At 61.9% G+C, this 57315-nt stretch carries 51 protein-coding genes and 2 riboswitches (2 of these 53 running past the window's edge); of the genes, 31 read left to right on the top strand and 20 right to left on the bottom strand.

Annotation, left to right across the window (positions count from 1 at the left end; translation table 11 throughout):
* The 7 genes from cobJ to E0L29_RS07930 all read left to right on the top strand — a co-directional run.
* Positions 1-378 carry the end of a precorrin-3B C(17)-methyltransferase gene (gene cobJ / locus E0L29_RS07960; RefSeq protein WP_131357375.1) on the top strand. 1032 nt of this gene lie to the left of the window's left edge, so the window shows 378 of its 1410 coding nt (coding positions 1033-1410); its start codon lies off the left edge, out of view; its stop codon occupies positions 376-378.
* Positions 371-1582, top strand: coding sequence for a precorrin-6y C5,15-methyltransferase (decarboxylating) subunit CbiE (cbiE, locus tag E0L29_RS07955; protein ID WP_131357372.1), 1212 nt, complete (start codon positions 371-373; stop codon positions 1580-1582). Before cobJ ends, cbiE begins: the two co-directional genes overlap by 8 nt.
* A gap of 13 nt (positions 1583-1595) precedes the next feature.
* Entirely contained in the window at positions 1596-3470 is a 1875-nt protein-coding gene (gene cobM / locus E0L29_RS07950) for a precorrin-4 C(11)-methyltransferase (RefSeq protein ID WP_131357369.1), read from the top strand.
* A 1-nt stretch (position 3471) separates the two neighbouring features.
* Positions 3472-5337: a cobalt-precorrin-5B (C(1))-methyltransferase CbiD gene (cbiD, locus tag E0L29_RS07945; RefSeq protein WP_242664325.1), complete on the top strand. Its 1866-nt coding sequence runs from the start codon at positions 3472-3474 to the stop codon at positions 5335-5337.
* Positions 5338-5403: 66 nt separating this feature from the next.
* Complete coding sequence (locus tag E0L29_RS07940; RefSeq protein ID WP_131357366.1) at positions 5404-6417, top strand: iron ABC transporter permease; 1014 nt, start codon at positions 5404-5406, stop codon at positions 6415-6417.
* Positions 6414-7211: an ABC transporter ATP-binding protein gene (locus tag E0L29_RS07935; RefSeq protein WP_131357363.1), complete on the top strand. Its 798-nt coding sequence runs from the start codon at positions 6414-6416 to the stop codon at positions 7209-7211. Before E0L29_RS07940 ends, E0L29_RS07935 begins: the two co-directional genes overlap by 4 nt.
* Positions 7212-7242: 31 nt before the next feature.
* Positions 7243-8298, top strand: coding sequence for an ABC transporter substrate-binding protein (locus E0L29_RS07930; protein ID WP_242664324.1), 1056 nt, complete (start codon positions 7243-7245; stop codon positions 8296-8298).
* An 84-nt stretch (positions 8299-8382) separates the two neighbouring features.
* Here the strand turns inward: E0L29_RS07930 and E0L29_RS07925 are convergent, their stop codons facing one another.
* Positions 8383-10365, bottom strand: coding sequence for a TonB-dependent receptor (locus E0L29_RS07925; protein WP_242664323.1), 1983 nt, complete (start codon positions 10363-10365; stop codon positions 8383-8385).
* 341 nt (positions 10366-10706) lie between these two features.
* Positions 10707-10933: riboswitch (cobalamin riboswitch) on the bottom strand.
* Positions 10934-11055: 122 nt separating this feature from the next.
* Positions 11056-11295: riboswitch (cobalamin riboswitch) on the top strand.
* A gap of 170 nt (positions 11296-11465) precedes the next feature.
* Between E0L29_RS07925 and E0L29_RS07920 the strand changes: the two genes are divergently transcribed.
* From E0L29_RS07920 to E0L29_RS07850, 15 genes are all read left to right on the top strand, one after another.
* On the top strand, positions 11466-13388 hold the full coding sequence (locus tag E0L29_RS07920; protein WP_131357358.1) for a TonB-dependent receptor: 1923 nt from the start codon (positions 11466-11468) through the stop codon (positions 13386-13388).
* 37 nt (positions 13389-13425) lie between these two features.
* Positions 13426-14220 (top strand): ABC transporter substrate-binding protein, encoded by a 795-nt coding sequence (locus tag E0L29_RS07915; protein WP_131357355.1) that lies wholly within the window; start codon positions 13426-13428, stop codon positions 14218-14220.
* A complete protein-coding gene (locus E0L29_RS07910) occupies positions 14208-15734 on the top strand; it encodes a cobyric acid synthase (protein WP_242664322.1) in 1527 nt (508 codons plus the stop codon). The genes E0L29_RS07915 and E0L29_RS07910 overlap by 13 nt, the downstream gene beginning before the upstream one ends.
* Entirely contained in the window at positions 15731-16774 is a 1044-nt protein-coding gene (gene cobD / locus E0L29_RS07905) for a threonine-phosphate decarboxylase CobD (protein ID WP_131357352.1), read from the top strand. Before E0L29_RS07910 ends, cobD begins: the two co-directional genes overlap by 4 nt.
* Entirely contained in the window at positions 16771-17727 is a 957-nt protein-coding gene (gene cbiB, locus E0L29_RS07900) for an adenosylcobinamide-phosphate synthase CbiB (RefSeq protein WP_131357349.1), read from the top strand. Before cobD ends, cbiB begins: the two co-directional genes overlap by 4 nt.
* Positions 17728-17749: 22 nt before the next feature.
* The gene (locus E0L29_RS07895) at positions 17750-18292 is read left to right on the top strand and encodes a cob(I)yrinic acid a,c-diamide adenosyltransferase (RefSeq protein WP_131357347.1); all 543 of its coding nucleotides are present in this window, start codon (positions 17750-17752) and stop codon (positions 18290-18292) included.
* Positions 18246-19337, top strand: a complete 1092-nt coding sequence (locus E0L29_RS07890) for an iron ABC transporter permease (protein ID WP_131357344.1) — start codon at positions 18246-18248, stop codon at positions 19335-19337. Before E0L29_RS07895 ends, E0L29_RS07890 begins: the two co-directional genes overlap by 47 nt.
* A 2-nt stretch (positions 19338-19339) precedes the next feature.
* A complete protein-coding gene (locus tag E0L29_RS07885; RefSeq protein ID WP_131357341.1) occupies positions 19340-20602 on the top strand; it encodes an ABC transporter ATP-binding protein in 1263 nt (420 codons plus the stop codon).
* A 3-nt stretch (positions 20603-20605) separates the two neighbouring features.
* Complete coding sequence (gene cbiR / locus E0L29_RS07880; RefSeq protein WP_131357338.1) at positions 20606-21412, top strand: cobamide remodeling phosphodiesterase CbiR; 807 nt, start codon at positions 20606-20608, stop codon at positions 21410-21412.
* Positions 21412-21933 carry a bifunctional adenosylcobinamide kinase/adenosylcobinamide-phosphate guanylyltransferase gene (gene cobU, locus E0L29_RS07875; RefSeq protein ID WP_131357335.1) on the top strand — a complete coding sequence of 174 codons (522 nt, stop codon included), beginning with the start codon at positions 21412-21414 and terminating at the stop codon, positions 21931-21933. The genes cbiR and cobU overlap by 1 nt, the downstream gene beginning before the upstream one ends.
* 37 nt (positions 21934-21970) lie before the next feature.
* Positions 21971-23035: a nicotinate-nucleotide--dimethylbenzimidazole phosphoribosyltransferase gene (cobT, locus tag E0L29_RS07870; RefSeq protein ID WP_131357332.1), complete on the top strand. Its 1065-nt coding sequence runs from the start codon at positions 21971-21973 to the stop codon at positions 23033-23035.
* Positions 23036-23039: 4 nt separating this feature from the next.
* Positions 23040-23789: an adenosylcobinamide-GDP ribazoletransferase gene (locus E0L29_RS07865; protein WP_131357329.1), complete on the top strand. Its 750-nt coding sequence runs from the start codon at positions 23040-23042 to the stop codon at positions 23787-23789.
* A gap of 121 nt (positions 23790-23910) precedes the next feature.
* Positions 23911-24318, top strand: a complete 408-nt coding sequence (locus E0L29_RS07860) for an OsmC family protein (RefSeq protein WP_131357326.1) — start codon at positions 23911-23913, stop codon at positions 24316-24318.
* Positions 24319-24499: 181 nt separating this feature from the next.
* Positions 24500-24961 (top strand): DUF134 domain-containing protein, encoded by a 462-nt coding sequence (locus tag E0L29_RS07855; RefSeq protein ID WP_131357323.1) that lies wholly within the window; start codon positions 24500-24502, stop codon positions 24959-24961.
* Positions 24962-25066: 105 nt separating this feature from the next.
* On the top strand, positions 25067-26248 hold the full coding sequence (locus tag E0L29_RS07850) for an FAD-dependent oxidoreductase (protein ID WP_131357321.1): 1182 nt from the start codon (positions 25067-25069) through the stop codon (positions 26246-26248).
* Here E0L29_RS07850 and E0L29_RS07845 read toward each other — a convergent pair.
* Positions 26245-26736, bottom strand: coding sequence for an SET domain-containing protein (locus E0L29_RS07845; protein ID WP_131357317.1), 492 nt, complete (start codon positions 26734-26736; stop codon positions 26245-26247). The two genes, E0L29_RS07850 and E0L29_RS07845, sit on opposite strands and share 4 nt — an antisense overlap.
* A 198-nt stretch (positions 26737-26934) precedes the next feature.
* On the opposite strand from E0L29_RS07845, the gene E0L29_RS07840 reads away from it, so the two are divergent.
* Genes E0L29_RS07840 through E0L29_RS07825 form a run of 4 tightly spaced genes read left to right on the top strand, consistent with a single transcriptional unit; the run spans position 26935 to position 32609 of the window.
* Positions 26935-27678, top strand: coding sequence for an ABC transporter ATP-binding protein (locus E0L29_RS07840; protein WP_131357314.1), 744 nt, complete (start codon positions 26935-26937; stop codon positions 27676-27678).
* Positions 27679-27686: 8 nt separating this feature from the next.
* Complete coding sequence (locus E0L29_RS07835) at positions 27687-30053, top strand: ABC transporter permease (protein ID WP_131357311.1); 2367 nt, start codon at positions 27687-27689, stop codon at positions 30051-30053.
* Positions 30050-31246, top strand: a complete 1197-nt coding sequence (locus E0L29_RS07830) for an HlyD family efflux transporter periplasmic adaptor subunit (RefSeq protein ID WP_131357308.1) — start codon at positions 30050-30052, stop codon at positions 31244-31246. Before E0L29_RS07835 ends, E0L29_RS07830 begins: the two co-directional genes overlap by 4 nt.
* 31 nt (positions 31247-31277) lie before the next feature.
* Complete coding sequence (locus tag E0L29_RS07825) at positions 31278-32609, top strand: aminoacetone oxidase family FAD-binding enzyme (protein ID WP_131357306.1); 1332 nt, start codon at positions 31278-31280, stop codon at positions 32607-32609.
* Here E0L29_RS07825 and E0L29_RS07820 read toward each other — a convergent pair.
* The 5 genes from E0L29_RS07820 to E0L29_RS07800 form a co-directional block, all read right to left on the bottom strand.
* Positions 32591-33538 carry a hypothetical protein gene (locus E0L29_RS07820; protein WP_131357303.1) on the bottom strand — a complete coding sequence of 316 codons (948 nt, stop codon included), beginning with the start codon at positions 33536-33538 and terminating at the stop codon, positions 32591-32593. The genes E0L29_RS07825 and E0L29_RS07820 overlap by 19 nt on opposite strands.
* A gap of 204 nt (positions 33539-33742) precedes the next feature.
* Positions 33743-35800, bottom strand: a complete 2058-nt coding sequence (locus E0L29_RS07815; RefSeq protein WP_131357300.1) for a YdbH domain-containing protein — start codon at positions 35798-35800, stop codon at positions 33743-33745.
* 9 nt (positions 35801-35809) lie between these two features.
* Positions 35810-36157 (bottom strand): YdbL family protein, encoded by a 348-nt coding sequence (locus E0L29_RS07810; RefSeq protein WP_131357297.1) that lies wholly within the window; start codon positions 36155-36157, stop codon positions 35810-35812.
* 18 nt (positions 36158-36175) lie between these two features.
* Entirely contained in the window at positions 36176-36373 is a 198-nt protein-coding gene (locus E0L29_RS07805) for a YnbE family lipoprotein (protein WP_131357294.1), read from the bottom strand.
* Complete coding sequence (locus E0L29_RS07800; RefSeq protein WP_131357291.1) at positions 36370-36891, bottom strand: DUF2141 domain-containing protein; 522 nt, start codon at positions 36889-36891, stop codon at positions 36370-36372. Before E0L29_RS07800 ends, E0L29_RS07805 begins: the two co-directional genes overlap by 4 nt.
* Positions 36892-37046: 155 nt before the next feature.
* Between E0L29_RS07800 and E0L29_RS07795 the strand changes: the two genes are divergently transcribed.
* The 3 genes from E0L29_RS07795 (at position 37047) to murB (ending at position 40001) form a co-directional block, all read left to right on the top strand.
* The gene (locus E0L29_RS07795; protein WP_131357288.1) at positions 37047-37649 is read left to right on the top strand and encodes a nitroreductase family protein; all 603 of its coding nucleotides are present in this window, start codon (positions 37047-37049) and stop codon (positions 37647-37649) included.
* A gap of 84 nt (positions 37650-37733) precedes the next feature.
* The gene (locus E0L29_RS07790; RefSeq protein WP_131357286.1) at positions 37734-38261 is read left to right on the top strand and encodes a hypothetical protein; all 528 of its coding nucleotides are present in this window, start codon (positions 37734-37736) and stop codon (positions 38259-38261) included.
* A gap of 105 nt (positions 38262-38366) precedes the next feature.
* Positions 38367-40001, top strand: coding sequence for a UDP-N-acetylmuramate dehydrogenase (gene murB / locus E0L29_RS07785; RefSeq protein WP_131357284.1), 1635 nt, complete (start codon positions 38367-38369; stop codon positions 39999-40001).
* Between the two features lie 6 nt (positions 40002-40007).
* On the opposite strand, the gene E0L29_RS07780 is transcribed toward murB, so the two are convergent.
* From E0L29_RS07780 to E0L29_RS07755, 6 genes are read right to left on the bottom strand one after another with little or no spacing between them, the layout of a single operon-like run.
* A complete protein-coding gene (locus E0L29_RS07780; RefSeq protein WP_131357282.1) occupies positions 40008-40859 on the bottom strand; it encodes an FAD/NAD(P)-binding protein in 852 nt (283 codons plus the stop codon).
* Positions 40856-41884 (bottom strand): 4Fe-4S dicluster domain-containing protein, encoded by a 1029-nt coding sequence (locus tag E0L29_RS07775; RefSeq protein ID WP_131357279.1) that lies wholly within the window; start codon positions 41882-41884, stop codon positions 40856-40858. Before E0L29_RS07775 ends, E0L29_RS07780 begins: the two co-directional genes overlap by 4 nt.
* 16 nt (positions 41885-41900) lie before the next feature.
* Entirely contained in the window at positions 41901-42731 is an 831-nt protein-coding gene (locus E0L29_RS07770; protein ID WP_131357276.1) for a 4Fe-4S dicluster domain-containing protein, read from the bottom strand.
* Between the two features lie 15 nt (positions 42732-42746).
* The gene (locus E0L29_RS07765; RefSeq protein WP_131357272.1) at positions 42747-43196 is read right to left on the bottom strand and encodes a hydrogenase iron-sulfur subunit; all 450 of its coding nucleotides are present in this window, start codon (positions 43194-43196) and stop codon (positions 42747-42749) included.
* A gap of 39 nt (positions 43197-43235) precedes the next feature.
* Complete coding sequence (locus tag E0L29_RS07760; protein ID WP_131357269.1) at positions 43236-45206, bottom strand: CoB--CoM heterodisulfide reductase iron-sulfur subunit A family protein; 1971 nt, start codon at positions 45204-45206, stop codon at positions 43236-43238.
* 47 nt (positions 45207-45253) lie between these two features.
* Positions 45254-46762 (bottom strand): heterodisulfide reductase-related iron-sulfur binding cluster, encoded by a 1509-nt coding sequence (locus tag E0L29_RS07755; protein ID WP_131357267.1) that lies wholly within the window; start codon positions 46760-46762, stop codon positions 45254-45256.
* Positions 46763-46959: 197 nt separating this feature from the next.
* Here E0L29_RS07755 and mscL point away from each other — a divergent pair, with 197 nt between their 5' ends.
* Both mscL and E0L29_RS07745 read left to right on the top strand, forming a co-directional pair.
* Entirely contained in the window at positions 46960-47409 is a 450-nt protein-coding gene (mscL, locus tag E0L29_RS07750; RefSeq protein WP_131357264.1) for a large-conductance mechanosensitive channel protein MscL, read from the top strand.
* Between the two features lie 130 nt (positions 47410-47539).
* Positions 47540-48766 carry an LL-diaminopimelate aminotransferase gene (locus E0L29_RS07745; protein ID WP_131357261.1) on the top strand — a complete coding sequence of 409 codons (1227 nt, stop codon included), beginning with the start codon at positions 47540-47542 and terminating at the stop codon, positions 48764-48766.
* A 7-nt stretch (positions 48767-48773) separates the two neighbouring features.
* On the opposite strand, the gene E0L29_RS07740 is transcribed toward E0L29_RS07745, so the two are convergent.
* The 7 genes from E0L29_RS07740 to purL form a co-directional block, all read right to left on the bottom strand.
* Positions 48774-51335, bottom strand: a complete 2562-nt coding sequence (locus E0L29_RS07740; RefSeq protein WP_131357258.1) for a carboxypeptidase-like regulatory domain-containing protein — start codon at positions 51333-51335, stop codon at positions 48774-48776.
* Between the two features lie 75 nt (positions 51336-51410).
* A complete protein-coding gene (locus tag E0L29_RS07735) occupies positions 51411-52238 on the bottom strand; it encodes a fimbria/pilus periplasmic chaperone (protein ID WP_131357255.1) in 828 nt (275 codons plus the stop codon).
* A gap of 228 nt (positions 52239-52466) precedes the next feature.
* Complete coding sequence (locus E0L29_RS07730) at positions 52467-52715, bottom strand: hypothetical protein (RefSeq protein ID WP_131357252.1); 249 nt, start codon at positions 52713-52715, stop codon at positions 52467-52469.
* A 114-nt stretch (positions 52716-52829) separates the two neighbouring features.
* Positions 52830-53423 carry a hypothetical protein gene (locus E0L29_RS07725; RefSeq protein WP_131357249.1) on the bottom strand — a complete coding sequence of 198 codons (594 nt, stop codon included), beginning with the start codon at positions 53421-53423 and terminating at the stop codon, positions 52830-52832.
* A gap of 148 nt (positions 53424-53571) precedes the next feature.
* Positions 53572-54168, bottom strand: a complete 597-nt coding sequence (locus tag E0L29_RS07720; protein ID WP_131357246.1) for a hypothetical protein — start codon at positions 54166-54168, stop codon at positions 53572-53574.
* Positions 54169-54475: 307 nt separating this feature from the next.
* Positions 54476-56056, bottom strand: coding sequence for an NAD(P)H-hydrate dehydratase (locus E0L29_RS07715; protein ID WP_131357243.1), 1581 nt, complete (start codon positions 56054-56056; stop codon positions 54476-54478).
* 3 nt (positions 56057-56059) lie between these two features.
* Positions 56060-57315 carry the 3' portion of a phosphoribosylformylglycinamidine synthase subunit PurL gene (gene purL / locus E0L29_RS07710; protein ID WP_131357239.1) on the bottom strand. The gene runs 1024 nt beyond the window's last position, so only the last 1256 of its 2280 coding nucleotides appear in the window; the start codon falls outside the window, past its right edge; its stop codon occupies positions 56060-56062.

Raw genomic sequence — 57315 nt, 5'->3', positions numbered from 1 at the left:
GTCTACTGCTACCTTAACGACCCGAGGACCGCAGCGCTTGCGCAGGCAGAAGGAATCACGCGGAGCCAGGCCGGCATGCGGCTTGCGGCCAGCGAACACCCCCATGCGCTTTACGTCGTCGGCAACGCGCCTACGGCCCTGATCGAGCTGGCCTCGATGCTCCGCCGCACTTCGTTTGCGCCGATGGGAGTCGTCGGCGCACCGGTAGGGTTCGTCAATGTCGTCGAGTCCAAGCTTCGGCTCAGAGCCGCATGCGGCAACACGCCCATTGCCGTCATCGAAGGCAGAAAGGGAGGCAGCGGGATCGCCGCGACGATCGTCAATGCCGCCTTCAGTCTCGATGAGGCGGCGGCCATGAACCCGGGGCGCGATGTCTAGGAGGCGCTTTACGTTCATCGGCCTGACCGACAGCCCTGTGCCGCCGCTCGAGGAAGAGGCGAGGGCTTCGATTGCCTCCCACTCCGTCTTTGCCGGAGGGGAGCGCCATCGCCAGATCGTCGACGGGCTTCTTCCCCGGCCTCATCGGTGGATCAACATCGCTCCGCCGCTCGGCGCTGTGCGCACCTCTCTGGAGGAGGTCTGCGAACCCGTCCTGGTTTTCGCATCCGGGGATCCGTTCTTCTACGGGTTCGGCGCAACCCTGCAGAAATGGTTTCCCGATTCGCGCCTGCGCAGTTTTCCCGCCCCGCATTCCCTGCAGCTCCTGGCAAGACGCTGTATGATCCCCTATCAGAGGATGCGCCACGTCTCACTGACCGGCCGTGCCTGGCAAGAGCTCGATGAAGCCCTTATCCGTGGCGACGAGCTGGTCGGCGTGCTGACCGATCAGCGGAAAACCCCCGCAGCCATCGCGCGCCGGCTCCTCGATTACGGTTATGGCAACTATGCCATGCGCATTGGCGTCGCGCTGGGAGGTGAGCGCGAATCCGTTGTAGAGTGCACGCTCCGGGAGGCCTCAGAACGGGATTTCGCAATGCCCAACTGCCTTATCCTTCTCTCAGAACGTCCCTCGTCCCGATGGTTCGGCATTCCTGACGAACTTTTCGATGGCCTGCCCGGACGGCCGAACATGATCACGAAGATGCCTTTCAGGATGGCGGCAATCGCCGCCCTCGAGCTCGGCCGTGCCCGGAGTTTCTGGGATGTGGGCTTCTGCACCGGTTCGGTCGCGATCGAAGCGCGGCTGCAGTTTCCGCGCCTTGCAGTAACGGCATTCGAGAAACGTCCGGAATGCGATACCATCCTCGAAGCCAACAGCCGCCGTTTCGGCGCTGCGGGCATCGCAACGGTGATGGGGGATTTCCTCCGGCAGGATCATGCCGCATGCTGCGCCGGGGACGGCCAGCTCGACGCGGCATTCATTGGCGGGCACGGCGATCGCCTCGAACCTGTCTTCACCGCCATAGCGGCACATCTTTCCCCGGGAGGGCGGATCGTCATGAATGCCGTCCGCTCTTCGAGCAGGGACGCTTTCGCGGCCACTGCCGCAAAGCTCGGCTTCTGCCTTGGGGATCCCCTCGAATTGAGTCTCGGCAGCCATAACCCGATTGCCGTCATGAAAGCCGTCAAACCACCCCTATAACCTGAAGAGTTGCATGTTCTCCTCCATTGCCATCATCGCCTCTTCCGACGGCGGAATCCGTCTTGGAAGACTTCTTTGCGGACTGCTTTCCGGCGCCACTGCCGCAGACTGTCGCCTCTATTCGACACGTCGTGCAGACGGCGTCGAGACGGTGGAATCGATTCCCGGTTTCGTTCGCGATTCCTTCTCCCGCTTCGACGCCTTTCTCTTCATCGGCTCGCTCGGTATCTGCGTCCGATCCATCGCCCCGGTGCTTGAAAGCAAATCCAAAGATCCGGCGGTGCTCAATTGCGATGAGGCCGGCCGGTTCGTCCTGCCGGTTGTTTCCGGGCATGTGGGAGGGGGCGGAGAGCTGGCCTCGCGGGTTGCGCGGCTTCTCGGCGCCGAGGTGGTGGCGACCACTTCCAGCGACGTGCAGGGGCTCTGGCCGCTCGATGTCCTCGGTAGAGGTGAAGGCTGGACGATCGAATTCGCGCCGGCAGCGAGCGGGCAGACCATGACCTCCGCAATTGCCGCCTTCGTCAACCATGAGCCTACGGTTCTTCTCCTCGAATCCCGGGACGCCCTCACCGATCGCCTTGAACGCAGTGCCCCTCCGTTCGTTCAGGTCGTCTACCGCTACGAGGATGCGGATTTCAGCCGCTGCAGCCTGTTACTTGCCGTTACGCCGTTTCTGTACGACCCTCCCGTTCAGGTGGTGTTCTACCGCCCGAAAGTGCTTTGTCTCGGGCTCGGTTCCGAACGGGGGATAGATCCTCTCCGTTTTCTGGACTCGTTCGAGAAACGTTTTGCAGAAACGGGCCTTTCCGTCAACTCCATCAAGGCCGTCGGCTCGGTCGATTTCAAGATGGACGAAGCCGCATTCCTTGCTTTTGCGCAACAGCGGGGGCTCCCTCTCCAGGGCTTTCCCCCCGAAAAGCTCGAGGCGGTCGCCTCCGTTCCGAATCCATCCGAGGTGGTCTTTGCCAAAACAGGGATCCACAGTGTTGCTGAAGCCACATCGGCGCTGCTTTCCGGCCGGGATGCATGGGTGGTCGAAAAACAGAAGGTCGCCATGCAGGATGTTCCTGAGGGGACGGCACGCCACTACACCTTTGCCGTGAGCATGCTGCATGCGGCGATGCGACGGGGGCGCATCGCCATCGTCGGGGCCGGACCGGGTGATCCCGATCTGGTGACGGTCAGGGGGAAGGAGTATCTGCAGCAGGCGGACCTGATCCTCTATGCCGGGAGCCTGGTTCCCGAAAAACTGACCTGGTGCGCAAAATCCGGAGCCCTGGTGAGAAGCTCGGCTTCGATGTCCCTTGAGGAGCAGTTTGAACTGATGGCCGAATGCTACAGGAAGGGCGGGTTCATCGTCCGTCTCCACACCGGCGATCCTTCGATCTACGGTGCCATCCAGGAGCAGATGGCGTACTTCGACCGGGAGGGGATGGAGTACGAAATTGTGCCGGGCGTCTCCTCGTTCCAGGCAGCGGCCGCCGTGCTGAAGTCGCAATTCACCGTTCCCGAAAAGGTGCAGACCATCATTCTGACGCGCGGCAACGGCCGCACGCCGGTACCAGAAAAGGAAAAACTCTCCGAGCTCGCACGATCAAGGGCGACCATGTGCATCTATCTCAGCGCGGAATGGGGCGACGAGGTCCAGGCAGATCTACTCGAGCATTATCCACCGGATACTCCGGTTGCCGTCTGCTACCGGATCGGATGGGAGGATCAGCAGGTCTGGCGGGCAGAGCTCTCTTCACTGGCAGAGCTGATCCGCAGAAGCGGCAAATCCCGTCAGGTGCTGATTGTTGTGGGCGAGGCGATCGGAGCCCGAATGAATCGATCGAAACTCTACGACCCCGACTTCGCCCATGGGTTCAGACCGGCATGTTCGAAGTGATATGGCCGGAATGACGCTGGTGTTCGGGGGAACGACCGAGGGACGGAGGACGGCATTCCTGCTCGACAGGCTCGGGATGCCGTTCCTGTACTCCACGAAGGAGCGCGTAGAGCCTTTCCAGACCGTTCACGGCGAGTTCCGCCATGGTCCGCTCGATCGCTCCGCGCTGGAGGCCCTTCTTGATGAACGCCCCTTCGGGCTCGTCATCGATGCCGCCCACCCCTTTGCCGCTGCACTCCATCAGACGGTATACGACGCATGCAGCGCAAGGGGAGTGCGACTGATACGCTATGACAGGAGCCGGGATCCTTCCGCCGACCAACTTCTTGAATTCCCGGGCATCCACAGGGCTGCTGATTTTGGGGAGGCGCTGGCGACGCTCGAGCGCCTGCGGCCTTCGGTCCTGCTGGCGCTGACCGGTGTTCAGTCTATCGGTCCGCTGCGGCGCTGGTGGTCGGGACGGAAAACGCTCTTCCGCATTCTTCCCCGAACCTCGTCGATCGAAGCGGCGCGCAGCGAAGGCATCCCTGAGAAGTGGCTCATCAAGGAGATGCCCGAGGCCGGTCCGGATGCGTTCGTCGAGCTTATCGACCGGTTCGGTGTCGACTGTCTCCTGACAAAGGAGAGCGGCGCAAGCGGGTACCTCGGCGACAAGCTCGAGGCCGCATCCCGGCGGGATATCCCGGCAATTGTGATCACCCGCCCTCCGGTGCCGCCATGGCGGACGAGGCTCTTTTCCGACAGCGAGCTCGAAAAAGTTTTGCAGGGCGAGCTGCAATCCCATCCGATGCCCGCAGCCCTCAGGAAAGGCTATACAACCGGAGCGACGGCGGCTGCGGCAACGCGGGCCGCCATGCAGGCGCTGCTCAAAGGGCGGTTTCCTGAAGAGGTGCTCCTAACGCTGCCTTCAGGGAAGAAGGCGCGCTTCGTAATAGAAGAACCCATCTTCTCCGGAGGATCGGCTCGGTGCTCCGTGCGCAAAGACGGCGGAGACGATCCGGATGTCACCCACGGGCTTCTGATTTCGAGCGAAGTCAGCCTGATCGGAGGCGAGCCGGAATCGGTGGAGTTTCTCCAGGGGGAGGGGGTCGGGCGGGTAACGCTGCCCGGCCTGGAGATCCCGCCGGGAGAGCCGGCCATCAATCCGGTGCCCCGAAGGATGATACGGGACGAGGTGGTGGCAGCGCTTCGCATGAGCGATGTGGAGTCGGCCGTGTCCGTGAAGATCTCCGTCGCCGGAGGGTCCGAAGCTGCAAAAAAAACGATGAACCCGCGCCTCGGCATTCTCGACGGGATTTCGATCATAGGCACCACCGGAGAGGTCGTCCCGTATTCGATGGATGCATGGATCGCCAGCATCCGCCAGGCGATCCATGTCACCGGTGCCAACGGCTGCCGTGAGATTGCCCTGACATCGGGATTGCGGAGCGAGCGTATGCTGCGTGACCGCTATTCCGGCCTGGATGCCCGAGGCTGCGTCCATTACGGGAATTTCATCGCACGGGCGCTCAAGGCCGTCGGAGAGCAGGGGGGCTTTGAGCGGGTATATGTTGCCGTGATGCTTGCCAAGGCGACAAAGCTGGCCGCAGGGGAGCCCGACCTCTCAAGCAGAACCGTCCCGTTGCGGCCCGAACGACTTGGCGATCTGGCCCGCAGGGCCGGCTACGGCGAAGAGGTCTGTCTGCGGCTCAATGATCTGAAGCTTGTCCGTTCCATGACCGAGATCCTGCCGTTCAGGGCTGGAGAGCCGTTTTATGAGCGGCTGGCGGAAGCCTGTGTCGAGAGCTGCCGGCGCTGGCTTCCCGAGATCCCCCTTACGTTCGTTCTTCTCGATATCGAAGGACATATGCTGGTCATGAATCGCTGAGTTGAGATGCGAGATGCTGTAAAGTCCCCCTTTTTTGATGCAACACCATACCGGAATAGATGCCGCATGAGCCTGCCGATTGACCGAAACCCGACAGCGATATATCTCGGAGCGCTTTTGCTGCTTGCGCTCCTGGTCGTTGTTTCTCTGCTTGTCGGGCGGTATCCCGTTCCCCCCGAAACGCTTCTGGCGTTAGTCCTCGATGGTTCCGGAGACGAGCCTGTGCATGCCACGGTGCTTTTCTCCATCCGTCTTCCCCGGATCATCGGAGCACTGCTCGTCGGAGGAGCGCTGTCGCTCGCAGGCGCCGCCTACCAGGGACTTTTCCGCAATCCCATGGTGAGTCCCGATATCCTCGGCGTCAGCTCCGGAGCCGGATTCGGGGCGGCGCTCGCCATTCTGCTCTCCCTGCCGGTAATCGCGGTCCAGGTCTCGGCCTTTCTCGGCGGCCTGGGGGCGGTGCTCCTTGCCGTTACGGTTGCAAAGGCCGCCGCAAAGCGGCACGAAGGCGTTCTTGTGCTGGTGCTTTCGGGTATGGTCATCTCCGCCGTCTTCACTGCGCTGATCTCCCTGATGAAATATGTTGCCGATCCGGAAAGCAAACTCCCGACCATCACCTACTGGCTCATGGGTAGCCTTGCCGATATCCGCATGGCCGATCTGAGGGCGGTCCTGCCGTTTCTCTGCATCGGCATACTGCCGCTTCTCCTCATGAGCTGGCGGCTCAATATCCTCTCGTTCGGCGAGGACGATGCCCGCTCGCTTGGCGTCAATGTGAAGGTCGTTCGATTCGCCACTGTCGTTGCTTCGTCGCTCATTACGGCCAGCGTCATCTCAATCAGCGGCCTCATCGGCTGGGTGGGCCTGCTTGTTCCCCATGCTGCACGACTGCTGGTCGGGCCCGACCACCGTTTGCTGCTTCCGCTCTCCTTTCTGCTCGGCGGGATGCTTCTGCTTGTGTTCGACGCCATCGCCCGTACGCTGCTCTCCATAGAGATTCCTATCGGTATCGTCACCGCTCTTGTTGGCGCCCCGTTCTTCATTTTCATTCTCAAATCATCGTCGCGCAAACTTACATGAAGAGGAACGAGAAGCATATCGAGTGTTCCGGGCTGAGCGTTGGCTACGATTCCCGTATTGTCGTCGATAACGTCACTATGGATCTGCGGACCGGAGAGATATGCTGTTTCATCGGTCAGAACGGAAGGGGAAAGACGACCCTGTTCAGGACGATGCTCGGCCTCATTGCGCCGATCGGAGGCACTATCCGCCTGAATGGCCGGCCGCTGCATCGATGGAGCGCCATCGAAAGGGCACGGATGGTCGCTTACGTGCCACAGGCCCATCAGGGAGTGTTTCCTTTCAGCGTCAGGGATGTCGTGCTCTTCGGAAGAACCGCCCATCTGGGTCTTTTCGCTTCTCCCGGGAGCCATGACCGGAAGATCGCCGAACAGGCGATCGAAATGCTCGGAATCGGCCATCTTGCCGAACGGCCGTTTCCAGAAATCAGCGGAGGGGAACGCCAGATGGTTCTGCTGGCCAGAGCCCTTGCGCAGGAGGCCTCGATGATGATTCTCGACGAGCCGTCCTCAAACCTTGATTACGGCAATCAGGTACTGCTGCTGCGCAAGATACGAGAGCTTGCGCAGTACGGGATCGGCATCGCCATGGCGACACATTCGCCGGAACACGCCCTGCAGCTTGAGGCTCGTGTGGCCGCCATCGTCGACGGGGGGCTTCGAGTGTGGGAAAACGCGACCGATGCGCTCAATCCCGAAGATATGAAGCGCGTCTACGGAATAGATATCAATATGGCCTCGGCTCTCGATGCAGGGGGCAAGCCGTTGCGATTTTTATACCCGATCAGTTCCTGATTCCTACCCAAACCATTAACCACAAGAAATAATGAACGTGAACTGCAGACAACTGCTCATGGCAGGATTCCTGCTCCTGGCCGTTTTTCTTCCTTCAGGCGGCTGTGCCTATGGCAAGGGTACCGAGCCTTCAGCCGAAAGAACGGTTACGGATATGGCTGGCCGGACCATGACGCTGCCGGCAAAGATCAGCAGGGTCTATGTCAATAGGCCGGGCAGCATCCTTATGTACGCCATCGATCCTTCGATGATCGTGAATCGCTCATTCCGCTACACCCGGGAGGCGCAGCATTTTTTCCGCAAGGAATATCTGGCCCTGCCCTATGTGGAGAACTCGCCGGAGGAGATCCTGAAACTCGACGCCGACCTTATTCTGACATTCTACGATATCAATAAGCAGTCGATAGACCAGTCGGAACGCCTTGCCGCAAAAACCGGCATACCGGTCTATATGGCCTCGCTGAAGTTCGAGGATTATCCCGATGTGTTCCGGCGGCTCGGAGCACTGCTTGGAAGGGAGGGGCAGACCGATAAAATGCTCGGGTTCATCGAGCGCCATGTCGAACCCGTCATAGCAAAAAGCGGCTCGATTCCTCCTGAGCGGCGTCTTTCCGTCTATTATGCGGAAGGGGAGCGCGGCCTCCATACCGATCCTTCGGGATCCATCCATACCAGGCTGATCGAACTGGTAGGAGCGAAAAACGCGGCGAGGGTGGACAAGGTTTCACGAAAAGGCATGAGCGCCGTTTCCTTTGAGCAGCTCTTGCTCTGGAACCCCGACAGGATAATCGTCTGGGCAGGCCTCGGCACGAAGACCGGTACGCTGAGTTATATCAAAAGCGACCCGCTCTGGGCAAAGCTTCCTGCCGTCAGCCGCGGAGATATCGACCAGATTCCCTATCTCCCCTTCGGATGGTTCGACCGACCGGCCAGCATCAACCGCCTGCTCGGCGTCCCGTGGCTTGCAAACCATCTTTATCCGGAGCATTACGGCATTGATATCGACGCGGTCGTCAGGGAGTATTTCAGGGTTTTCTACCATTATGAACTCAATCAGGAGGAATTGTCGCTGGTGCTTCGTCCCTGAGCAGAGGGGGCAATCGCCCGATAAACGCAGAAGCCCCGGTTCTCCCGGGGCTTCTGCGTTGCATCCGATGCGGCCGGCGGCCATTCAGAGCGTCACATTGAGCGAGGTCTTGACGTTGATGCCTGGCTCGTAGAGGAAGTCTTCACTGGCAAGATGGCTGCGGTAGGTCCTGTCGAAAAGGTTGTCGACCGCCACGGCCAGCGTCACGTTCCGGGTGAACCTGATGCCGCTCTTGAGGTTGACGAGCCCGTAGCCGGGGGTGGCGATCTCATCGCCGGGGCCGGGATTGTCCTGGTCGGCATAGAGCTCGGTGTTGACTTCCAGCCACCAGGAGGAGTTCCTGCCGAGGGAGTCGTCCCAGCGGGCCCCGAGCCTGCCGTTGGTCGGGGCAATGGAGTTCAGCCGGTCGTCGTTATCGCGGTTCTTGCCGATTACCGAAGAGATGCCGCCGAAGAGCGTAAGGTGGTCGAGGGCTTTCCATGAGGCATTGGCGTCGAAGCCGAAAAGTTCGGCGTCCATGACGTTGACGTACTGATAGTACTTATAGTCCGTTGTTCCAGTGTCAACAGGAAGACCAAATGTATTATCAACCTCTTTTGTGTCAATGAAGTCCTGGATCCTTGAATAGAATCCTGTCAGGCTGCCCGACAATTTTTCGTTCCTCATTTTCAGCCCCGCATCAATGTTCCATGAGTATTCGGGTTTCAGAGCCGGGTTTCCGATGGAGTAGGAGCTTGTCCCCCTGAAGGAGAAGCGCTCGAAAATGTCGGGCGCCCTGAATCCCGTTGCGGCATTGATGTTGGCGTTCAGAACCGAAGAGAGCGGAAGAACGTAGCCCAGGTTTGCCGTTACAGCCCCGTCACTCTCTTCGCTAAAAGGAGTGGTGTAGGTGTTGGTGCCTGCGGTGATAACGGCATCTTCGGCATCGGCATTGAACCAGTCATAGCGTACGCCGCCAATCACCCTCGAGCCGTCGCCGAAGCTCCTGGTGTTCTGTGCGTAAACACCGACGTGGTTCCGGTAGGCATCTTCCGATACCGGGGGATAGGTGTTCGTGACGGTTCCGTCGGTTTTTGTCAGGATTTCTCCCGAGCGCGCATCTTCCCTGACGAATTCGATCCCGCTGACCAGGACGTCCTTGGCAGTCGGATTGAACGTCAGCTGCAGCGATGCGCCCTTGGCCCCCGTATCGATCCAGTTGTCTTTGTTTTTGGCCGTCGATGTTGTACCTGTTCGCCCGTCATAAACGCGCTTCTGGTCGACGAGCCATCCTTTCAGCTCAAGGTCTGTGATGATGCCGATATCCTTCGCGTGCCAGCCGATTTTCCATGTATCGGTATCAAACTTGGTGAAATGCGACCAGGGGTAGTTTTCTTTCTGCGGCTGCCCCATGTCGTCAATGTCGCTCCTGCGCCACGACGCACTGAGCTCGTTCTTCTCGTTGACCTTCCAGCTTGCCGCGGCTCCGAAGCTCATCCCCTCGAACTGGCTGTTGTCGACCGTGTCGCCGTTACCGTCCCGGTAGTTGCCGTGGTCCCTGGTTGAGGCTTCCAGGCGTACCGCCACTTCATCGCTGGCACCGTCAAGCACAAGGTTTCCGTACTTGCCGCTGTCGTTCGAGCTGTAGCCGATGGTGGCCGATGGGCTGAATGCCCACGAACCGTCCGTGGTGAATTCCGGTTTCCTGGTGATGATGTTGATCACGCCGCCCATCGCGTCGCTGCCGTAGAGCACGGAGGCCGGTCCCTTGAGGATTTCGACACGCTCGATCCTTCCGGTGTCCATGAACGGCGTAAGCGGTTCACGCCCCGCCCAGAGATTGGTCTCGCGATCGCCGTCGATCAGGACAAGGACCCTGTTCCCGCCGAATCCCCTGATGGTGGGCTGCGTCTCCCATATGCCGGCTCCGGTAAGCGTGACGCCGGAGGCGGTTTCGATGAGGTCGCCGACCGAGCTCAGGCTCTCCTCCCCGATGGCGTCCTGTGAGATGATTTCAATGTCGCAGGGGAGGCTGTAGGGGTCCTCGGGGGTTCTTGTTGCCGTAACGACGATTTCATTCTTCTGCACGAATGTTTTCGGTTCGGCATGAGCGGCAGGCGCTGTGAACAGCATTATTGCCGCAATCGCTTTGATCTGCCGCTTCATAATGGGCTGGCTTTGATTCACTTTCATGGATGGCATCGGTTGTGTTTTGTGTTGTGCGAACGACGCGGTTCCACCGGCGGCCCGAATGGCTGCAACGAGATTGCAACGATGATGTGACCGCGCTTGGGTACAGGCGCGGATATGCATCAACGGATAAGCGCAGGCCTCTTTGAAGGCTTCGGGTTTTGATGGTCAGACGTCAGTGAATCGGGCGTAAGGGGTTTATTTCCAGGCCATTGTCCCGTGGCCGTTTGAGCGTCATGCTCATGAAATAATCATCCGGCAGGTTTCCTGACTTTCGCCGTAGAGGAGATGAAACCGCCTTCCCGAACCCTCCTGGGAGGATGGGCGCAGTGGCGACATGGTTTCATTCTGGGGTTGATAGCGTGGATCACCCCATTAGGCGATGACAGTTGCGGGTACAGTCTGCGATTTGCACGCAGTTCCCTATTACCCTGCTTAAGCAGGCACCGGTTGAGGAAAGAACATTCCGATGTCAAATAATAAGAAATATCTCAGCAAATTCAATGAGATTGTTGTCCCGGTCGTTGCCCTTCGGGATGAAAACAGTAGGCAATCTGCAGCTCGTAACGTATATTAGCCCCACAATAATGTTCTTTCACCGTAGCTGGTGCCGGTTTGAAAGCCGGAGAATAGGGAAGTACGTGAGATCCGTACACTGTACCCGCAACTGTATAACGGTAAGCCGCAAATCCTTTGCATGGCCACATGCGATCGAGTTGAGGTGCGTTCCAGGTCACTGCATGTTTTCCTCCCGGGACAACGGCGGGAAGGCCGGAACGGAAGTACGCCGCCAAAGTCAGGAGACCTGCCAGCTGCTATTGCATCACACGATCGGACTACGGGTTATAGTCAGGCAATGCAACAGCTGGTCGCACGGATTCTCCATTTTCTCGTTTTCTGTTTTCCGATTGAGAGCATTGGGATCCGTTCTTCTTCTGCATGGCCCCTCCTGATAGATCCAGTCATGTGTTTTTTTAAACACCAACATGATTGAATCCATGAACAAGAAGAATCTCGCTATCATACTTATGGCTGTGCTGTGCAACCAGACGGCGTATGCTGATGAGCAGTCCGTGAGCTATTTGGCTGATGAGGTAGTCGTAACCGGCACCACCTTCTCCGAAGTGGAAAAGGAAAGTCCTCGGTTCATCACTGTCGTTGACAATGAGCAGCTGGTTGAAACCGGAGCCACCAACGCTATTGAGGCTCTTGCTCGAATCGGAGGCCTGTTCTATAAGTCGGGCGCTGCTTTCGGCATCAATAGCAGGGGAATGACCAGCTCTGTTGGAATCCGTGGTATTGAGGGCGGCGAGTTGGTTCTTATCAACGGGACGCCGATCCAGGAAGGTGCATCAAAAGGTTATGACCTGAGCACCATTCCCGTTGAGCAGATTGAACGGATCGAGGTCCTGAAAGGCACGGCATCGACCCGCTATGGGGCCGATGCGATGACCGGCGTGGTGAATATCATTACCAAAAGCCCTGATGATAAGACCGGGATAGCCGTCTCCGGTGAGTTCGGCAACAAGGATATGATGAACCATGCTGTGAGCTTGAATTTTCCCGATGTGACGCTGGGGCTTCACTATCAGCACATCGGGGCAATCGATGATATGGGCCGCCATTTCACATCTCACTATACCTACACGCTTGATGAGACTGATCGCTATGAAGTGAACGTCAATGCTTCACCGCTCAAAAACGTCTGGGTTGATTACCTGTATTCTCAGTATGAAACGGGGCTTGGCTATGCTTATGATGCTGGTTTCACACCAGGTTCCACATCTGCAGACAATGTTGACGAGGTCGGGTATGGGCACTTTCTTGACCTGCGCTATGAAACCGATAGCGCGAAGGTAAAACTCTACGGAAAATATGATACTCGAGACGAGACCGAATACCGGCTCGGAAGTATTATTCAGGAAAATGTCCGGGATACATACAACTACGGAGCCGAGGCTAACTATCGCTATAGGTTGGCTGATGGTATAGAGATTACTCCGGGCATGGATTATGTGCACCGTTATGTCAATTATGCCAATGACGAAAAAACCAAAGCTGATTTTCAGTATCAAAAATCCCGTGACGATTATGGGGCATTTGCGGAGTTGAGGGTGCTTGTTGGCGATGCCCTGGTCCTGACGGCTGCGGGTAGGGAGCAGTTTATCGATATGCCTGATACCAGACCGGACTATGACATTTTCCTGCCGAGCTCTGGCCTTACATGGAAGGCATCTGCCTCCACAAACCTCTTCGCCAATGTCGGGAAGGCCTTCCGTGCACCGACCTTTACGCAGCTGTATGGTTCCGGCTCGACCTTTCTCGCAAATCCTGACCTCAGGCCCGAATCGGGATGGAGCTATGAATCCGGTGCGAAATGGGATGCACGTAATGCATCAGTGCGGTTAGCCGCATTCACGATGCGATATGAGGATAAAATAGAGTATCGATATGTCGACAAGGCCATACAGTACTACAATGCCAATAATTATAAGACGACAGGCGTCGACTGGTCCCTTGCCATCTCGCCGTTTGGCGGCAATCCCGGGCTACTTGGCTCGGTATCTTTATCCGCCAACGGTTACTGGGCATACCCGGTTGCGGAAGACGAGGATGGTATAGAGTACCAGCCCGGTCCCAGGTTTCAGAACACTTTCGGGGCGGCATACGCGTCCAATGCTTTGGCAATCAATTTTAACTGCAGGATGTTGACAGGCCGTGAGGATTCGCTTCGTGATTATACGGCGTACGACGTTTCTGCCAGAGTAAAAGCCGGGCCCGGCAATATCATGATGGCCGTCGACAACCTTTTCGATACGGAAGTACAGACCATGGGAGAGCTCGATGCAGACGCATCTTCCAGATATGTGCGTTATGAACCCGGCCGATTGGTGCGTATCGGGTATTCAGTGAAATTCTGAAATCTGATTTCAGTACACACAAGAAGAACAGTTAAAGATGAAGCAATTACTGATTGCGATACTGTTTCCTCTCATCGTCGGCTGTGCCGGGAATGAGCAAACCATCGTGAGTCAATCGCCATATGTGACGCATACGCTCCAGTATTTGGGTCTTGAAGGAAAGATAGTCGGCGTCAGTAAGCATGACAGGCTGGATCGGCCGAGAACCGGGACAATCTTCAGGCCCGACAAACAGGCGATCACCGAATTGAAGCCGAAGTATATCATCACCTCCAACTGGACGCAAAAGCATGTGATTGATGAGGTCGTTCCGGAAGGCACGGTTCCGGTAGTGCTGGATGGCTTCAGGTCCATGGGGGAGATTGAGGAGAATCTTGTCAGAATCTGTGACGCATTGGGTGTTGCCGGAGGGCAGGAACAGGCAGAACGTTTTCATCATGAGTGGACGCAGAAAGCCGCACTCATCAACGGAAACAGCTCTCGTGTTCTTCTCCTTTCCGCCTGCACCGGTCAGCCGTATTCCTTCGGAAAAAAGACGTGGCTCTATGACCTGTTTCAACATGCAGGATTCGAGATTGTTGAAACCCATGAACATGTCCGTCATATCACGATAGGAAACGAGTTCAATGAAGTGAAAGATCTTGTCAATCATTTCAGGCCTGACTACCTTATTGTTTTTGAACGCGATATGGGTAAGGTTTGTTCAGCCGTGTCTATGGAAACCAATGTCAAGGTCATAAATCTTGATGGAGATTATTTTCTTCATCCCGCACCTGTAATTCTCAAAGGCCTCACTGAATTAAAAGCAAAGGAGCCGATGTGGCTCGATTGAACGCCCAATTTAGACTGAAACCACTAGCCGTCCTCGGCACGGCTTCCGATGTCGGCAAGAGCGTCGTGGCTACGGCGCTCTGCCGCATTTTCCGCAACGCAGGCATCGACGTGGCGCCCTACAAGGCCCAGAACATGTCGAACAACTCCGGCGTGACACCCGACGGCCAGGAGATCGGCCGTGCGCAGATCGTGCAGGCCGAAGCTGCCGGCGTGGTGCCGACGGCCGACATGAACCCGGTGCTGCTCAAACCCAACACCGATACCGGCGCCCAGGTGGTGCTGCAGGGGCGGGTGGACGGCAACCAGTCGGCGAAAGGGTACTTCCGCGATACCTCCCGCTGGGCTGCGGTCGCCCGCGAGAGCCTGCATCGGCTGATGGATGAGCATGAGCTGCTCGTAATCGAGGGTGCGGGTTCGTGCGCCGAGATGAATCTTTACGAACGCGATTTCGTGAACTTCCGCACCGCCCGCGAGGCCGGGGCTTCGGTCATCCTCGTGGCCGACATCGACCGCGGCGGCGTCTTCGCCCAGGTGGTCGGCACCCTTGCCGTGATCCCGCCGGAGGACCGGGCCCTCGTGAAGGGCGTCGTCATCAACCGGTTCCGGGGCGACATCGTGCTATTCGAAGAGGGGGTCAGGATGCTTGAGGAGAAAACCGGCGTTCCGGTGCTCGGCGTCATACCCTATTTCCGTGATTTCGCCATCGAGTCGGAGGACGCCGTTCCGCTCGGCTCGAAGGTCGACCCGAAGGCGGCTCCCTCAAAGGGCAGAACAGCTGTCGCCGCAATCTATTTCCCGCATATCTCCAACTTCACCGATCTGGCGCCTCTTGAGGAGGATCCTTCGCTGGAGGTGCACTACCTGCACAAGCCGCGTTCGCTCGAAGGGTACCACATGCTGGTGCTCCCCGGCTCGAAGAACGTGCGGGGAGATCTCGATTGGCTCCGGCGTATGGGATGGGAAGAGCCCATCGAGGCGTTCCGCCGGCGCGGGGGGCTCGTCATGGGCATCTGCGGCGGGTTCCAGATGCTCGGCCGCTCGATCTCCGATCCGCACGGCCTCGAGGGCTCGCCCGGATCCACTCCGGGGCTCGGCCTCCTCTCGGCCACGACGGTGCTCGAACATGGCAAGTGCCTGACCAATTCCGCCGGCGTGGTCGACGGGCACGGAATCGCCGCAAGCGGCTACGAGATCCATATGGGCCGTACAGAGGCTGCCGGCGGAGCGCGGCCCTTCCTGAAGGTCACGGGCCGCAACTGCCAGGCGGTCGAGGACAGCGACGGCGCCCGGAGCGAGGACGGGCGTGTTATCGGTACCTATTTCCACGGGATCTTCGACGGGGTGGCGCTCCGAAACTGGCTGCTCGCCCAGGCAGATCCCGCCTATGTCCCCTCAAGCGGCGGCATGGGGCGCAATGAAGCCTATGAGCTCCTTGCCCGGCATTTCTCGAAGCATCTCGACCTTGAGAGGCTTTTCGAGCTGGCCGGCATCCCGGCGGAGGGCCGCTCGTGAACGGGCTCTATAGCCATAAACACGGCGGCGCACCTGGCTCTGGAATGCTCGATTTCAGCGTCAACATCACGCCGCTGTCCCTGCCTCTGGAGCCCCTTACGCTCGACCTGTCGTCTTTTGCCCGTTACCCCTCCATCGACGGCTCTGCCCTCAGGGGGTTCTACGTCGAGCGCTTCGGTCTCGAGGCCGAACGCGTGCTTGCCATGAACGGCGCCGTCGAGGGCATCTACCTCATCCCGAGGGCCCTCGGGCTTCGGCGTGTCGTGGTTTTTGCGCCCTCCTTCCATGAGTACGAACGGGCTTCGCAGATCGCCGGTGCCGACGTCGTGAAGCTTCCTCTTTTGGACGAAGAGGGGTTCGCCTGTCCTTCGGCGGAGCGTATCGCCGGAGCGATGGCAGACGCCGACGCGCTGTTCGTAGGGAACCCGAACAACCCGACGGGGACGATGCTCGAGCCGGAATCGCTCATGGCGCTCGCACGGCGCTTTCCCGACAGATGGTTCATCGTCGACGAAGCTTTCATCCAGTATACCGAAGGGTTTCCCGACAACTCCTTCATGCAGCATGTCGGCCGCTTTCCGAACATCGTCGTCGTGCATTCGCTGACGAAGTTCTATGCCCTGCCGGGGCTCCGGCTCGGAGCCGTCGTGGCCCACCCGTCGGTAATCGGGCGGCTGCTCGACGCCAAGGAGCCATGGACCGTGAATGCTGTGGCTGAGCTCGTCGCCGGAAGGCTGACGGAGTGCCGAAAGTGGGAGGACGGGGTCCGGACGATGATCATGACGGAGCGCCGGCGCATGCGGGAGGCGTTCGAGGCTATCGAGCGTGTCGAGCTGCGCGGCGGCGCAGCCAACTTCTTCCTTGCCCGCTGGCATGACGGCCCGCTCGAGCGCCTGACGGACGCGCTCGCCCTCAACGCCATCCATGTGCGTGATAGCAGGAACTTCGACGGGCTGGAAGGGGAGTGGTTCCGCTTCGCCGTGCGGACACCCGAAGAGAACGACCGCTTCCTCCGGGTGTTCGGGGAGATGCCGGCATGATCGAATCGTTGTGGCTCGTCATGGCGGCCTTCGTGCTCGACCTTCTCGTCGGCGATCCGAGGTGGATGCCGCATCCGGTCCGGGGGATGGGGTGGCTTGCCGCAAGGCTTGAAGCGCTCCTTCGCCCGAGCCCCTTGCCGCTTCGCCTTTCCGGCACCCTTGCGGCGCTTCTCGTCGTCGGGCTCTCCGCCGTGGCGGCATGGGCCCTTGTCGCCGTTGCCGGCGCAGTGCATCCGCTGGCAGGCAAGGCCGTGTCGGTCGCAATCATGTACAGCTGCTTTGCGACGAGGGATCTTGCCGACCACGCGCTCGCCGTGCTGGGGCCGCTTTCTGCCGGCGACCTCGAGGCTGCAAGAACGAGGGTCTCCTGGATGGTCGGCAGGGATACCGAGTCGCTCGATGCGGCCGGCGTCGCGCTTGCAGCAACGGAAAGCGTCGCGGAAAACACGGTCGACGGCGTGACGGGTCCGCTTTTCTACGCGCTGCTGCTGGGTCCGGTCGGCGCCGTCGCCTACAAGGCCGCCAGCACTCTCGACTCGAGTTTCGGGTACCGTAACGAGAAATACCTGGAGTTCGGCTGGGCCTCCGCGCGTTTCGACGACCTGCTCAACCTGCTTCCCGCCCGCCTGACGGTGCCTGCCATCGCTTTTGCCGCACTGCCGCTGAAACTGCGTTTTTTTGATATCTTTAGGGCTGTCGGCCAAGGCGCCCGACTCCATGAAAGCCCGAATGCGGGCTATCCCGAGGCGGCCTTTGCCGGAGCGCTCGGCGTCTCGTTCGGCGGGGCTCGCAGCTACGGAGGGGTGCCGGACCAGGCGCCCGTGCTCGGTGTCCGTAAAGGCGAGTGCGGCGCGGTGACGCTGCGGAGCGCCGTCGGACTCATGCGGCTCACGGCGGCCGTGTTTCTTGTTGCCGGCGTACTGACTGCAGCCGCATGCTCTTTTTTACCCTAACCCAAAGACCCTCCCCACCAGAATGGAACAGAATGGATCGAAGAGGCCCCGCGTGCTTCTGTTTACCGGCAACGGCAAGGGCAAGAGCACCGCTGCGTTCGGCATGCTGGCCCGTGCGCTCGGCCACGGCATGCGCGCCCGCGTGATACAGTTCGTGAAAGCTGACAGAGAGGTCGGCGAAGAGAAGTTCTTCAGCGCATCTCCGCTTGTCCTGTGGTCACAGCACGGCAGGGGGTTCCTTCCCCGCGATCCCGAAAGCCCCGAGATGCAGCTGCATCGCGATGCCGCTGCCGAAGGGCTGACGGCCGCCCTCGCCGCCCTCGCCGATCCCCGCTATGACTTCGTGCTGCTCGACGAGGTCTGCTTTGCGCTTTCGCGCAACCTTGTCGAGGCCGGGCCGCTATTGAGGGCGATCGACGAGGCCGACAGCCGCAAGATCATCGTCCTGACAGGGCGCAACGCTCCGCAGGAACTGCTCGACGCGGCCGATACCGCCACTGAAATGACCATGCTGAAACATGGTTTCGAAGCAGGAATCCCTGCCCAGAGGGGGGTGGAGGATTAAGCTGCAGGAGCTCCATACGCGGCGGAAACGCGCGGTCTGTCTCGACAACCGCTTTACGTCCCCGAAGCCCCGGAGGGCCCGTATTGCGCTCTTTCTTGCTGCGGTGCCCATCCTGCTGCTCTTTTCGCTCATGATGGGGCCTTCCGGCATCGGCATTCCCGACCTTGAGACGGCCTCCGGCAGTGCCATCTTTTCGCTCCGCCTGAGCCGTCTTCTGATGGGGCTCCTCACCGGAGCCGCCCTTTCTGCCTCCGGCGTGGTCTTCCAGGCACTGCTCCGCAACCCGCTCGCCGAACCCTATGTCCTCGGGGTCAGCGGAGGGGCCGGTCTCGGGGCAACGATAAGCATCCTGCTCGGAGCCTCGCTCGCCCTGCCGCTCAGCCTTCCCATCGTCGCGTTCGTTTCCGCGGTGCTGACGCTTGTGCTGGTCTACGCTATTGCAAGCCAGGGGAGCGGAGGCCAGCCTTCCGTCTACAGCCTGATCCTCGCCGGCGTCATCGTCAGCGCCATCTGCTCGAGCATCATCATGTTCCTGGTTTCCAGCGCCAGCGTCGAGGGGATGCATAACGTCATCTGGTGGATGCTCGGAAGTCTCCAGCCCGCGTCCCCTTCCCAGCAGCAGGTTGCCGCTCTCCTTGTTGCGATTGGACTTGGCGGAGCGTGGGTGCTCTCCCGCCCCTTCAACGCTCTCGTGCTCGGCCGTGACATGGCCCACTACCAGGGCATCAATGCCGGCTTCGTCATCACGCTTGGCCTGCTGCTTGCAACCCTGCTTGCCGCCACCGCCGTTTCGCTCTCCGGCATGATCGGCTTCGTCGGACTCATCGTGCCGCACGTGGTCCGGGCTTCGTTCGGTCCCGACCACCGACGCCTCATTCCGCTCTCCGCGCTCGGAGGCGGCCTGTTCCTTGTGCTCTGCGATGCGGTGGCAAGAACCGTTCTCGCTCCGGTCGAGATCCCAGTCGGCGTCGTCACCGCACTTGCCGGCGGCCCCTTTTTCCTCATCATCCTGCAGAAGCGGATGAAACAGGCCTGGATCGGCTGACTATGGCTCACGACGCACTCTCGTTCCGGTCCGTATCGGCCGGCTACAGCCACCGCCTGGTGCTCGACCGGGTGAGCTTCTCTGTCCGGGAGGGCGAGTTCGTCTCGCTTATCGGCCCCAACGGCAGCGGCAAGAGCACCCTGTTGAAGACGGCGGCCTCCCTCATAAAGCCGATTTCCGGTTCGGTCGAGCTGTTCGGCCGCAGCGTCTCGCAGCTCAAGCCGAGGGAGCGCGCCTCACTCCTCGGCGTCGTGCCGCAGAAGCTCGATGCTCCGATGGCCTTCAGCGTCTCGGAGATCGTCATGAACGGCCGCGTAGGCTCCATGGGCCTGCTCGGCAGGATCTCGACACAGGATCACGACCTGGTCGAACGCGCGATGATCTACACCGACGTCCTGCCGCTCGCCGACCGGTACTTCGGCGAGCTCAGCGGTGGCGAGCAGCAGCGGGTGGCGCTTGCCATGGTTCTCGCCCAGGAGCCGCGCGTCATCATGCTCGACGAGTCGATTTCACATCTCGACATCAACCACCGCAACGAGGTCCTGCAGATCCTTCTGAACCTCAACCGCGAGCGGCAGCTGACGATCGTCCTCGTCAGCCACGACCTTTCGCTCTCGGCGGCCGTGTCCGACCGGCTGCTCCTGATGCATGAGGGACGGCTTGCCGCCGACGGGGCCCCGCACGAGGTCCTCCGTCCCGAGCTCCTCGGTCCCGTTTACGACTGCGAGCTCCAGGTGCGTCCCGATCCCTATACCGGTGCGCTCCAGGTAAGCGGGAACCTCGAGGGGCGCAAGTTGGCCGGGAGCTCCGGCCTCCGCACTCACGTGGTGGCAGGGGGAGGCAGCGGCATCGAGCTCTACCGCCGCCTCCTGCTCGAGGGGTTCGGTGTGACGACCGGCGTGCTCAACGAGCTGGATTCCGATGCCGAAGCGGCACGTGCGCTCTCCATCACCTCGGTGCTCGAACAGCCCTTTTCGCCGGTCGGCCCCATAGCCGCCGAGTGCGCCCGCATGATGGCGCTCGAGGCCGACGCCGTCATTATAAGCCATGTGCCGTTCGGTTCCGGCAATCTCGTCAACCTTGAGCTCGCCGACGATGCACTTCGTCGCGGACGGAGGGTTTTCATCGCGGCCGGCCTTGCCGAGCGGGACTACACCGACGGAAGGGCGGCCAGCCGCCTTCTCGAATCGATGACGGCCCGCGGCGCCCAATCATGGCAGACCATGCACGAACTCATCATGAAACTGCAACAGCAACCATCCTGACCCATGTCTTCACGCCTTCCGTTTCCCTGCCGGTTCGGGACCACCTCCTATATCAAACCCGACGAGATCATTCCCAACGTCGAGTATCTCAAGGACCGGGTCGACGACATCGAGCTCGTCCTCTTCGAATCCGACGAGTTCTCGAACCTTCCCTCACCCGACGACATACGCCGCCTCTCCGAACTGGCCGCAGAGCATGAACTGACCTACTCGGTGCACCTGCCGCTCGACGCCTATCTCGGCCATGCCGACCGGGACGAACGGGAACGTTCGGTCGAGAAGTGCCAGCGCATCGTCGAGCTGACCGAGAGCCTTCCCCGTTCGGCCTATGTCGTACACGCCGAGGCCGGCAAGGGCGTCGACCTCAGAGACTGCGACGCATCGAAGGTGTCACGTTTCCAGGATGCCTTCCGCTCTTCGGCCGCGCGGCTCATCGCCTCGAGCGACGCCTCTGCCTCGGAGTTCGCCGTCGAAACCCTCAACTACCCCTACGAACATATCTGGCCGGTGGTCGACGCGCTCGGCATGAGCGTGACGATCGACATCGGGCACCTCGTGCTCTTCGGCTACAGCGTCGAAGAGGCGATTGATCGGTACCTTTCGCGCACCAGGGTGCTCCATGTGCACGGAGTGCTGGACGGACGCGACCATGTCTCGCTTTGCCATCTCGACGCTTCGGTGCTCGATCTTGTCATGGAGCGCCTGCAGCGCTCCGGCGACATGGACAGGGTCTTTACGATGGAGATCTTCAGTGAGGAGGACTTCCTCGATTCCTGCAGCCTGTTCGAGAGACGAAGGAGGCGTGCGTGATGGACAAGCGGATCGTTTTCGTGACCGGCGGGGCGCGCAGCGGCAAGAGCACGTTCGCCCTGAATCTCGCGATGCAGCATGAGCGGCGTGTGTTCCTGGCCACAGCGGAGGCCTTCGACGGCGAGATGGAGGCGCGCATCCGACGCCACAGGGAAGAACGCAGCGATGCGTTCACGACCATCGAGGAGCCGGTGGGGATCGGCGAGGCGCTCGGCCGGGTGCCTGCAGGGACCGGCGTCGTGCTGCTCGATTGCCTCACCGTCTGGACGGGGAACCTCATGTACCGGTTCGGCGAGGACGAATCGGCCATCGAGCGTGAGATCGAAAGCCTTCTCGGCGTGTTGCGGGATCCTCCCTGCTCCGTCATCCTCGTCACCAATGAAACCGGCATGGGCATCGTGCCGGAAAACGCCATGGCCCGGCGGTTCCGCGACATGGCCGGCATCATCAACCAGCGCGCAGCCACCCTCTCCGACGAGGCCTGGCTGCTTGCGAGCGGTCTTCCCCTGAGACTCAAATAATCCCGTTTCCACCAACGATTCATCCGTAGTACGTCCCATGCAGCAGCAGTTCCAGGCACTAGTCGACGCCGTCCGCCCCGTTGACGGCACTCTTGAAGCTCCGGCACAGGCCCATCTCGACGACCTCACCAAGCCGCAGGGCAGCCTCGGGCGCCTCGAGGAGATCGCCAGGCAGTTCGTCATGGCGACCGGAAGCCTGAAGCCCGTGCTCGAAAAGAAGAAGATCTGCTGCTTCGCCGCAGACCACGGTGTCGCCGCCGAAGGGGTATCGGCCTACCCGGCCGAGGTCACCCCCCAGATGGTCTACAACATGCTTGCCGGCGGGGCGGCCATCAACGTGCTTTCGCGTCACGCCGGAGCAGAGCTCGAGGTGGTCGACATGGGAGTGAACCACGACTTTCCCGAAACGGCGGGCCTTCTGCAGAGGAAGGTGCGCCACGGCAGCAGCAATATGGTCGAGGGTCCTGCGATGAGCGGAGAGGAGACGCTGCAGGCACTCATGGCCGGGGCGGCCCTTGCCGTCGAGGCCGCCGACAACGGCTTCCACCTGCTCGGAACGGGCGAGATGGGCATCGCCAACACCACCCCGGCGACGGCGCTCTATTCGGTGCTGCTGGACATTGCCGTTGAAGAGATAACCGGTCGGGGAACAGGAATCGACGAGCAGCGGCTCGAGCACAAGAAAGCCGTGATCCGACGCGCGATCGAGTGCAACCGCGAGCGCTGCGCCACCCCTCTTGGTGCGCTTGCCTCTCTCGGCGGATTCGAGATCGCCGGTATCGCAGGCTTCATCATCGGAGCGGCCTCCCGGCGGCTTCCGGTCGTCGTCGACGGCTTCATCTCCTCGGCCGGTGCGCTTGCGGCCATGAAGATCTGTCCGGCTGCTGCGGGGTACCTCTTCTTCAGCCATCTCTCGAACGAACAGGGGCACCGGAGGGTGATGCAGGCGATCGGCACACGACCGATCCTCGACCTCGACCTTCGCCTCGGCGAAGGCACCGGCGGGGCCCTGGCCATGCACGTGATCGAGGGCGCTCTGCGGATCTACAACGGGATGGCGACCTTCAGCTCGGCAAGCGTCGCCAGGGGGGAGGGGGAGTAGCCCTATGCTCAAGGGACTCGTCACGGCGCTCCGGACCCTCCAGGTCTTTACCGTACCCGGCCGGGAGGCCCGCTCCTTCAGCTCGGCCCTTTACTGGTTCCCGCTCGTCGGGCTGCTGCTCGGCCTCTTGCTTGCCGGACTCGGCTGGCTTGGCCGTGAAGCGGGCTGGGACGGCCTGGGTGCCGCGCTTGCTGTCGTTGGGGCGCTGGTGCTGACGCGCGGCATGCATGCAGACGGCCTTGCCGATGTCGCCGACGGGTTCTGGGGCGGGCGCGATCGCGATGCGGCGCTCCGAATCATGAAGGATCCGAGCGTTGGATCCTACGGCGCGCTTGCCCTCGGCTCCATGCTGCTCCTGAAATGGGTGGTGCTCGAGCGCCTGATTGCCGCCGGACAGTTCGGATGGATCGTCTGCGGCGTCATCCTTGCGCGCACGGCGCAGGTCCAGCTGGCGGTCTGGTTGCCCTATGCCCGAAGCGGCGGCGGGACGGCCCGGGGGTTTGTCGAGGGCGCCGGTCCCGGCCACGCACTCCTCTCGGGCCTTGCCGCTTTTCTTCTGACGGTGCTTCTCTTCAGGCCGGCTCCCGCTGAAACCCTGTTGGCGTTTGCGGTTGCCGGCCTGGTCGTGCTCTCGGTCGGCTGGCTTTCCCTGCGGAAGATCGGGGGCATCACCGGGGACGTGCTCGGAGCCGTGAGCGAGGTGACGGAAATCGCTGTCTGGACGGCGGGCGCCCTCTTTTTCCTTCTCGCCTGAGCCTTCCTCGCTTCGTCGATCTCTGTTTGGTTCTATATGAGTATATGTTTATAATTGTCTTCCTGATTTTCGTTCGGGAAGCCTCACGCATCAATTTTCACCTCTATTCTGTTTCGATACTATGGACAACGATATGATCATTTCCTTCGGCGGCGGCAAGAAAGTCAATGCCGAGTTCAGGGGATTCACCATCAAGACCGACCAGTCCCCGAACGGTGGCGGCGAGGGATCGGCGCCGGAACCTTTCGCGCTCTTCCTGGCCTCGATCGGCACCTGCGCCGGCATCTACGTCTACTCGTTCTGCCAGCAGCGGGGCATTCCGACCGACAATGTCCGCATCGTGCAGTCCCATTTTCCCCGGGCGGACGGGCGCGGTGTCGCCAAAATCGCACTCAACATCGAGCTTCCGGCCGATTTCCCCGAAAAATATCGTGATGCCGTCGTCAACGCCGCCAACCTCTGCGCGGTGAAGAAGCACCTCCAGGATCCTCCGGTGTTCGAGCTTACGACCACGCTTGCCGGTTCCTGAGGAACGCGGCTGATCCGTCAATCTCCCAGAGGTTCTTTATGGAACAGGTTTTACCCACCCTGCATCTTCCTGTTGCCTTCCTTTCGCATCCATCCGCAGTGGCCGGCTTTCCGCCGGCCGTCGCACTCACGGCCCGCCCCGGTGCCACGTATGCGGTGTGAGGAAAACGATGGGAAGTGAGATGAAAAACACCCGTCCGGGCCGCCCGGTCCAGTGCCGCTGCGTCGGCGACCTGCCCCGCGTCACCTGCTTCAAGCCGGAAGGCGTCGCCCCGTCCCGCCTCAAGGACGTCGTCGTCACGCTCGACGAACTCGAGGCCCTCCGCCTCGCCGACAAGCTCGGCCACTACCATGCCGAAGCCGCCGAGTTCATGAAGATCTCCCGCCAGACCTTCGGCCGGATACTCCAGTCGGCACGGCGGAAGGTTGCCGAAGCCATCGTCGAAGGCAAGTCCATCTGCATAGAAGGCGGCAACATCACGGCGCACGACGGAAGCGGCCCCGCTTCAGATCCCGGTGTCTGCGTCTGTCTCCACTGCAGCTATCGCTCGGCTCACCACAGCGGCACCCCCTGCCGCACCGAGCGCTGCCCCCACTGCGGCCGGCCGCTCGTCAGGGAGGGGCGCTGCACCAGCCTCCGGTAAGCCGCAGCGGTAAAAAAGCAGTTTCATAATTATTGGCATATGCTTATAATGTTGTCACATTGTGCCTTCAGGGGCATGCTTATTCACGATTAACGGCAAACTGCAGTGAAAAACAAGAAACGGGCACTTATTCTCGGCGGCGGCATCGCCGGTGCCGAAGCCGCAATAGCATTCCGCAGGAAAGGGTTCGAGGTCGAGCTTGTCTCCGACCGCGACCACCTGTTCATCTATCCCATCTCGATCTGGATTCCCGTCGGAACGATGAAGTACGACGATGCCTCGATCGCCCTCGACAAACTCGCCCGCCGGCACGGCTTCACGCTGACCGTCGACCGTGTGACCGCCCTTGACGGCGAGCGCCGCAGGGTGACGCTCGAGAACGGCGGTGAGCGGAGCGAGGCCGACGTGGTGGTCGTGGCGCTCGGAGCGGCCAAGATCAAATATCCCGGCATGGAGCATGCACGTTCCATCTGCGCCTGCCCCGAGAACTCCCTCATCCTGAAGGAGAAGGTCGACGCCATCATCGCCAGGGGGAGCGGAAAGATCGCCTTCGGGTTCGGAGGCAACCCGAAGGACAAGAGCGCGGTGCGCGGCGGCCCGGCGTTCGAGCTCTTCTTCAACCTGCACCACAAGCTGAAGAAGCTCGGCATCCGCGACCGTTACGAGATGACCTTCTTCGCCCCGATGCCCCAGCCGGGTGCGAGGATGGGACAGAAGGCGCTCGACGCCATGGACTCGATGTTCAGGGCGAACAACTTCAAGACGCGTTACGGCAAGAAGATTACCGGGTTCGACGAGGGAGGGGTCAATTTCGAGGACGGAAGCCGTCTCGAGAGCGATTTCACCATGTTCATCTCCGCGCTCGACGGCCACCCTGTCATCCGTGCATCAAACCTTGCCCTCAACCCGTCGGGCTTCATCCAGATCGACGACTACTGCCGGATCCAGGGCGTGGAGAACTGGTACGCGATCGGCGACTCGGCCGCGCTCGAGGGACCGGAGTGGAAGGCCAAGCAGGGCCATCTGGCCGAGACCATGGCCGTCAACGCCGCCCACAACGCCGCAATTGCCGTGAAGGGCGCCCCCGGAGAGCCGAAAGGGTACCAGGAGCACCTGAACATCCTCTGCGTGATGGATATCGGCAACGGAGCCGGATTCGTCTATGCCGACGGCATGAAGGAGATCTTTTTCCCCATGCCGATCGTCGGACACTGGCTCAAGCACGGCTGGGCCCACTACTATCGATTCTCGAAGCTCGGCAGGATGCTGCGCACCTCGGGCGTCTAGGCTGAAGCCGTTCCACCAGGGACCCCGGCGGCCTGCTGCCGGGTCTCCCACCACTCCTTCCCGTAGTCGTAGAACAGCTCTTCCCCCTTCGCGACCGCTCTTTTGGCGTACAGTACGAGGACCGGCCCTGTTTGGGACTCTTCCAGCCAGTAGGCCACGTTGGGCTCGAACGAGTGGTTGAAGAGCATCCCGTATCCCATCACCACCAGCCGCGACTGCTCGCTGTTGCCGTAGAAGACATAGTTGAGCAGTTCTCCGCCAACGTCCCTGTCCGTCACCTCGAGGACCGGGCACCGTTCGATGATCTCCCCCTCGCCGATCGGCTTCGTGGCGAAGACGCCCCTTCCGGCCACGCTCGACGCACCGACCTGAAGTTTTCCGTGCCCGCCCGTGCCGGGCGCTCTCCTGCGCATTGAGAGCGCTGCGGCGCCGGTCAGGATTCCAAGAATGAAGATGATCGCCTGAACAAAAAGGGTCGTGCTCGACATGCCGTGCGGGTTGGGGTTGCTGAACCATGGAGTGGGGAATGTTACAAAAAAAACGGCGTTCCTCCCTTCCCCTCCTCACGGAAATGATATGGCGCCCAAAGCGGTTATGAGATAAAAGGCTTCACGGGCCGCAACCCCGGGCTCGTTCATCAGCCACACGTGCGATCGTACTCCGCTTCAGCACAATTCCATCATGCCATGGCCGGATTCATCCATCGACCCCTTCCTGCCGCCGGCGCTCTGGCGCTTCTCAAAATCGAGGGCGTATCGAAGTCGTACCAGATGGGCGAGGTCCGGGTCGATGCCCTGAAACATGTCACGCTCTCCTTTTCATCCGGCGAGCTTGCCGTCCTGCTCGGGGCTTCCGGCAGCGGGAAGTCGACGCTTCTGAACATCATCGGAGGCCTGGACTCGGTGACGGAGGGGAAGCTCTATTTCAGGGACCGGGATCTTTCGGAGGCTGGCGATGCAGAGCTGACGGCATACCGACGCCATTCGATCGGCTTTGTCTTCCAGTTCTTCAACCTCATTCCCAGCCTGACGGCGTTGGAGAACGTCGAGCTGGTGACCGACATCGCCCGGGAACCGATGCCCGCCTCCGATGCTCTGCAACTTGTCGGGCTCGAAGGGCGACTGCATCATTTTCCCGCCCAGCTTTCTGGCGGTGAGCAGCAGCGTGTCGCGATTGCGCGCGCCGTGGCCAAGCAGCCCGAACTGCTGCTCTGCGACGAACCGACAGGTGCGCTTGATTTCCAGACCGGGAAGCTGGTGCTGGACGTGATCAGGAAGGTGAACGACGAACTGGGAACGACGGTGCTGCTCATTACCCACAACGCCTCGATTGCCGGCATCGGCGACCGCGTCGTACGGATGCGCAGCGGCGAGGTATGGGAGGATTTTCGCAACGAGAGCCGCCGTCCTCCCTCGGAACTCGAATGGTAGGAGAGCGCATGCGGGCACTTCGAAAAAAACTGTACCGGGAACTCTGGCGCCAGAGGGCGCAGATGCTTGCCGTCTCGCTGGTCGTGGCCTCGGGCATCTCGGTATTCGTGTCGATGGGCAGCGTCAGGCACTCCCTTGAAGCGACCCTTTCGCGCTACTACGCCCGGTACCGGTTCGCCGACGTCTTCATGCAGCTGAAGCGGGCTCCGGAGCGGTTGGGGGATGCAGCGATGAGGATCCCGGGAGTCGCGATGGTGAGCACCCGTGTCGTTACCGACGTGACGATCGATATTCCGGGTGTCGAGGAGCCGGCGACCGGCCGGCTGATCTCCATTCCGGACTATCGGGACGAGCTTCAGCTCAACGGCGTTGCGATAGTAAGCGGGCGCAGCATCGAGCCGGAAGCCGACGACGAGGTGGTCGTGAGCCGCCCGTTCCTCGAGGCAAACCATCTGCAGCCCGGGGAGACGATCGCAGCAGTGATCAACGGGAGGCGCAAGGAGCTGCGGATCGTGGGTGCGGGGCTCTCTCCTGAATACGTCTATGAGGTGCAGCCGGGTGCGTTCTTTCCCGATAGCCGCCATTTCGGAATCTTCTGGATGGGCCGGCGTACCCTGGAGTCCGCTCTCGGCATGAGCGGCGCGTTCAACGACATTTCGCTCACGCTGCAAGGCGATGCTTCGGAGGGTGAGGTGATCGAAGGGCTTGATCGCCTGTTCGCCAGATACGGCTCTCTCGGCGCCTACGGCCGCAGTGGGCAGATCTCCGACCGTTTCATCACCGACGAGATCCGGCAGGTCGGCATCCAGGTCACCTTTCTTCCGGCCGTGTTCATGGGGGTCGGCGTGTTCCTCCTTCACATCATCATGTCGCGGACGGTGGCCGTCCAGCGCGGACAGATCGCCCTCATGAAGGCGATGGGCTACAGCGGAAGGGAGGTCGGCATGCACTATCTCGGCGTTGCGCTCCTGCCGGCTGCGGCGGGATCGGTTCTCGGGTCCCTGCTCGGCCTGTGGCTCGGCAGGGGCCTCATGGCCATCTACGCTGATTTCTACAACTTCCCGAACCCGCTCTACCTGTTCAGGGCGTCCGACGTCCTGCTCGGCACCCTGCTCAGTTTTTCCTCAGCCCTCGCAGGAGCCGCTTCCGCAGTCAGGAGGGCCGGCTCACTTCCACCCGCAGAGGCGATGCGGCCGGAGTCGCCGCATCGCTACCGGAGCGGTGTTCTTGACCGGCTGCAGGTTCTGATGCGTCTTCCCGTTCCGGTGAAGATGGTCGTGCGCAGCCTGGAGCGGCGTCCCTGGAAAGCAGCGATCTCCGTCTGCATGGTCGCACTGGCCGTAGCGATCCTCATTTCCGGGCGCTATGCCTATGACGCCGTTGAACGGATGGTCGAGCTGGAGTTCACCGATAAACACCGGGAGGATCTCACACTGCTCTTCAATGATCCCATGCCGCCCTCCATCACCTCCTCAATCGCTTCGCTTGAGGGCGTCATCGAAGGGGAGTACTACCGGGAAGAGCCCGCCAGGCTCTTTTCAGGCCATCGATCCCGCCGCCAGCCGATCCGGGGACTCCCCGGCAGCTCAGGCCTGCAGCGCCTGATCGACAGCCAGGGGCGCAACAGGCGGCTGCCTCCTGAAGGGGTCATCCTCACCACGGAGCTCGCCTCCATTCTCGGCGTCCGGGCAGGGGACAGCCTCGGCGTGGAGTTCCTGCAGGGCGAGCGTCGCTCCGGCAGGGTCTATATTGCCGGAACGATGGACGAGATCCTCGGCCTTTCAGCCTCTATGGACCTTGATGCCCTCAACCGCCTTGCCGGCGACGGCGGGGTGGTGAACGGGGCGTTCCTGAGGACCGATCCGGCCCGTACGGCCCAGCTCTACAGGGAGCTGAAGGCTACGCCGGGAGTTTCCGGCGTCATGATGGTGAAGGCCCTCAGGCAGAGCTTCGACGAGCTGATAGCCCGAAGCATGACCACCTCGACCCTCATCCTTACCGTATTTGCCTGTGTGCTGGCTTTTGCCGTAGTTTACAACTGGGCCCGCATCTCGCTCTCCGAACGCGCGAGGGAACTTGCCAGCCTGCGGATACTTGGCATGACCAAGGGAGAGATCTCCTTCATCCTGCTTGCCGAGCAGGCCCTCATTACCGCAGCAGCCATCCTGCCGGGGTATCTTATGGGGATCGGCCTATCGGCACTGCTCTCATGTTCGCTCAGCTCGGAGCTCTATCGCATGCCGCTGGTCTTCACCAACGGAAATTTCCTCTTCGCATTCGCTGTGGTGGCGGCCGTATCTGCCCTTTCGGGCCTGGCGGTGAGGGGACGGCTCCTGAAGATGGATCTCATCGAAGTACTGAAAACAAGGGAATGAAGCGCACTATTAAGATCCTGGCTGAAACGCGACGGAAGGCCCAAAAAGGGCTGCTCGCCGCCGTAGCGGCCCTGCTCGCCCTGCTCGGGCTCTACTTCGCCCTCCGGCCGGCACCGCTTCCGGTCGATACCGCGCCTGTCCTTACCGGCCCGCTGCGGGTCACGATCGAGCAGGAGGGGGCGGCCAGGCTCAGGGACCGTTTCATCGTTGCCGCTCCCGTCGCAGGGCGGCTGGAGCGCATCACGGCCGAGGTCGGGGACTCGGTCCGACGCGGCATGACCTTAGCCTCCGTCCTTCCTCCCGCACTGGACGCCAGGCAGTACCGTGCGGCGGATTTCAGTGCGAAGGCGGCACTGGCGTTGCTCGATGAGGCTGAGGCCCGCCGGAACAGGGTGGGGCTCGACCTTGCGCAGGCCGGACTGAGGGCGATACGGTACCGGAGGCTCTACCGTGAGGGCGTCGTCTCGAGGGAGGCGTTCGAGCTGGCCCGCAATGATTCGGCCATGCTGCAGAAAGAGCTGCTCACCGCCACGGCCGCTCTTGAGGCCGCACGCTTCCGTTACGGCTCCGAACGGGCGGCAATCGATCGCACGCTCGGCCGCAGTCCTGTCCATGCGCTCTCTCCGGCTGACGGCCGGGTGCTGCGCATCCACGAAAAAAGCGAACGGGTGGTGGCTGCAGGGACGCCGCTGCTCGACGTCGGCGATCCGTCGACTCTTGAGATCGTCGTCGACCTTCTCTCGTCTGATGCCGTGAAGGTCAGTGTCGGCGATTCGGTGGAGATTCGTGACTGGGGAGGCCCGGCCCCGCTCGCAGGCCGTGTGCTGCGGATCGAGCCGGCCGCCTTCACCAAGATCTCTGCGCTGGGCGTCGAGGAGCGGCGGGTGAACGTGATCGTCGCGCCTGAACGGCTCGAGAGCGCACTCGGCGACAACTTCCGTGTCCGTGCGCTGATCGTGCTTGCCGGCGCAGATCATGTCCGGAAGGTCCCTCTCAGTTCGCTCTTCCGTGTGGGGGAGGCCTGGCATCTTTTTCAGGTCGAGGACGGACGAGCCAGGGAAAAAACGGTCAGGGTCGGGCTTGTTGGTACGCGTGAGGCGGAAGTGCTTTCGGGAATCGATGATGGTGCGTATGTTGTCCTGCATCCTTCAGCAGCGCTGAGGGACAAAGTGAGGGTTATCGAGAGAAAATAAACGGGGCGAGCGCAAGCCGCATTGCACGCAGATGCCAACCATAGAGATCGCCATCATCGGCGGCGGAGCCTCAGGAATGGCTGCGGCTATAGCCGCCTCAAAGGTCTTTGCCGAAACAGGCCGCAGGCGCAATCTTCATGCCGTCACCCTTTTCGAGCGAAACGGCCGCCAGGGTGAGAAAATCAGGATATCGGGCGGCGGGAAGTGCAACCTGACGCACGACGGACCGGTCGACCTGCTTCTCGAGAAGGGCTTCCTCGAGCCGGCCGAACGCCGATTTCTCCGCCATGCCGTCCACGGCTTCACGAACCGCCGGATCATGGAGATGATGGAGGCCGAGGGCGTAAAGCTCCTCAGCCGTCCGGACGGGAAGGTGTTCACCCGGCAGGGAAACGCCGACTCGGTTGCCGAAACGCTTGCATCCCTTGTCCGACGGGCCGGCGTGCGGACCGTGTATGAGGCGAGGGTGACCGGTGTGCGTTTCCATGAGGGACTCTTCGAGCTCGAGACCGGCGACACGCTCTCTTATGCCCGGCGGCTCATCATCTCTGCAGGCGGCACCTCATGGCCGCAGCTCGGCACGACGGGTGACGGTATGCGCCTTGCCGTATCGCTCGGCCATGCCAAATCCGCCGCAGCGCCCGCCCTGGCGCCGCTCTATCTCAAGGATCCTCCTGGAAGTGCCCTGTCGGGCGTGGCGCTCCGCGGCGTGAGCCTCTATGCCGCCTCCGGCAGGCTGAAGGCGGTGCGCCGTGGCGACGTGCTCTTCACCCACCGCGGACTCAGCGGTCCTGCCGCGCTCTCGCTTTCGAGGGAGGCGGCCCGCATCATGGCGGAGAGCGGGGCGTGCACGCTTTCGGCAGACCTCTTTCCGTTCCATGAGCCGGGAGCGCTCGATGAGGAGCTGCTCCGGCATGCGGCGCGCCATGGCTCGCAGATGGTCCGCAAGTTCCTGCAGGGATGTCCGATCGCGCCCCAAAAGGGGATCGGCGGGGGAGAGTGCCCCAACGGAACCATTCCGACCGCCCTTGTCGAGCATCTCCTGCATCAGGGAGGAATCGGTGCAGATACCATATGGGGAGGGCTCCAGAAGAAACGCCGACAGGCGCTTGTCGCGGTCCTGAAACGCCTCCCGCTCGGTGAGCTCGAGCGGGTGCCGATGGAGCAGGGCGAGGTTTCCGCCGGCGGCGTCGTGCTCTCGGAGGTGAACCCCCGGACGATGGAGTCGCGTCGGGTACCGGGACTCTACCTTACCGGCGAAGTGCTCGATTACGCAGGCGAGATCGGCGGCTTCAACCTCCAGGCTGCGTTCTCGACCGGCTGGCTTGCCGGCATGTCGGCCGCTCAGTCGGAGCAGGAGTAGGCGGGCTCCTCACCCTGACGTTCCTTCTTGAGCGGAACCAGGCGGCAGTCCGCGGCGGCAATCCCCATTCCGGCCGCCCCGTCGATCCATATCCGTTCGCCTTCGAAGCGCACCCGCATCGGCACGCTCACCTTCCGCTCGTCCCCGCAGACATTGTTTTTCAGGCCCGGCCTGAACAGCCTGACGATCCCGCCGCTCTCGGTTTCGATTGCGTCGTCGATCGTGCTGAGCCCCTGCAGCGTGCCGTCTGCTGCGAACTCCAGCGAGTTGCTGTCCCCGTGGATACCGGCGGGTTCGTTATCGTAGGCCCTCATGGTTCCGATCGGCGTCGAAACCTCGGTCTTCTTCATCGGCTCGACCGAACGCACGCTCCCGTCTTCATGGTAGGCCACTCCTTTTCTCGTCGTTACGATCCCGACAGGCGTCATGATGTCGAGCGCCTGGCCCGGCCAGAGCGTCAGGCTCTTGAGGGCCCCGCTCTCATAGAAGCGGAACGCGATGACCTTCGCGCGAAGAGGCCCGGAGGGGGAGTCGAACTCGAGCTCATGGGCAAGCTTCAGTTCGTTCTGCCAGGACCAGAAACCGCTCAGTTTGCCGTCGAGCGGGAAGACCCGCTTGAGCGCGCCGGACGGGTAGAAGGTGACCAGTTCGGCGGGGAGGGGGCCGACCGGCGTCGAGATGACAGCCTGTGATTGCAACGGGATGGATTTGGGTGCGCCATCCTTGTAGAAACACAGCGGTTTCAGGGTGCGCCGTCCCATGTCTTCGGCTTCGAACTGCGGAACCAGTTCGCCGTAGGGCGTCGAAAGCAGCTGCGCTTCGTCGATGAAGCCTCCGTCCATTTTTGCGTTGGAGGCCAGCTCCCGGAACGTGACGCCTTCGAGTCCTCCGTAGGGAGCGGTGAATGAGGTCGGGGTTTCTGTTGTCATGGGTCGTGCGCTGTTTCTGGTTTTTCTGATGAGGGCTCAACCAGTTCATGCAACAAGCATGCCGATATCGCGGGAATCAGCGGCAGGGGCCCCCTGCAAGGATCTATGGGGAGAGGAGGTATGGGTGGATGACCGAGGGGGACTACGGATATGTAGGAAACGGGGAACTCTGTACCGCCATGTAGGAAACTGCTTGGGCAGCAGTCACCTGTTTTGCTCCTGGAGGGCTTTTTCCGAAATCGATCGCTCGATGTCGGTCGAGATGCTGAGGCTCTTCATGAGGTCGAGCAGGTTCTGGCGTATGGTGAGGTTGAGCTCGACCGGGCGCCCCCCCTGATAGTCGGGATTGTTGCCCTTGAGATGGACCGCTATGACGGAGTCGCCGTTGGGTCGCATGTCGAGCGAGGAGGTGAGCTGGATGTAGAGGAAGTTCGTGAGGGCCTCATAGGTGATGCGCAGCCCCGGGTTCGCTGCCGCGCGCTCCTCGGGCGTCGTGGCGTAGATGATCTGGCCCGACTGCTCCGAATGCATTCCTCCGTCCGTGATGGTGAAGAGTGCGCCGTCCATCTCCACCGGGACGTCTCCGATGAGGGTCCCGGTGGCATAAAGCTTTCGGGTTCCCTGCATGTCGAGGAGCTTCTGCAGGGGGAGGCTGCTGAAGTGGAGGACGGTGCTGCCTTTGCGGGTTCCGAGGTCGTAGTCCGCTTCCCTGATGCTCAGCGTCGCATTGAAGAACCCTGCGCTGAAGTTGTTGAGCCGCACCCTGTCCGGGGCGGCGGGATCATGCCAGAGCATGGCTCTTCCTGCGGGGTTGGCCAGGAGCAGCTCGCCGGTCCCGGTCTTGCGCTTCAGCTCCTTCATGCTGAAATCCAGCGTAAGCGCACCCGACGGGTAGCGCGTGATGAGGGCGGCGGGTTTATTGAGGGTGTAGGAGGCCTCTTCACCCGTCTGGGCATCGGTAACGGAGACGGTTCCACCGCCCTCGCTGCGCACTGCTGCGTTCCGGACAGAGAACCCTTCGGGCTCTATGCTGACGGGAACCGTGCCGTTCAGGCGGCCGTTGAGCGACCCCTTGAACCCTCCATGGAAGCGGACGAGGCGGAGGGCGTCGACATCCTTCAGCGTCAGGAGTGCGGAACGCCCTGAAGAGCCGAGGGGCCGAGCCTTCACGCTCCCGCCGAAGAGTTCTGCCGAGAGTGAGCGGAGTACGACTCCCGAGGGGCCGCCGATACCGATCCGGGCGTTCAGGTTTCGGAGGATCGGCCCCTGCGGGGCCTCCAGCGAGAGCCACTCCTCCCCGGTGCGGTCGTACCAGTGGAGGGCGGCCGCTCCGCTTGCACCGACGATCCCGCCGGTTAGGGCAAGCACGCCGTCGGCGTAGGTGACGGGAATCTTTCCGTACAGGACCCCGGTTGCGAAGGGGGTCTTCTCTGCCGCGTCGTTTGGCGGCTGCAGCTGCTTTGCGTCGGCCCCGGTGACCTGGAGCGTGAATGCGGCCCTTCCCCTGCGCATGTCGTAGCGCAGCGTGTCGGTGGAGAGCATCATTCCCTGCAGGCTCAGCGAACAGTCGGAGAGCGACAGGGTGCAGTGGCTGAGGCTGTCGGGCAGGGCGTCGAGCCTCAGACGGATCGACGAGAGCGGAAGCTCGGCGCCCGCGTTTTCAACGCGCTCTATGCCGATCGTCTCTTTGGCAGGAAGCCATCCTCCAGAGGCCTCCGCCCTGAGCGGAAAGCTGATTCCCAGCGCTTTCAGGCTGCCTGCCTCGAGCGTGGCGCCCGTGATCGGGTAGGTGAGGCTGCGGGGCGTGATGGCGGGAAGGCTGAACCCGTTCGGCGATATAACCGACTGAAGCTCGGCCTGGGGTTCCGGGTCGGTGAGCCGGAACGCCCCGTTTCCCGAAACGATCGAGAGGGTGTCGGCCGTCAGGGTTATTCTGAGCGCAAGTTCCCTGTCGTCCCGGGCCAGCTGGATCGCCGCATTCCACCCGATATGCGGGTTGCGCAGCATAGCTTGATAGAGGGCATGCGTCGTATCGGACGAGCAGGGCCCCGGCGGAACATCGAGTGTGGCCGTGAGGGAATCGCAGCGGATGCCGCTGAAGGAGGGGCGGCGGAGCCCGTAGATTCTGACGTCGCGTCCCGGTGATTCAAGGACGGGCCGGAGCAGTAAGGGGGCGAAGTGCGGAAAGAGTGCCCAGGCTGCCGCAAGCGAGACGAGCGGCAGCAGGACGATGAGGAGGATGAGCGGTTTCAGCCATTTCACGGGAGGAGGTCAGGGCGTTTTTTTCTTCCACTCACCCTTGATCGAGACCCAGGTTCCGGCCGGCAGGCGGGAGTAGATCTTCTCGAACATCATCGAGCCCACCACGCTGAGCTGCAGGTTGTTCTGGGCGGCTACACGGGCGTACTCGGCCCTGCGCTGGTTGTTGATGTCCTCGATGAGCGGAGCGGCTTCACGGGTGGCTCCGGGGGGCACTGCAAGAAGGCCGTTGTCGACCTCACCGGCAAGCCCGTTCAGGCGGGCGGTGTCGAGGTCGAGCCCCGAAGCCGGCGCCGAGAGTGCCATGAGGAGCATCATGAACGATGCGAAGGCCGTAAGCGTAATCGATAGTTTTTTCATCGTGCTGGTTCTCCTGTGTTAGAATAGTCCCTGTTTGTTGTCGAGCAGCGAATCGAGTTCACGGTCGACCTTGACGCGGATCTCATGGTCGATCTTGATGTTCATGTTGATCACGATGGGCTTGTCCGGGGCTTCAACCTTCACTGTCGGGTTGCATCCCAGAAGGAACGTGCCCGTAAGGAGAAGCATCAAGAGGGAGGAAGAGAGGTGTTTCATCTGTGGTCCTTTTGCTGTGTGCTGCCGTTATCGGAACCTGCCATTTTCTCAAGATAGTTCAATGCGACCGTCAGTTCAACTTCTTTTCCCGTCAGCTCGAAGCGCGCGTCCTTGAAACTCGGCGGTCCGTAGCCGATCTTCGGGTTGTTCGATACCCCGAACCCCTCCTTGGGAATGCCGATGAAGGTCTTGTCCATTTTGCCGTTGCCGTTCTCGTCGTGCAGGATGCTGACGGCGTAGGTCCCGAAGGGGACGTTTTGAAAGACGAAGACGGGGGTGCCGTCCTCCAGTTTCATCGCTTTGGACATGTAGGCCCGATCGGGTTTGTCGGGAAATCCCTTTTTCGAGGAGTAGAGGGCGGCTCCGAGTATCCCGTCGGTACTTGAAAGTGCGCTGATCCTCACCCTGACCGAACCGGTATCGGAAGCGGCTGGCGGGGCGGAGTGCTTATGGGGCACCGATGCAATGAGCAGGGGCGCGGCTATGAGCGGAAGAAGAAGCGGTTTAGGGAACTGCATGGATCGGGTCTGTCTTACGTTGTCGTTGATGCCGGCTGCGGCAGTCATAGTCGAATATAAAAAATCATTGCTATCAATTCCCGTTCCGGAACGGGCTGTAGGGTCTGTGCGTTCTGGATTGTTGATTCGGGCTTGGAACACCAGACCACGAAAGAATGAAACGGGATTTTCTTGAAGCTGTCGCGTGCAGGCGCTCAATCTACGCCATAGGGCCGGAGCCGTGTGCAGGGTACGACCGTGTCGCCGAAGTCGTACGCCACGCCCTCCTGCACGCACCCTCCACCTTCAACTCCCAGAGCGCAAGGGCCGTCGTACTGACCCTCGAGCCCCACCGCAGACTCTGGGACATCGTGCTCGATACCCTCAAGGGACTCGTGCCGGAGGATGCATTCCGGCAGACCGCCCTGAAGATCTCGGGCTTCAGGGCCGGCGCCGGAACGGTCATGTTCTTCGAAGACCAGGCGGTCGTCAGAGACCTGCAGGAGCGCTATCCGCTCTACGCGGACAAGTTCCCCGAGTTTTCGCTCCAGTCGTCCGGCATGGCGCAGTTCATCGTCTGGACCGCACTTTCCGACGAAGGCTGCGGCGCATCCCTCCAGCACTACAACCCCCTTATCGACGAAGCCGTCGCGGCCGAATGGAACCTTCCTTCCTCATGGAGGCTCATTTCGCAGCTGGTCTTCGGCAGCGTCAGAGAGGCCCCTCTTCAGAAATCATTCAGCCCGATAGAAGACCGCGTGCTCGTCATCGGCGAATGAACGCGATACACAACGCTGCTGCGCCATGCTTCCCCCTCGCATCGTGAACCCAACATCAACGACAGAGACGGGGAGGAGTAGACGATGGAAAAAAGAAATGTGACCGCCGGGGTGTATTCGACACACGAAGCAGCCGGGCAGGCGGTCGGGGAGCTCAGGACTGCGGGGTACGACCTCGAAAAGGTATCGCTCATCGGCAGGGACTGCTGTCTCGGCGAGCATGTCTCCGGGTTCTACAAGGCGGGAGAGCGGCTGCTGTTTAGGGGGAAGCTCGAACCCTTCTGGAGCCGCCTTGCCGGGGAGCTGGCTCCCTCCGCCTCGTTCTTCGTGCCGGGCATCGGCCAGGTGATGCTGTTCGGGCCCCTCGTGGAGTGGCTGAACAGCGCGCTTGAACGGAACCTCGTCGTCGGCGGGCTCAGCGCCGTGGGCGCCGCGCTTTTCAGCATCGGCCTTCCCAAGGAGTGCATCGTCAAGTACGAGAAAGCCATCAAGGCGGGCCGTTTCCTCGTCGTCGCAAGCGGCGGCGCCGATGAAGCCGAGCTGGCCCGAGAAATCCTGAACCGGAAAAGCGACAACGACGCCGTGGTCTACCACTCCTCGGCGCCCGACTGAAGCGGCTGCTGCGCTAAACGGCACGGGGCAGTTGAGAAAGCGGCAACCTCTGCGTATGTTTATGGAACGAGCCCCTTCCGCCAACCCGTGAACCCGCTTTTCGCCATGAGCCCTTCACTGCCCCCGTGCCGCTTCGAGCGCGACGTTGCTCTTTCGACGAAGGCGTATTACGGCATCGGCGGCGAGGCACGCTTCATGGCGTATCCCTCCAGTCCTGCCGAGTGCGCCGCGCTTCTTTGCTGGAACCGGAGCGAAGGGCTTCCCCTTGCCGTTGTCGGCAGCGGAAGCAATACCATTTTTTCCGATCATCCGTTTCCCGGAACCGTCCTCTCGCTGGAGGGGATGGCTGCGATACGCCGTACCGGTCCGCTCGAGCTGTTTGTGGAGGCGGGCGTCGAGAACACCGCGCTTGCAGAAGAGCTTCTTCGGCTGGGAATTGGCGGAGGGGAGTGGCTCTACCGCCTTCCCGGACGCATCGGAGGCGCCGTGCGCATGAACGCCCGCTGTTTCGGAGGAGAGATCTCTGCCGTCTGTACCGAGGTCCAGGTGCTTTCGGGTGAGGGCGCATTCCGCTCGATGAAGCCTGAGGAGGTGTTCCTGGGATACAAGGAGACCTCGCTGATGCATGCGCCCTCCATCGTGCTCGGTGTCCGGCTCCGTTTTCCGGGATTCTGCCCGAAAGCCGAGATCGAAGGGCGGATGCGGGAACATCTCGAAGAGCGGCTCCGCAAGCACCATTTCGACCATCCCAGCTGCGGCTCTGTCTTCAAGAACAACTATTCGGCCGGACGGCCGAGCGGCTCGATCTTCGAGGAGCTCGGCTGCAAGGGGATGCGGGAAGGCGGGGCCAGGGTGAGCCACCACCACGCCAACTTCATTTTCAACGAAAGCGGTGCGACGGCCCTCGACGTACTCAGCCTTGCCGGACGGATGAGGCGTCTTGCCAGGGAGCGGGCAAACGTCGGGCTCGAGCTGGAGCTCGAATGCATCGGCCTGTTTGCGAAAGCGCAGCTGGAGGCCTGCGGGGTCGGCGCCGTAGCCGACCTTCATGACCCCGAACGCTGCTGGGCCGGGCTGCTGGAATATCCCTCGAGCACCGGATCCCCGATGCAGAGCGCCGCCGCGTTCCCCCGCATCCTCCTCGAGGGTCCCCTTACGGGCTACGGGACGGCCGGCAGGATGTTCCCGTCCGGCGTCGAGGTCCGCCTCGAGCAGCTGGCGGCGGTCAGTGAGGCTGCCGGGAACCCCGCCGATTTGTTTCTCAGGTGGCATACCTCGAGCCCTCTTCCTCCGGCGTTCAGGGCGGCCCCCCCTCTCGGGGAGGGCGAGGAACCCTTTACCGACACGCTCTGGCGGTACGGCGTCAGCGAGCTCTTCATCGGCGGAGGAAGGGGAGAGGGGGCCTACCTTGAGTTCGAGATGGCGCCCGGGGGGCGTTGGGTGGCGATACGCTTCGACGCCCCGCGCCGGCGCAGCGCAGGACACGAGACGCCATCGCCCGGACACTGGCGGGAGGGACTCGCCGTCCGGTTCGACGAGGGCGGGTTTTCGATGAGTTTCAGCTATGCGCTTCTCGAGCCGTTCATCACGGTACTGGCGGACGGAGGGCATCTGCTTCCGGTCCAGTGCGCAGCCTCCACGGGTTCCGGCACCCTCGGGCTTTTCCCCTGGTGGCGCGAGTGCGAAGAACCCTCCGACTTCCACCGGCCCGGCAGGTTCTTTCCGGCCGTGCTTCTTTGAGGGAGCCTAAAGTTCGCCGGGAGGCATCGCCGCAACTTCCGCAGCAGTAAAGACCGGGCCCTCCTTGCAGATGTAGACCGATCCCACGTTGCAGCGCCCGCACTTGCCGATGCCGCACTTCATGCGGTTTTCCAGCGTCGTATAGACGTTCTCCTCCTCGAACCCCAGTTTTTTCAGCGAAGCCAGGGTGAACTTGATCATGATCGGCGGCCCGCAGAGCACGGCGACACAGTTGCCGGCCGACGGCGCGGCTTCCTCAAGGACGCTCGGCACGAATCCGACCCGGTGCTTCCAGTCGGGCGACTCTCCGCCCGGATCGACCGTCAGCACCAGCTCGACGTCCTCGCGCCGTCCCCACTCCTCGAGCTCCTCCTTGTAGACGAGGTCGGCTACGGTCCTTGCGCCGTAGACGATCGTCACCTTCCCGAACCGGTCGCGCTGGTCGAGGCACGACCAGATGACGCTCCGGGTGGGGGGCAGTGCGATGCCTCCGGCGATGAAGAGAAGGTTCTTCCCGTGGAACTCTTCGATCGGAAAGCGGTTGCCGTAGGGCCCGCGGAAGGTGACCAGGTCGCCTTTCTCTGCGGATGCAAGGGCCGTGGTGACGCGGCCAGACCGGCGGAAGGTGCATTCGACATAGTCGTTGCGTGTTTCGGGGCTTGCAACGCAGAAGGTGCTTTCCCCTTCGCCGTAGACGCCGTAGAGTCCGAACATCCCGGTACGATAGGACTCCCTGAACCGCTGCAGGTCGGCCGGGTCCTGGAACTCGAGCCGAAGCGTGCGTACTCCGGGAGCTTCGTCGCGCGTCTCGGCGATCTTCATGATGGCGGGACGGTAGATGTTTTCGAATGGTGTCATGTCCTCTCGGATTGCTTTTGCTTGGCCGCGATCGTCTGCAGCGTTTCGGTAACTCCCATGTCGACCGGGCACTCTCGGGTGCAGCGTCCGCAGCCGGTGCAGCTGTCGACATCGAACTTCCCGCCGTAGTAGTTGAATTTGTGCATGATCCGCTGCCTCCACCGTGCTCCCTGGGTCGCTCGCGGGTTGTGGCCGGAGGTGTGCATGGTGAAGAGCTGGAAGGAGCAGCTGTCCCAGTTCTTGCGCCTGATCCCCTGGTAGGTGTCGCCTTCGTCCTGGATGTCGAAACAGTGGCAGGTGGGACAGAGGTAGGTGCACGAACCGCAGCCGATGCAGCGCTCGGATATTTCCCGCCAGAAGGGGCTTTCGAAGTTCTCCTTGTTTGCCAGCCAGCTGCGGCAGGCTTCGAGGTCGAACTTCACCGGCACTTCAGCCGGGGCCGCCGTTGCGCCGCTGCCCTCCCTGAGATGCTGTTCGATCGAACTGAGCGCCTTGTGGCCACGGTCGGTTACGGGCTCGACCTGCCAGCCGTTGCCTGCCTCCAGCGGGCGGAGCAGGACGTCGGAACCTTTCGCGGAGTCGGGCGAGAGCCCGAGCGAGGTGCACATGCAGAATTCGTCGGGTTCACGGCAGGCGATGGTGAAGACCACGGAACTCTCACGCCGGCGGAACCAGTATTCATCATGGTAGTCCCAGTCGAAGAGGGCGTCGTCGATCGCCATGGCGGCGGAGTCGCAGGCCCTTGCGCCGAAAATGATGCGTCCCTCCACCGGAGGCATGAATTCCTCCGTTTCGATCTCCCTTTTCCCGATCCGGTACCCAAGCATGGGTTCCGTGCGGGGGAAGAAGAGTTCTTTCAGGGTGGTTCGGGTGATGAGCAGGTCGAAATTGGCCTCTTCGGCACGTTCGACCTCCCTGAACCCCGAGAGCGCACCCTCCCCGACGGGGGCGAGAACGGTAAGCCCTTCCTTCCGCCAGGAGGCGAAACAGTCGCTGAGGCTCTCGAGATAGAGTAGTGTGGCCATGGGTCCTTGCGTTCGCTTAGAGTATGAATGTCTCGGGGTCGTCCTTGCGGAAGCTGGCCAAAGCCGGCTCCTGGTGCTCGTCCATGCCGGGGTAGTGGTCGAACGCCTCGAGGACCTCCCCGGTCATTTTCCGGTTCAGCAGGTGGAGCGGGATGTCGACCGGGCATGCGCGGCCGCAGTTTCCGCATTCGACGCACCGGCCGGCGAGGTGGAACGCCCTGACGAGGTTCCACTCCAGGTTGCCGAGGGTATGCGATGAGGTGTTGACCCACTGCGGCTGGTTGTTGTCGACGACGCAGCGGCGGCACCAGCACATGGGGCAGGCCTGGCGGCAGGCGTAGCACTTGATGCAGCGGGAGAATTCCCCTTGCCAGAACGTGAAGCGCTCAGCCGCGTTCATCGCTTCGAGCTTCGCGGCGAGTTCGTCGGGAGCCTGCTTTTTGCGCCGCTCCTTATGCGCCAGGATGGCCTCCGAGAAGTCGGCGGCCCTCTTGCCCTCCATCGCCTTCACCTCGTCTCTGTCGATTTCGAAGCCGAGGATGCGCACCTGTGCGGATGAGAGCTGCGATTCGGCGGCAAGGATGTTGATCGTGCGCACTCCCTCTGTCGAGAGATAGACGGCGATCTCCCTGCCGTCGCTGAGGAGCCCCTCCCGAAGAAGGTAGCCGGCGAGGTTGGTGCGGCACCGGGCGTCGAGGACGAGTCGACTGCACTCCTCCGGCTCGGTGATGAATACCGGGCGGCGTCGCTCCGGAGTGGTGCCTTCGGCATAGCCGACGACCATCTTGACGGCTCCAGCCGCGAGCAGCTCACGGGCTTGCGACCGATAGTGTTCCTGTAGGCTCATGGGTGCGGTTGAGTGTTAAAGCGGTGCAGGACTGCCGGTTTCGGCAATGAGGGCATGGTACTGTTCGAACGGCCCGATCCGGCGGATATCCTCGGTGATTTCTGAGATCAGCTCGGCGAACTTCCGGCCTTCGGCGGCGCTGATCCAGGAGAACCGCACCCGTTCTTCGGGTACGCCGGCGAACTGCAGGAGCGAGTTGAATACCGTCCAGCGCCTCCGGGCGTGGTAGTTGCCGTGGTCGAAGTGGCAGTCTCCGGGGTGGCAGCCGCTGACGAGCACTCCGTCGGCTCCTTTCTGCAGGGCCTTGAGGATGAACATCGGACTGATCCGGCCCGTGCACGGCAGGCGCACGATCCGCACGTTCGACGGGTATTTCAGCCGGCTTGTGCCGGCAAGGTCGGCTCCCGCATAGGTGCAGTAGGTACAGACGAATGCGACGATCTTGGGTTCGAATGGTTCGCTCATGGGTGGTGTTTTTCCCCTCTGGTTCGGACGTGGTGGGCTTCAGAGGCCCATCACCTCCGCAAATAGCTGTTTTTCGCTGAATCCCGCCAGGTCGATGCTGTTCGAGCGGCAGAACGTGACACAGGTGCCGCATCCCTGGCAGAGGCCGGCGTTGACCGACGCGACCCGGCGCAGGACGTTGCCCGAGCGGTCGGTGAGATCCTTCTTTTCGATGGCATTGAATGGACATGCAAGCACGCAGCCCCAGCAGCCCGAACAGGTCGCCTCGTTGTTTCTGGCGATGACGGGCTCGCGCTCGAGCCGTTCCCGGCTGAAAAGCGAGAGCACCTTGCTTGCCGCGGCCGAGGCCTGGGCGACGGAGTCGGGGATGTCTTTCGGCGACTGGCAGGCTCCTGCAAGAAAGATCCCGGCCGTTGCGGTTTCGACGGGACGGAGCTTCATGTGGGCTTCGCTGAAGAACCCGTAATCGTCGCAGCCGATGCCGAGCTTTTTGGCCAGCTCCCTGGCGTCGGGCTGCGGCACCATGGCCGTCGCCAGAACCACCATATCGGCCTGTACCTCAACCGGCCTGCCGAGCAGGGTGTCGGCGCCGCGGACCACAAGCCGGCCGTTCTCCTCCCAGAGCTTGCTGACGCGTCCCCTGATGTAGCCGGCGTTGTCCTCCTCGGCGGCACGCCGGGTGAATTCGTCATAGCCCTTGCCTGCGGCACGGATGTCCATATAGAAGATGCGGCTCTCTGCCTCGTGGTTCTTGTGCGCGTAGAGCATGGCGTGCTTGGCCGTGTACATGCAGCAGATCTTCGAGCAGTAGGGGACTCCTTTGGCGGGATCGCGCGATCCGGCGCACTGGATGAAGACGACGGTTTTTGGCTCTGCGCCGTCGGAAGGCCGCTGGACTTTTCCGGCTGTCGGGCCGCTTGCCGATGCGAGCCGCTCGAACTGCAGCCCGGTCACGACGTCGGCATAGCGCCCGTAGCCGTACTCTCCGTACAGGGCGGTGTCCTGGACCTGGAAGCCTGTCGCAACGACGATGGCACCGATTTCAAGGTCGAGGAATTCGTCCTCCATCTCGAAATTGATCGCATTCGTCTGGCAGACCTTTTCGCACACCTTGCATTTGCCGTTCTTGAAATAGGTGCAGTAGCGGCTGTCGATGACGGGCTTGTTGGGTACGGCCTGCGCGAACGGCGTCGAGATGGCGGTCCGCTTTCCGAGTCCGCAGTCGAACTCGCTCGGGATTTTCTTCTGCGGACACTTCTGCATGCAGTCTCCGCATCCGGTGCAGGCGGCGGGATCAACGTAGCGCGCCTTCAGGCGCACGCGTACCCTGAAGTTGCCGATGAAGCCCTCGACCTTTTCCACTTCGGAGTAGGTGAGCAGGCGGATGTTGGGGTGCTGCGATGCCTCCACCATGCGAGGCGTCATGATGCACTGGGAACAGTCGAGGGTCGGAAAGGTCTCCGAGAGCTGGGCCATGTGGCCGCCGAGCGAGGCCTCGCGCTCGACGAGCACCACTTCGCCTCCTGCGTTGGCGATGTCGAGGGCGGCCTGGATGCCGGCGATGCCGCCGCCGATGACGAGCGCGCGTTTCGTGACCGGCACCTCGATCGGATGAAGTTCGCTGTTGCGCTTGACCTTCTCAACGAGCGAACGGGTGATCTCGATGGCCTTCCGGGTCGCTTCGTCGGGGTTTTCATGCACCCAGGAGCATTGCTCGCGGATGTTGGCGATTTCGCAGAGATAGGGGTTGAGCCCTGCTGCGGCACAGGCCTTGCGGAAGGTGGCCTCGTGCATGCGCGGCGAACAGGCCGCGACGATGACTCCGGTGAGGTTCTCTTCGCGAACGGCCTTCTTGATGGCTTCCTGCCCCGGGTCTGAGCAGAAGTACTTGTACTCCGTGGCAACGCTGACGCCGGGATGGTTTTCCAGCGCGAGAACGACTTTCGAGCAGTCGACACGGCCGGCGATGTTCTCGCCGCAGTGACAGACGAAGACTCCTATTCTTGCCATTGGTCAGGGTACGATTTATGGTCAGTAGTGATCATGCACAGGGACAGCTATGATTCCCGCAGCATGTCGAGCGCAGGGACGAAATGTTTTCCGACGGCCACCTCTTCGGGGTCGGCCCCGAGAGCGATGGCGACCAGTTCGGAGATATAGTATACCGGCATCGCCTCAATGTCTTTGTATCGTTTCCTCATGCCTTCCTGGCGCATGTCGAGGTTTGCATGGCAGAGCGGACATGCCACCGCGAAGGCCTTCGCTCCGCTCGCCGCCGCATTCCTGGCGATGGCGTGCGTAAGGTCCTCCACCATCTCCTGCTGTGCGAGCGTAAGGCCGGCGCCGCAGCACTCGATCTTGTGCGACCAGTCGACCGTGGCGGCTCCGAGTGCCTCCAGCACGGCCTCCATCTTCATCGGGTTCTCGAGGTCGTCGAACTGCATGGCTTCGATGGGGCGGACGAGCAGGCACCCGTAGTAGCAGGCGAGGGTGAGCGTGGAGAGCGGCTTTTTGAGCCGCCTTGTGAGCTCGTCGGTTCCGATGGCTTCGAGCAGCTGGGTGACGCCGATGAAGCGCGCCTTTCCGCTCGCCTCCATCCCGGTCGTCTCCTTCAGCTCGCGGCAGAGTTCGGGGTCCTCGCGGAGTGCGCGCTGCGCCATGACCTGCCGGTTCTGGCATGCGGCGCAGGGGGCCAGCACGTACTCCATGCCGGCGGCATCGGCCAGCGCCTGGTTCCTTGCCGGAAGGAGCAGGGAGAGCTTGTGGCTGGTGGCATGGGCCGAGGTGGCGCCGCAGCAGTTCCAGTCGGGGATCTCCTGCAGTTTCAGTCCGAGCAGCCCGCACATCCTGCGCACCGAGATGTCGTACTCCTTGGCCGTGCCGCCGAGCGAACAGCCGGGGTAGTAGCCGATGGTCGATCCTGGCGCGATAACGAAGGGCTCAGGAGTCGCCGCAACCTGCTTTTGGGGGCGGCGTGCTGGGGCGGCATGCGCCATGGGCCGCTCCGACGCCCGGAATATCGCTTCTATCTGCTCCCTGCCTTGCACGTCCTCCCTGCCGGAAAGCGCATGCAGGGGGTTGATCTTGCCCTCCCTGAGCATCGTAAGGCCGGCTTTGGCATCCTGGAGGAAACTGCGGGTCCGGAGCTTGTAGCTGCCGACGAGCGAGAGCTCCCGGAGCCTTCCGTGCTTTCTGATGTTCTGGAGGAACGAGGTATGGAACGCGGTGACGAGTTTCTTCGCGCGCTCGTCGGAGACGATGCCTGTTTTGAGGGCTCTGGAGCGGAGGGCGTCCATCGTACCGGCGATGTCCATGTTCTGGGGGCAGCGGGCGGTGCAGGTCATGCATCCGACGCAGTACCAGAGCGCGTCGCTTTTGAGGGCTTCTTCGGCCATGCCGGCCTGCACGAGGCGCATGATGCGCGTGGGCGGGTTGTCCATCAGGCTGCCGGCCGGGCATCCTGCCGTGCACTTGCCGCACTGGTAGCAGCAGCTGTAGTCGTTGCCGGTTGCTTCCGAGAGTTCCTGACGGAGGCGTTGGCCCTCAATTCTCGAGTGTTCTGGCACGGGGCGGGTATGTCGTAGGGTTTCAGGGCGCGAGGGAATAAAAAGCGCATACTTTCCATTGTAACCAAATATTCAGAAAATACCATCCGGTAGTTGAATTCCGTCCCGTGCTCCGTACATTTCTTTCAGAAGCGGGCCAGCGGGGAAGCCAGACCCATTTGAGGAAAATACCCCCCAATTACAAGGAGGAACCGGCAATGTTCAAAGAGTTCAGGGAGTTCGCCCTCAAGGGAAACGTCGTCGACATGGCCGTCGGCATCATCGTCGGCGGTGCGTTCGGTGCGACCGTCAATACGCTGGTCTCCGACGTCATGATGCCGCCGCTCGGACTTCTGACGGGCGGGGTGGATTTCTCGAACCTCTACGTCGTCCTGAAAGAGGGCGCGCAGCCCGGGCCCTACGCGGCGCTTGCCAAGGCCAAAGCTGCCGGGGCCGTGACCCTCAATTACGGCCTCTTCCTCAACGCGCTCGTGAGTTTCGCCATCATCGCCTTTTCGGCGTTCATCCTGGTGAAGGCGGTCAACCGCCTCCGCAGGAAGGAGGACGCAGCGCCGGCCCCGCCCTCGAAGAAGACCTGCCCATACTGCCTGACGCAGGTGCCGCAGCAGGCGACACGCTGCCCGGCATGCACCTCGACGCTCGACTGAACGAGCGGCGGAGCGGTACGGGATCGGCGCCTGAAATTTATTGTCGGCGAGGTATTGAATTGAGCGGGTTTTTCATTAAGATTGCTGAACATCATTTTCCCGCGATCAACCCCCATTACGGATTACGCCCATGTTCGATGAAATCGAGTTTGACCGGATCAAACGCCTCCCCAAATACGTCTTTGCCGCAGTCAACGAGCTGAAGATGGCGGAGCGTCGGGCCGGGGAGGATGTCATCGACTTCAGCATGGGCAACCCCGACGGTCCCACGCCGCAGCACATCGTCGACAAGCTGGTCGAGAGCATCAACCGTCCGCGCACCCACGGCTATTCGGTCTCGAAGGGGATCTACAAGCTCCGCGGCGCGGTGGCCAACTGGTACCAGCGCAAGTACAACGTGGATCTCGATCTCGACCGCGAAGTCGTCGTCACCATGGGTTCGAAGGAGGGCTACGTCCATCTCGTCCAGGCCATCACCAACCCCGGCGACCTGGCCATCGTGCCCGACCCGTGCTATCCGATCCATTCCCAGGCGTTCATCCTTGCAGGCGGCAACGTCCACCGCATGAAGCTCGAGCTCAATATGGATTTCACGCTCGACGAGGAGGCCTTCTTCCGCAATGTCGAAACCGCGCTTCGCGAATCTACCCCGCGGCCGAAGTACATCGTCGTCAACTTTCCCAACAACCCGACGACGGCTACCGTCGAGCTGCCCTTCTACGAGCGCCTCGTCGAGCTGGCGCGCCAGGAGCGCTTCTACATCATCAGCGACATCGCCTACGCCGAGATCACCTTCGACGGCTACAGGACCCCCTCGATCCTCCAGGTGCCGGGAGCCAAGGACGTGGCCGTGGAGAGCTACACCCTCTCGAAAACCTACAACATGGCCGGATGGCGCATGGGCTTCATGGTCGGCAACGCAAAGCTGATCGGTGCGCTCGAGAAGATCAAGAGCTGGCTCGACTACGGTACCTTCACCCCGATCCAGGTCGCATCTACCGTGGCCCTCAACGGCGACCAGAGCTGCGTGCGGGAAATCACCGAAGTGTACCGCAAGCGGCGCGACGTCATGGTCAAGAGCTTCACGAACGCCGGCTGGGAGCTCACGAGCCCGAGGGCGAGCATGTTCGTGTGGGGTCGCATTCCCGAGCCGTTCCGCGAGATGGGCAGCCTCGAGTTCTCGAAGCGCCTCCTGACCGAAGGCAAGGTGGCCGTCAGCCCGGGCATCGGATTCGGCGCATACGGAGACGAGTACGTCCGCATCGCCATGATCGAAAACGAGGAGCGCATCCGCCAGGCGGCACGCAATATCCGCCGCTTCCTGCGCAGCCACGGCGTCGAAACCCCGGAACAGTAACCCATTCTCAGGGCATCTTGATCGTCAGGTCGAGCCCGAAGAGGTAGTCTCCCTCGATGCTGAACGCCCGCTCGCTCCCGGCTGAACTTCCGTCCCCTGACTCCGCAACTGCCTTGTAGGAGCCGTTCTTCAGCCCGTCCGATCGGAAATAGCCGAACCGGTTGGTCCTCGTCGCAGCAACGATCTCACCCTTTTCGGAGCGAATCGAGACGAGCGCTCCTGAAATTCCCTCGCCGTTCTCCCCGCATACCCTGCCGGCGGCGCCGTACTCCGCATGCAGCGGGATCTTCATTCCCGTCACGGCACCGTTCTTGATTTCCACCAGCATCTCCTTCTGTTCTGCAACCAGCTCGATCGGAAGATTCTCGCGGTCGATGGAGACCCTGTAGATCCCCGGGCGCAGACGTCCGACGAAGAAGTCGCCGTTGACCTGCCTCTGCTGCAGGCTCCTGCCGTTCAGGAGGATACGGATGTCGTTGATGTCGGAAGCCGGGAGGGTTGCCTCCCTGTCGACGTCGAGCGAGCCCGCCAAAGCCCCCCTCGTCAGCGTCACCTCGTTCCGGTTGATGGGGATGAACCCCCTCTGGGACCATCCGAGGTCCCAGGAGAGGGTCAGGGCGACGACTCTTCTTGCATCGGCCGCGCCCGCTATCGGAACGAGCTGGCTCGTCGAGAGGTTCGCGGCGTTGTTCATGTTGAAGCTGTACTGCATCGCCACCCGCAGCCCGGTGTTGAGGTAGCGTGCAAGGGAGCCGGAGAGGCCGAATGCGCCTTTCGAGTAGGAGAAGAGCGTCGAGACGTTCTGGCGCGACCCTCCGGCGGGGTACCAGTCGAAGCCCAGGTTGGTGATGGCATCAGCGGTGCTGAATGCGTAATCGTTGGCAAGGCTGAGGTTCAGCTCCCTTGAGAGGTCATGGCGGTAGTCTATGGAGAGGACCCCTCTGTCGAGGATTCCCGTCACCCTGTCGGAACCGCCGAGCCGCAACCCGGTCTCATAGCGGTAGGTCCTGTCGTCGTGCGGCGTCGCCGCAAGGCGCCACCAGCCGAAGGGGGAGAGGTTCGCGGCCGGGAGCAGGTAGCTGTAGGCGAGGCTGTCGTCCCCGGTCTCTCGGCGTCCGATCGCCTGGAGGCTCACGCCGTCGGCCGCTCGGAGTGTCCAGCGCATCGAGTGGCTCGCTCGCCGGGACTGTTCGGCCGAAACGTATCCCGCTTCACGGCCCGTTCCCCAGTAAGAGAGGTCCCAGTGGCGATAGGTCCCCTGAAAGCGCACATCCGCACCGTAGCGCCGGTTCGAACTGGCTCCGTAGAGCGCCGCCGTCCAGTTCCTTCCGATCGACAGCACGGCGCCGGAGAGGAGATCGGCGCTCCCGGTTTCGGTTTTCTGCTGGTATGCCTCTTCGAGGGTCACTCTGCGGCTGATTCCGTAGAGCACGCTCGTGAAGGCTTCCGTCTTGCGGGTCGAGCCCTCACGGCCGTCGAGGATGTTGCCGCTGCGGCCGATCCCTCCGCGGACCATGATTTCGCCGCCAGGCAGGGAGCGGGTTGCGAGCGATTGGCTGAAATCGACGATCTTCAGCGGATTTTCATTGAGGGAGCGCTCGTAGATGCGGACTTCGGTCCTGCGCAGGTCACTGTCCATCCTGACGTTCGCGAAGGAGAACATCCCGTCGAGGCGGATGCGCTGGCGTGCGACGACCTCACCGTCAAAACGCAGCTCGGCGATGCCTCCGGGAGGCGCCGTTCCCTCGAGGGTGCGCAGCTGGTTCGTATCGAAGTTCAGGAACGTTTCGCTGCCCCAGCCCTGTTCGGCATCGAGCCTCCCGACGATGGAGCGGCTGTTCCATCCGAACTGCGCGCCGGTCATGGCGGCTGATCCGATCAGGGAGTGCGTGCCCGAATAGCCGGTTCCGAGCCGCAGGGCCGTGTGGCGGTTGAAGGTCGTCCAGTTGTAGCGGGAGGGCGTCATGCGCTCCCCGGGATCACCCGTGGCCGTCACGCTCCAGACTCCCTTGAGGGCACGCCCGGACGACTCCAGAAGAAGGTTCTTCAGCGGTTCGTCGTCGAAGTCGAAATCGGTCCGCGCCTCAATGCCGATGTAGGAGATGGTGCCGGACGGGGCCTTGATGTCGGGCTCTTCGCCCCGTTGCTTCGATCCGCTCCCCGGCCGCCAGGGGATGTCGAGCATGACGGCGAAGAGTGAGGGATCGAAGGCGGGCCTCGCCAGAAAGACGCGCTTCAGCGCGCTGAAGGAAATGCACTCCTCTGAATCGAAGCTGCGAAGCGCGGAGGAGTCGAACGTCAGGGTTCCGAGATTGGTGGGGTAGCGGACGAGTTCGCCGGTGCGGCCCTCCTCCTGAAGCCCGCTCTTCTGCAGGAAGGAGTCGAACCCGATCCAGTACTCTCCCCGGCTGCGGTAGACGATGGTTTCGTCCTGGAGCGTCCCGTTGTAATAGATGCCGACCAGCAGGGTTTCGGCCTCTTCTGCTTCACCGCCACCCGGCCGTACGCCCGTCGGCGCCGGTGCGGCATCGAGCCGCCTTCCGGCCGGCGGCAGTGCGATAAGCGCCAAAGCAAGTGCGGCACTGCAGAGCGGTTTCAGATGTGGATGGGGGAGGGCGGACACCGATGGCTGCAGGGAATGGCGTTATGGAAAGAGTTTTTCGATTCGTCTGCCGTCGACCGTTGCGGCCACTGCGACCTCATATCCGCCCTCCGGTGCATCGGGAAGCGGAATCGAGGTCGACAACACTCTTTGGCTGCCAGCCAGGACCGGGGTGGTGTTCATGCTGCCGGCCGCCACGAACCCTTCGGGCATCTGCTCTCCCGGCTTGGTATTGAGGCATTCGGCCATGACGCCGTAGCCGGGGAAGGTGCCTTTCCGCCATATCGACCAGTTTCCCTTCAGCCGGGTATGCACGTTGCCGTGGTTCGTGAGCTCCGCCTGGATCGTTTTTCGGGTCCTGTCAAGACGGAGCGAGGAGAGTGCGCCTTTCTTCACAACGGGATCGACATAGGCGTACACGCCCACCCCGAGCCTGAACAGAAGCTGCACGCCGGTCTGCGGGTCTCTGGAAGGCTGTTCGGTGAAGTAGATGATGGCCCGGTGCTCTCCCGGATCCGGCTTCACCCTCGGGCGGATGGAGAAACGCACGACCTGCTCCTTGCCCGGTTCGATCGTGAAGGCGAGCGGGTTGATCACCATCCACTGGTCGATCGACTGCTCCGTCGGCGCGATCTCCCTCAGTTCGTTGTTCGGGTCGAGCGTCCAGTTGCAGACCTCGACGTTGAGGCTGACGGGCCTCTCCTTCAGGTTCCTGATGCGCACGGAACTGGTGACGGGACGATCTTCGAGCCTGAGCTCGAACATCGATGGCGAAACGGCGATCTGTCCGGGAGGTTCGGCGGATGCATTGTTGGCGGAGCATCCTGTCGCTACGGCAAGGAGAATGAGGAGGGCCCTGAGGCGTTTCATCGGGTGCGGGTTGAGGGGTTGCTCGATCTGCGGCGTCTCCGCCGCCGGGTACGCATTGTCAGGAAATATAGCCAACATGACGTGTTCCCGTGCAGTCTTTCTTCAGTCGAGGGCGTAGTGTTGCCAGCCGATCTCCTCGTAATCCTCCCGGCTGCACGCCATGCGTCAGGGTGAGCGCTGAGGATACGGATGAGATGGGATGGAGCGGCCGGGGGATCGTCGAACCAGTCAGCTCTTTGCGGGTAGGGCGGTGGAGCTGTCAGGAACGCAGGGCTGCGGCTTCGTGGCCAACGCTTCCGAAGCGGCTTCTCGACGAAGCCCGGCAAGGTAGTCGAGGAAGGATTCCGAAACGCTGACCGTCATGGTGGCTCCGGCTACGGAGGTTTCTCCGGCAAGCGCAGGGGAAGGGGAGAGGCACAGCGCAGCAAGGCACAGCAGAGTGCCTACTGAAGAGCTGATGGAGGTGACAGTCGTCATTGCCGCGGTGTTTTGCCGAAGTGGCTTTCACCTGCAATATACGAACTGCCCGCTCAATTAACTTCCTCTGGGGTGAACTTTCGCCTCTTACCCTGTTGGTGCCACCCGCCCGGCTTACTCGATCGTGAAGTTTTTCGATTCGAGGCGGCTTGTGATGCTGACGGGGTAGACGCCGGAAGCCGCCGTTTCCGATACTGAAAAGGTGATGCCGGCGATTCCTGCCTGAAGCTGATAGGTGTCGCCAGACTCGGTGACATTGACGGCTGGAGGCGTGAAGGTGACGAATATGCTCGAGTTCCCGGCGGTGTTCGGAACTTCGACGATCTGGGTCCTCTCTGAATAGAGGTTGCCGTTGATGCTGTATGAGGCCGTATACTTCGGTTTCTGGTCGTTCTTGGTCGTGAACGGGCTCGTATGCCAGAGATCGCTGATGGTGCGCTCGCGCAGATCAGTCGATGAGGCGAAATCGTCTTCGGGCAGTGACCTTTCGATATCGAATTGCTCCTGCCACTGCATCGCGACGGAAGCGCTGCCGATGCCGACGGCGCCGGTCTGGCCGGAATAGAGCTCTCCGACGGTGATGGCGACCTCTGCGTTTTCGAGGAAGGTGACTGACGCAGACTGAATTTCCTCGATCCCGATATCGGTTTTTGCCAGCGCATTCTCCACGGGCAACCAGGCGGCCGCAACCGAGAGCAATGCCGTCATGAGGAGATATGCGGATCGAAGTGCATGCATGGGAGCTTCGCGAATGATCGTTTCTGCCGGGTTCCTGTAAGGGAAAGGTACGTGAAAATGCAGAAACCCACACCGCCGTTTCCGCATTTTCCGACCCTTATGGCCAGCAGGGTTCAGTTCAGATCGTTTCGGCCGTGATCGTGAACGTTCCGGTATGTGCGCCGGACCTGGTGGTCTCGCTGAAGTCGAGCGTCATGGAGACGTTGCCGGTCGTCGCTCCTCCGCTTATGCCCCGGAGTGTGGTCGTGATTGAGCTGGCTGCGGAAACCGTGGACGTGGAGACTTTCCAGTCCTTCACTCCGATGGTCGAGAGGGCTTCTCCCGACCCCTGGGTCAGGTTGGAACCCTCGATTGCCACGCTGGCCGTTCCGGACGGAGACAGTCCCGCGACGGACCAGACGTTGCTCAGCGTAACCTTCCTTGTGGCGGGGCTGATGGCCTCGGGCGCTGCGATTTCTGCATTGAATGCCACGCCGTCCGATCCGCTCCAGGTCGCCTCGAAGGCTTTGTCTCCGCTGGCGCTCGAAGACGACGATGCCGTGAAGGCAAGGTTGATGTTGCTGTAGTAGCGCAGAACGATATACTCGGGAACGGTGACGTTCATGTTCGTCGTTCCGCTGGCCGATACCGATGCATTTGCCGATGAAGGAGCGAAACCTGCAGCGATAAGGGTTGCGCCGATGATGGCGCGCGAGAGTGTTTTCCTGATAGTCATTGCGGTAGGGGTTGGGGCGCGTGCCGTTATGGAGACTCATACGGCATTCATTATGCAAGCGCCGCGCCAAACCCTATAATACGCTGTTTACAATACCGCGAATACGCCCCTGAATGCGCTAAAATCCTGCATGGAGAGGCACTGAAAAAAAATTGGCAGAAACGGGTGTCCGTGAATCATCATGCCGATACAGCCGGTGGAGGAGCGGAGCAGTTGTGGCGAACTGACACAGCAGTGTCATCCTGCTGCATTCTGACCGGGCTGGTTGGAGGGCGGGACAGGGGTTGACCGGGGAGGAGAGAGGAGGTCAATCCTCAAAGTGGAACACCTCTTCGATGGCGCTCCGGATGGAGTCCCTGACCATGGTCGCCGAAACGAGGCTCGAAACGTCTCCGGCCAGGTCCCCGGCCCTGCCGTGGAACCATGCGGCCGCGGCGGCGGCCTCGGCCGGGCATTCGCCCTTGGCGGCCAGGGCCGCCGCAATGCCGGAGAGCACGTCTCCCGTTCCGGCGGTTGCAAGCGCTTCGGTGCCGCTCGTGTTCAAAAGAAGGGGGCCCGTCGGGGTGGCGATGACGGTTGGATTCCCCTTGAGCAGGAGGTTGAGTCCGTAGGTGGATGCAAAGTCGCGGGCAACGCCCATCGGGTCGGCGGCGACAGCCTCCGCTGAAAGTCCCGTGATGCGGGCGAACTCACCGTAATGCGGTGTCATGACCACCTCAGCCCTGTCGCTGAGCTGCTCGAGCAGCCCGCGCTCCGCTACGGCAAAGAGCGCGTCGGCATCGAGGATGAGCTTTTTGGCTGCGGCCTCCGGATCGCAGACGAGCCGCTCGACGAGATCGAGGGCATCACTGTCGCGTCCGAGTCCGGGGCCGATGAGAATGGCGTCCGCCCAGCGGATCTTCTCCCGCAGCGTTTCGGGTTCTCTTGAGATCACGACCGCTTCCGGCACGGAGAGGTGTATGGCCATAGCGAGGGCCAGGGGGACGGAGACGGCCACATAACCGGCACCGGTACGAACCGCCGCACCGGCCGAAAGCATCGCAGCGCCTCCCATCGAGCCGCTCCCGCTCGAGGAACCTGCGATGATGAGCACCCGGCCGTTCATATGCTTGGAGCTGCTTTCGGGGCGGAGGGCGAAGTGGTCGGCGGCAAACGATTCGTCGACAAGGAAGGCGCCGGCGTCCTCTCCGAGGAACGGGGGAATGGAGATTTCGGCTACGGATACCTCCCCGCAGAGTTCGGGGCCTTCGTTGAGCAGGAGGCCGCGCTTCATGAAGGCCATGGTGAGGGTGATATCTGCGGCTACGGAGGGAAGTGCCGCATGGCCGCTCGTCGCGTCGAGGCCGGAGGGGAGGTCGATCGACATGGTGAGCGCGCCGGTGCGTTCGCCGAGCGCGTTGACGAGCTCGATGCCTTCGGCAAGAGGAGAGCGCAGTTCCGAACCGGGTCCCTCGATGCGGAGGCCGGTGCCCGACATCGCGTCGATGATGACGGCGTATTCCTGCTCGGAAACGAAGGGAAGCGCTTCCGTGTGGCTTTCGAAGATGCGGATCGGCTGGTCCAGGGCCTCATACCCCCGGAGAATGCGGAGGTTGCCGGCGGCGTCCTCTGCGCATGCCTGTTCGGGGTAGAGAAGCACCAGGTCGACGGCTGCGCCGAGGTTCAGGAGGTGGCGGGCGATGACGAAGCCGTCTCCGCCATTGTTGCCTTTGCCGGCGACGACGAGAAACGCCATGCCTTCCGGCGACTGGTCGCCGAGCTGCTCAAGAAGCACGCGTACGCACTCCTTTCCGGCAAGCTCCATCAGGCACCGACCGCTGATCCCGAGGCGTTCGATGGCGGCCCTGTCGGCCGACTGCATTTCCTGTGCTGTCAGTACGGGCCGCATCGCTTAGGGAAGTTCGTTGAGGTGCAGGGCGTTTTCGAGCGCGTCGTAGTAGGCTGCCGAGAGCTCCTCGGTGGTGAAGCGGAGCGTTTCGTGGCCGTCGACGGCGATGGCGGCGCCGCTTGCGACGACCTTGCCGATCACGCGCACCGGCACGCTGCAGCGGACCGCTTCCTCGATGACCGCCCGCGCTGCATCGGGTGCGATGGTCGCAACAACCCGCCCCTGCGCCTCGCTGAAGAGCTGCTCCTGGACCCTGTAGGGCCCGGATCCGCAGTCCTCAAGATCGACGTCGAAGCCGAGCTGGCGATGCTCGTCCATAACGGATTTTTCGGCAAGGGTGACGAAGAGCCCGCCGTCTGAGACGTCATGCGCCGAGTGGAGCAGCTTCTGCTCGGCAAGCGAGACCAGCAGGTCCTGCAGGTTCTTTTCGTGCTCGAGGTCGATCTCGGGGGCGTCGGTGCCGGGCGTTGCGTACTGCATGACCTGGTACTCCGACCCGTCGAGCTTGAGGTCGGGGTCGCCGAAGAGGATGATGGCGTCGCCTTCGGTCGTGAAGGTCGACCCGACAAGGTTCTCCATGTCGTCGAGCAGGCCGATCATGCCGATGGTCGGCGTGGGGTAGATGGCCGCGCGCCCTCCTCCGTGCGTGGACTCGTTGTAGAAGCTGACGTTGCCGCCGGTGACCGGGGTGTTGAAGGCCCGGCAGGCGTCTCCCATGCCCTGCACCGAGGTCATGAACTGGAAGTAGACCTCGGGCTTGTAGGGGTTGCCGAAGTTGAGGCAGTTGGTGATGGCAAGAGGCCGTGCGCCGCTGCAGGCGATGTTGCGTGCGCACTCGGCGACCGCAATCCGGCCGCCGGCAAGCGGATTGAGATAAACGTAGCGGGAATTGCAGTCGGTCTTCATGGCCAGGCCCTTCTTCGTTCCGCGGATGCGGATGACGGCGGCGTCGGTATGGCCGACCGGGGTCACCGTATTGGTCTGGACCATCGAGTCGTACTGGCGGTAGACCCAGCGCTTGCTGGCGATGTTGGGGCGGGACAGGAGCGTGAGGGCGAGCTTGCGCAGGTCGAGCCCCTGGTCGGGGGAGAGCGTCGCAGGAACCGTTTCGGGCTTCTTCTCCAGGGCCTCGCGGATATAGACGGGAGCTCCGCCGCCGAGCACGAGCGATTCGGCCGGGATGGCCGCGACCTCTTCCCCGTGGTGCAGCACCCGGACATGGTTGTCGGAGGTGACCCTGCCGACGACCCGGGCCTCGA

Origin of the sequence: Chlorobium sp. N1 (assembly GCF_004332115.1) — a bacterium.
In the GTDB taxonomy this organism is placed as follows: Bacteria; Bacteroidota; Chlorobiia; order Chlorobiales; family Chlorobiaceae; genus Chlorobium.
The sequence above is the reverse complement of the archived record's forward strand: the minus strand, read 5'-3'. Positions and strand labels throughout refer to the sequence as shown.

Bases quoted from the DNA above. Each gene is read 5' to 3' on its own strand.
- cbiE (WP_131357372.1), top strand. From the start codon at position 371: ATGTCTAGGAGGCGCTTTACGTTCATCGGCCTGACCGACAGCCCTGTG.
- cobM (WP_131357369.1), top strand. From the start codon at position 1,596: ATGTTCTCCTCCATTGCCATCATCGCCTCTTCCGACGGCGGAATCCGT.
- cbiD (WP_242664325.1), top strand. From the start codon at position 3,472: ATGGCCGGAATGACGCTGGTGTTCGGGGGAACGACCGAGGGACGGAGG.
- E0L29_RS07940 (WP_131357366.1), top strand. From the start codon at position 5,404: ATGAGCCTGCCGATTGACCGAAACCCGACAGCGATATATCTCGGAGCG.
- E0L29_RS07935 (WP_131357363.1), top strand. From the start codon at position 6,414: ATGAAGAGGAACGAGAAGCATATCGAGTGTTCCGGGCTGAGCGTTGGC.
- E0L29_RS07930 (WP_242664324.1), top strand. From the start codon at position 7,243: ATGAACGTGAACTGCAGACAACTGCTCATGGCAGGATTCCTGCTCCTG.
- E0L29_RS07920 (WP_131357358.1), top strand. From the start codon at position 11,466: ATGAACAAGAAGAATCTCGCTATCATACTTATGGCTGTGCTGTGCAAC.
- E0L29_RS07915 (WP_131357355.1), top strand. From the start codon at position 13,426: ATGAAGCAATTACTGATTGCGATACTGTTTCCTCTCATCGTCGGCTGT.
- cbiB (WP_131357349.1), top strand. From the start codon at position 16,771: ATGATCGAATCGTTGTGGCTCGTCATGGCGGCCTTCGTGCTCGACCTT.
- E0L29_RS07895 (WP_131357347.1), top strand. From the start codon at position 17,750: ATGGAACAGAATGGATCGAAGAGGCCCCGCGTGCTTCTGTTTACCGGC.
- E0L29_RS07890 (WP_131357344.1), top strand. From the start codon at position 18,246: ATGGTTTCGAAGCAGGAATCCCTGCCCAGAGGGGGGTGGAGGATTAAG.
- E0L29_RS07885 (WP_131357341.1), top strand. From the start codon at position 19,340: ATGGCTCACGACGCACTCTCGTTCCGGTCCGTATCGGCCGGCTACAGC.
- cbiR (WP_131357338.1), top strand. From the start codon at position 20,606: ATGTCTTCACGCCTTCCGTTTCCCTGCCGGTTCGGGACCACCTCCTAT.
- cobU (WP_131357335.1), top strand. From the start codon at position 21,412: ATGGACAAGCGGATCGTTTTCGTGACCGGCGGGGCGCGCAGCGGCAAG.
- cobT (WP_131357332.1), top strand. From the start codon at position 21,971: ATGCAGCAGCAGTTCCAGGCACTAGTCGACGCCGTCCGCCCCGTTGAC.
- E0L29_RS07865 (WP_131357329.1), top strand. From the start codon at position 23,040: ATGCTCAAGGGACTCGTCACGGCGCTCCGGACCCTCCAGGTCTTTACC.
- E0L29_RS07860 (WP_131357326.1), top strand. From the start codon at position 23,911: ATGGACAACGATATGATCATTTCCTTCGGCGGCGGCAAGAAAGTCAAT.
- E0L29_RS07855 (WP_131357323.1), top strand. From the start codon at position 24,500: ATGAAAAACACCCGTCCGGGCCGCCCGGTCCAGTGCCGCTGCGTCGGC.
- E0L29_RS07845 (WP_131357317.1), bottom strand. From the start codon at position 26,736: ATGTCGAGCACGACCCTTTTTGTTCAGGCGATCATCTTCATTCTTGGA.
- E0L29_RS07840 (WP_131357314.1), top strand. From the start codon at position 26,935: ATGGCCGGATTCATCCATCGACCCCTTCCTGCCGCCGGCGCTCTGGCG.
- E0L29_RS07835 (WP_131357311.1), top strand. From the start codon at position 27,687: ATGCGGGCACTTCGAAAAAAACTGTACCGGGAACTCTGGCGCCAGAGG.
- E0L29_RS07830 (WP_131357308.1), top strand. From the start codon at position 30,050: ATGAAGCGCACTATTAAGATCCTGGCTGAAACGCGACGGAAGGCCCAA.
- E0L29_RS07825 (WP_131357306.1), top strand. From the start codon at position 31,278: ATGCCAACCATAGAGATCGCCATCATCGGCGGCGGAGCCTCAGGAATG.
- E0L29_RS07820 (WP_131357303.1), bottom strand. From the start codon at position 33,538: ATGACAACAGAAACCCCGACCTCATTCACCGCTCCCTACGGAGGACTC.
- E0L29_RS07810 (WP_131357297.1), bottom strand. From the start codon at position 36,157: ATGAAAAAACTATCGATTACGCTTACGGCCTTCGCATCGTTCATGATG.
- E0L29_RS07805 (WP_131357294.1), bottom strand. From the start codon at position 36,373: ATGAAACACCTCTCTTCCTCCCTCTTGATGCTTCTCCTTACGGGCACG.
- E0L29_RS07800 (WP_131357291.1), bottom strand. From the start codon at position 36,891: ATGCAGTTCCCTAAACCGCTTCTTCTTCCGCTCATAGCCGCGCCCCTG.
- E0L29_RS07795 (WP_131357288.1), top strand. From the start codon at position 37,047: ATGAAACGGGATTTTCTTGAAGCTGTCGCGTGCAGGCGCTCAATCTAC.
- E0L29_RS07790 (WP_131357286.1), top strand. From the start codon at position 37,734: ATGGAAAAAAGAAATGTGACCGCCGGGGTGTATTCGACACACGAAGCA.
- murB (WP_131357284.1), top strand. From the start codon at position 38,367: ATGAGCCCTTCACTGCCCCCGTGCCGCTTCGAGCGCGACGTTGCTCTT.
- E0L29_RS07780 (WP_131357282.1), bottom strand. From the start codon at position 40,859: ATGACACCATTCGAAAACATCTACCGTCCCGCCATCATGAAGATCGCC.
- E0L29_RS07775 (WP_131357279.1), bottom strand. From the start codon at position 41,884: ATGGCCACACTACTCTATCTCGAGAGCCTCAGCGACTGTTTCGCCTCC.
- E0L29_RS07770 (WP_131357276.1), bottom strand. From the start codon at position 42,731: ATGAGCCTACAGGAACACTATCGGTCGCAAGCCCGTGAGCTGCTCGCG.
- E0L29_RS07765 (WP_131357272.1), bottom strand. From the start codon at position 43,196: ATGAGCGAACCATTCGAACCCAAGATCGTCGCATTCGTCTGTACCTAC.
- E0L29_RS07760 (WP_131357269.1), bottom strand. From the start codon at position 45,206: ATGGCAAGAATAGGAGTCTTCGTCTGTCACTGCGGCGAGAACATCGCC.
- mscL (WP_131357264.1), top strand. From the start codon at position 46,960: ATGTTCAAAGAGTTCAGGGAGTTCGCCCTCAAGGGAAACGTCGTCGAC.
- E0L29_RS07745 (WP_131357261.1), top strand. From the start codon at position 47,540: ATGTTCGATGAAATCGAGTTTGACCGGATCAAACGCCTCCCCAAATAC.
- E0L29_RS07735 (WP_131357255.1), bottom strand. From the start codon at position 52,238: ATGAAACGCCTCAGGGCCCTCCTCATTCTCCTTGCCGTAGCGACAGGA.
- E0L29_RS07730 (WP_131357252.1), bottom strand. From the start codon at position 52,715: ATGACGACTGTCACCTCCATCAGCTCTTCAGTAGGCACTCTGCTGTGC.
- E0L29_RS07725 (WP_131357249.1), bottom strand. From the start codon at position 53,423: ATGACGGCATTGCTCTCGGTTGCGGCCGCCTGGTTGCCCGTGGAGAAT.
- E0L29_RS07720 (WP_131357246.1), bottom strand. From the start codon at position 54,168: ATGACTATCAGGAAAACACTCTCGCGCGCCATCATCGGCGCAACCCTT.
- E0L29_RS07715 (WP_131357243.1), bottom strand. From the start codon at position 56,056: ATGCGGCCCGTACTGACAGCACAGGAAATGCAGTCGGCCGACAGGGCC.